The sequence below is a fragment of the Vibrio sp. LB10LO1 genome (assembly GCF_010092875.1).
In the GTDB taxonomy this organism is placed as follows: Bacteria; Pseudomonadota; Gammaproteobacteria; order Enterobacterales; family Vibrionaceae; genus Vibrio; species Vibrio campbellii.
This window is the reverse complement of sequence record NZ_JAADJW010000015.1, coordinates 1-57,671: the sequence shown is the minus strand read 5'-3', so window position 1 is coordinate 57,671 and position 57,671 is coordinate 1. Positions and strand designations below refer to the sequence as shown.

Genomic DNA, 57,671 nt, shown 5'->3' with positions numbered 1-57,671 from the left:
TTGCGATTGGCTTAAGTATTTACGAAGGCGCAAATTGGAGCCAGATCACCGCGAAAGGTTGGGCGGCAGTGACCTATGTTGGTCTGTTTGAGATGGGCGTAACCTTCGTGTTATGGCTATCTGCACTAAAGTTAACCGAGAACACAGCGCGCATCAGCAATCTGATTTTTGCTTCACCGTTCATCTCACTCATACTGCTTTCTACTATCATTGGCGAAGAGATTCATCCATCCACTTTGATTGGCTTGGTGCTGATCATCAGCGGTTTGGTCATTCAACAAGTGAAGTTTGGCAAGCAGCAAAAACAGGCAAACAACGCTCAGTAACATCGCCCGAAACCATTGCAAAAATGAGACGCGATTTATAAAAAAGAGAGCTAGCTAACAGTTTACCCGATTAATGAAGTGTTCCTTGCTTGGATTTGTCTGGGCTTTGGATACGATATAGCCAAAGCCCGATATTTACGTCTAGTCAGATGTTCAACATTCAAATCCAAGGGCGTTTCAGGATGCTTTATTAATTATGTTTCGCTTCGCTATCTCCCCTGCATTGATGACTGACTGGAAACAGGCTCTGCAACAATGCTGTGATGCCACACAGGCGCACGGTCAGCTTTATACGTTCAGCTACACTCGCCAATGGCGTTTGAGTGAGGTCGTCACATCGCCGCAGCATCATCGTGAAGTAGTCGCGATTCTCGATCCTGCCACTGAGTGCTTTACCTATCCTCAACTCGTTGTTGAACAAACGCCCTTTCAAAGCCAAACCTTGAGTTACTGCCCGGTATGGCTGCCGAGCGGAGAACTGTTTGCTGCGCTCGCCTTAGTTCATCCAACTGAGCAAAATACTGTTATTTCTGGGTGGTTAAGCGCATTAGCGGGACGCGTCGGCTTTGATGTTGCTCAGACTTATCATAAAGAGCAGAAGCGCCACGATGTTCAATTGCCAGAGTTACTGCCATCACTGCAAGAGTTCATCGACTGCTTAGAAGACCACACTTGGATAAAAAGTACCGATGGTCGTTATGCGATGACCAACCGCAGCGTTGAAGACTCTTGGCAAATGACGGGCAGTGACATTGTTGGCAAGAATGACTTCGAGTTGTTTAGCAGTCGTCGAGCGAAGAAGTTCATTGATACCGACCAGTTGGTGATCGCGACTGGTAGCCAAAATACCGTCGAAGAATGCACTCTCATTGATGACAACAACAACCCAACCTGGTTGGAAACCATCAAATCCCCAATCCGCAGCCAAACCGGTGAGCTCGTCGGCATTTTAGGCATGACACGTAACGTCACTCGTCGAAAGATGGTGGAAACTCAGTTGTCATTGGCATCGAAAATCTTCGATAACTCCCACGAAGGGATGGTGATCACCGACCGTAAAGCCAATATTCTCGATGTGAACAGCGCCTTCACCCATATCACTGGCTACACAGCCGAAGAAGTGATCGGTAAGAACCCCAACATCCTGCGTTCTGGGCACCATGACAGCAAGTTTTACCAACAGTTGTGGCGTCAGTTAGAAAACAAAGGTCAGTGGAAAGGCGAATTCATCAACCGTAAAAAAGATGGCAGCATTTACCCGCAGCTCGCCACCATCAGTGCGGTGATGGACGATAAAAACCATCTGATTAACTACATCTGTGTGTTCGAGGACATCTCTGTACGTAAAGCTCATGAAGAAAAACTGCAACGCATGGCCTTTTACGATCCATTGACCAACCTGCCTAACCGTACCCATTTGATCAGCTTGCTCGAACAGCACATCGAGAGTGGTCAGCAACATCAACACGCGTTTGCGACCCTGTTCCTCGATATCGACCACTTCAAGCACATCAACGACAGTATGGGGCACTTCTGTGGCGACCAGCTCCTGACTAAGCTCGCTGAACGTCTGCAAGATGTGTTGCACTTACGCGCTCATGTAGCACGTATTGGTGGCGATGAGTTTGTGATTATATTGCCGAATATCGAGTCGGATTCGCAGCTGATCGACACCATTGAGGACATACTCTGCCTGTTCAACCGTCCTTTTGAAGTCAGTAAGAACGAATCTTTACGTATCTCCACCAGCGTAGGCGTGGCACGTTATCCTCAAGACGGACAAGACAGCGAAACCTTGCTCAAGAATGCCGATACCGCCATGTACTTGGCGAAGAAAAACGGTCGTAACGGCTACGCATTCTACTCACCAGATTTGACCGATAAATCCGTATCTCATGTGCGTATGCAGTCTGCTCTGCATGAAGCGATTGAGAAAAACCAACTTCATTTAGCATACCAACCGCAATACAACTTAAGTGCCAACGAACTGGTTGGCGTAGAAGCCTTACTGCGTTGGCAGCATCCCGATCTTGGGATGATTTCTCCAGCGGACTTTATCCCGATTGCAGAGAAAACCGGCTTGATTCAAAGCATTGGTAAATGGGTCTTGGAGCAAGCTTGTTTGCAAGGTCGCACATGGCTGGATAACGGCATTGAATTTGGCAAGCTCGCGGTGAACGTATCCGCTCTTCAGCTACAACAATCAGACTTCATCAGCAAACTTGGTGTAATTCTCAAAGAGACCGAGTTCCCGGCGCACCGTCTAGAGCTGGAAATCACTGAAAGTTTCTTGCTGATTGACCCACAACAGGCCATCGCATCGCTGAATTTACTGCGCGAGATGGGCATTGAGATCTCTCTTGATGACTTTGGTACCGGTTACTCGTCATTGTCTTACCTCAAAGGTTTGCCAATCAACAAATTGAAGATCGACCGCTCTTTCGTAAGCGATGTTCCAAGCAATACCGACAGCAATGCGATCGTGAATGCCATCATCGCGATGGGACAAACCCTGTCATTGAAAGTGGTCGCCGAAGGCATCGAAACCGACGAGCAAGCTCAATACCTATTCGAGCGCGGCTGTATCTACGGACAAGGCTTCCGCTTTAGCGCCCCAGTTCGCGCCGAGAAGTTGTTTCGTTAGAGATCGCTCTCAAAAGTAATCTGCTCGGATAAAACATCAGCATGTTTTATCTGGGCTTTCTCGAAACTTCTTCTGATTAATTCGACATCCAAGCCCAAACTGCACAGGCTTGTTGAGATGCGAAGGGGAAGAAGCAAAAAATGAAGAACTCAATATTAATCGTGCTTAGTGTCATGGTCTTTACCACTGCGCACGCCCAATCACCCCCGCCCTCATTGCTCGCAACCTATGCTAACTATTTGGCAAACGCATCAGAGGAAAATATCTTAGAGACTTATTTGCAGTATTTCTCGAAGGAGGCACTCACAGGTGTCGAAGTAAGCTCTCCAACAATAAAAGAACAGTTACTTTTCAAACAGTTGATGAGGTCGACAAGTAGTGTCTATGAGGCGTATTTCAACAACTATGGCTGCCTTAGTGTAAATGGCAAAGACTCAAACGATGAGCCCATCACGTTCAATATTGAATATGAGATAGACAATAGCCAAGCGTTGATATCGCACATTGATGTGCAGCTGCATAGCTCAGAAAAAGAGTTCCCGGCCAAAGCAACATGCCCACGAGACTATATGGTGTTTTGAAGTGAAGGATAGGCTGAGCTTAGATAATGCTCAGCCTACAGAAAATTTTGTTTACACCCACTGCCCAGCGACAAAGCCGCTCGACCAACACCATTGGAAGTTATAGCCACCTAACCAGCCGGTTACGTCCATCACTTCACCGATAAAGTACAAACCTTTGATGTTCTTACATTCCATGGTTTTTGAAGACAGGTGATCGGTATCTACGCCGCCTAAGGTCACTTCTGCGGTGCGATAGCCTTCTGTGCCATTTGGTGCAACCGCCCAGTTTTCTAGACGCTCAACGATGGTTGCCATCTCTTTCTGGTTGAACTGCTTAAGAGGTTTGTCTGCCAATTCTTTACGTTCAATCAGCACTTCAACCAAACGCTTTGGTAGCACTTTTGCAAGCGTGTTCTTTAGAGATTGGTTCGGGTGCTTCTCGCGGCTGCGTTCTAGCAGTTCGGCGATGTCGTCGTTTGGTACGAGGTTAATCGTCACCTTTTGACCCGCTCGCCAGAATGAAGAGATCTGTAACACCGATGGACCAGACAAGCCGCGGTGAGTAAACAGCAGCGCTTCTCTGAACATGGTGCCGTCTTGCGCGGTGATTTCTGCCGGGATCGCAATGCCCGATAGTTCAGCGAAATCTTCTTTGTCTTCTTTATGCAGCGTAAATGGCACCAGACCTGCCGTAGTCGTAATCACCGGAAGCTCAAACTGCTCAGCAATCTTGTAGCCAAATGGCGTCGCGCCCAATTTAGGCATCGACAGACCGCCGGTAGCCACCACCAAAGATTCACATTCGATGTTTTCAGTACCCGCATGCAGACGGAAGCCCGCATCGGTTTTCTCGATCGAATGTACATCGCATTGGTAGCGTTGTTGGATATTTGGCATGTCGCATTCTGCTAGTAGCATCTTAACGATGTCTTTTGCGGTAAATGCATCAACACAGAACAGCTGTCCGTGATCGCGCTCTTCAAACTCGATGCCATGCTTGCTGACCATCGAGATAAAGTCCCAGTTGGTGTACTGAGACAATGCCGATTTCACGAAATGTGGGTTTTGGCATAAGTAGTTGCTCGCTGAGACGTCGTAGTTAGTGAAGTTACAACGACCACCACCTGAGATAAGGATTTTACGTCCTGGCTTTTTCGCATGATCCAGCACGAGCACACTGCGTCCGCGTTTGCCTGCTTCTGCTGCACACATCAAACCCGCCGCACCTGCGCCGATTACAACAACATCAAATTTCTTACTCATGGGTAACGCTCAATTACTTATTTAGATTGGTATATCCAAAAATAAAAAAGGATGTGCGTGATGCACATCCTTGCTTTCTGCGGGCGCTATTCTATCGACAAAAGTCGAGAGGGAAAAGCGCTTAAATTCCAAGCATTGCTTACTGGCCTATAAAATGAAGGCTGCCAGTAGGGTTACACCAAGTAAAGCGGTCGATAAAATGAATAACCCACGCACCCTTTCACACTTGCCAGTAAAGAGCTCATCGTGGTGATGGTGGTATTCTTTACTCTTAATGTAATGGTACAACCGCACCTGTTTGGTGACGTTACCATGGGTGGTGAAGAATCCATTGCCATCCACTTGCTGATAAAGCAAAGGATGCGCTTCACGCATGATGTGTATAAGAGAACGAAGAGCGGTGAGATAACGGACCATATTGACTCCCGTTACTACCATTAGCGCAAATAAGATTGTGTCTCCACTGATCATCTTTTCCTCCCTACATCTTCAATGATGCTCAAGAGATAAAGACGATCAATGCTTCGTCCTTAACCCGCTACTTAGCGCGTTGAGAACGCGTTATGCAGCTGGAGCATCCATAATTGAAGATGAACCTTCTTTCGCCATTTGTGCTAGATCTTTATCGATGAAGAACAATGCCTTACCATCTTCACCAACCAATTCGATCTTATCTAAAATCCCTTTAAACAACTTCTCTTCTTCGTGCTGTTCAGCCACGTACCACTGTAGGAAGTTAAACGTAGAGTAGTCTTGGCTTGTAAATGCACCATGTGCCAATTTATTGATTTTTTCCGTGATCATTTGCTCATGTTCGTAGGTTTCACGGAAAACATCGCCTAGGCTAGCAAAGTCATGCTTTGGTGCTTCAATTGCACCTAGGATTGGCATTGAGCCAGTTTCGCTCACGTAAGTGAAAAGACGTTGCATGTGCTCCATTTCTTCTACGGCGTGAGCGCGTAAAAATTCAGCCGCACCTTCAAAACCTTTGTCTTCACACCAAGCACTCATTTGTAAGTATAGATTGGATGAGAAAAATTCTAGGTTAATTTGCTCATTCAATTGTTCAACCATAGTTTGAGACAGCATGTTAACTCCTATTTATGTGCATGCAATATACCCAAGTAACCTCAAGATGGGTGGGTTCAGCGAGAATAGCTTGGTTTGCAGACGAGGCGACGGTTTGAAGATCTAGTGGTTCTAAATCAATAATCGTCAACAATGTTTGCAAGCCAAGATAACTCGCCCTTTGGGAGCTTGTCACTGAACCGATCTCTTCGTCAAACATTTTGGTAAGAGCGAACTATTACGCTGCAATGTTTTCCTTGCGCTCGAATCAGTGACAAAGCTCTGAATCCCACGTCTTGAAGTCACTTGGGTATAACGCCACTATAACATGATTACTGAGGCAAGACTTTGTACCTACGATATTGATATGAGATCACTTCAGCAAAATTTTCTGACACTTAGTGCTAATCTGACACTATGACCTTATCAAGGAGATAGCAATATGAGTTACAAACACATACTTGTGGCAGTCGACCTCTCAGACGACAGTAAAGTGTTGATTAAGAAAGCCGTATCGCTGGCTAAACCTCTGGATGCGAAAGTCTCTTTCATTCATATCGATGTGAATTACGCCGAGCTTTACACCGGGCTTATCGACATCAACATGGCGGAGGCGCAGCACCAAGCGATGGAAGCGTCTCGTACACAATTAGCGAATTTTGAAGAATACGCAGAGTACCCAATCACGCATACGTTAGTCGGTAGCGGTGATTTGAGTAACGAGCTTTGCGATACCATTCAGGACTACAACATTGATTTGGTGGTTTGTGGTCATCACCAAGATTTCTGGAGCAAGATTCTTTCTTCGACGCGTCAGCTTATTAACTGCTCACCTGTCGACATGCTGGTCGTACCGCTAAAAGACTGATTTGCGTTGGCTCGACCTTAAAACTTGGTTAGACTGCGGGCACATTTGTTGTTGATAAAGATTCTCATCCATGGCTTATCTATCCGCAGTTACCCTACTTTGGGCATTCTCATTTAGCCTGATCGGCGTTTATCTTGCCGGTCAGGTAGATTCTTGGTTTTCCGTTTTCATGCGCGTTGCGCTGGCAAGCTTGGTCTTCATTCCTTTCTTAAAATTCCGTGGCGTAAGCAAATCGCTGATCGCGAAATTGATGATCGTGGGTGGCTTCCAACTCGGCTTAATGTATTGCTTCTACTACCAGTCTTTCCTACTCCTTTCTGTACCAGAAGTACTGCTGTTCACCGTATTTACCCCTATTTACGTCACCTTGATTTATGACTTCTTGAAAGGTCGATTTTCGCCTTGGTATTTGGTTACAGCGGCAATTGCGGTGCTGGGCGCGGCGTGGATTAAGTTTGCGGGCATCAATGAAAACTTCTTGATGGGCTTTTTGGTCGTACAAGGGGCGAACCTGTGTTTTGCCATCGGTCAGGTCGGCTACAAGTACATTATGGAAACCGAATCGGTTGAGCTGCCACAGCACACCGTATTTGGTTACTTCTACTTAGGTGCACTGTGTGTGGCGACCGTTGCTTTTGCTCTGATGGGGAACCTAGACAAGATGCCAACCACAGCAACGCAATGGGGCATTCTGACTTACCTTGGTTTGATCGCATCGGGTTTTGGTTATTTCGCGTGGAACAAGGGCGCAACCATGGTGAATGCTGGAGCACTTGCGGTAATGAACAACGCACTCGTCCCTGCTGGTTTGATTGTGAATATCTTAATTTGGAACCGCGATGTTGATGTGATGCGACTTGCTATTGGCGGTGCAATCATCATGCTGTCGCTGTGGATTAACGAGACTTGGGTGAAAAAACGCGTAGAGATGAGTTACGCCAACAAGTAGCCAAACTCAGCCCCTAAAAACAAAAACGCTCTCCAACTGGAGAGCGTTTTTGTTGATTTGATTAATGCACTTTGGCTTGCGAGCTTGTGTTCATCAACGCATTAGGTGGCGTTGGTAGCTGCACCTCTAGCTTGGCATTACGAGCTTCAAGCTTGCGTTGGCGTTTGAGTAATTTTTGCTGCTTTTTGGCTAATTTAAGCAACTTTTTCTGCTGTTTGTAGTGTTTCTTAACCGCTTTTTTCGCCTTCTTCAGCGCTTTCTTATCTGATAAATCAAACATTGCTGGCGCCTCTAGCTTAGTGGTTGAAGTGACGGCTGCGACTTTCGCTGCTAGTTTTTTCTCTTTCACCCGTTCCACTACACGCTTCACGATCGCGGCTTTCTCTGCGCTTTGTTCTGGCGCCATGATAATTGGCGAATCTTGAGTCAAGGACGAGGTTGGCAGTGCTTCCGCCAGCAAACCACAAGCCTGTTGCTCGGACAGCGGCTTGTCTTGGCATTTTTGAGGAGGAATCGCAGCAGGCTTACACAAGGTATCTTTCGAGGCAGAAGAACGGGCACAAGAACGACAGACAAACTTAGGCGCCACCACTAGACGGTGAATATCACCCAGACTTTCAGCAATCTGTTTGCGGCTCATCTTACATAATCGTTTCGCCATGCTACTACTCCAGCTTCCCAATTCTCGACGGTCTTACTCTACGACATCACACAAGTGTAATAATAATAATTCTTAGTTAGATATACAGTCAGTATGCCGAATTAGCAAGAGAAAAGTATCAATAAGCGGAGTAAACGCTAGATACAAACACAGCGCCAAATCAGGCGCTGTGAGGAGAAGCTTTTGTCGTCAGGCGTTTAGGTGAGTTACGCCATTGATGCCTTCACATACACATCGAAACGGTTCTTTTTGGTTTCGATTGCCATGCTTGGCTTTTGCTCATCAAGCCAGTCTGCGTAATCTGGGCGCTTGACCACTACACGCTTACTCGCCAATGCCATTGCTGGAGCCAGCAAACCATCTGCATCAAGATCTGCACCAACCAAAGATTGGAAGACACGCATCTCTTTCTTCACTAATGCCGATTTCTTTTTGTTTTCAGGGTGCGGGTACATTGGATCGAGGTAAACCACATCGGGCTGGATAAAGTCTTTATCTTGCGCCAATTGCTCCAGTGCATCATGGCTAGAAGCGTGAATCAAAGACATGCGCTCTGATACCCAAGTCCCGATTTCTGGATCGTGTTTCGCACGTGCCAAGCCGTCATCCAACAATGCAGCGACCACCGGATGACGCTCTACCATTTGCACTTTACAGCCTAGCGACGCCAATACGAACGCATCCCGCCCTAAACCCGCGGTGCCATCCAGTACGGTTGGGGTTGCGCCTTTGTTCAAACCCGCGGCTTTCGCAATCGCCTGACCTTTACCGCCACCGAACTTGCGACGATGCCCGACTGCGCCACCAATCAAATCAACAAAGATCGCACCCAGTTTTGGCTCGTCCACTTTACGTAGCTCTAAGCGCTCAGTCGTAAGGACTAGGGCAAAGTCACTGTCGTCAGTGTGAGAAAGCTGCCAACGCGCAGCGAGTTCATCAAGGTGAGACTGTTGAGATGGGTCTTCACAAATCAATTGCAGTTGCAAAAGGAGGCTCCAGTAAAAATCGGTTTAACTGGCGCTGAGTGTATACCCAACCCACCTCTAATTGCTAGGCTGGGGATAAGTTAGATGACTTTCTACTCTTGGGATCAAGTTGTTGGAGTTCGTTAACTAGCTCAGCCAGAGGCTTAGGATGACCGATGCCATAACCTTGGCCATAGTCGACGCCAAGATCGACCAAACACGCTCTAACTTGGTCATTCTCAACAAACTCTGCCACCGTGACTTTACCCATTTGCTTGGCTAAATCGTTAATTGACCGCACCATCACACGGTCCATCTCGTTTACGTTGATATCTCGCACGAAAAGACCGTCAATTTTCACGATATCGACAGGAAGTTTCTTTAAGTAGCCAAAAGACGACAAACCAGAGCCAAAATCGTCCAATGCAATCAAACATCCCAGCGCTTTAACACGAGTGAAGAAGTCGAGCGCTTGATCGATGTTGCTCATCGCTGCCGTTTCAGTGATTTCTAAACAGATTTTTTCACAAGGAATCGAAGACGACTGCAAACGTGCTAGAAGGAAGTCGATAAACTCTTGGTTACCCATTGATTGACCAGACAAGTTAATCGCACAGCGACCGAGCTGCTCCACGACTTCTGGACGCGCTTCAAACCACTCTAAAGTTTGGCTAATCACTTGTTTATCAATCCAATGAGCAATGTTGTAACGCTCAGCGGCAGGGACAAAGACGCCGGGGGATAAGTAATTGCCTTGAGCATCGCGAATACGCACTAAAATCTCAAAGCACAACGGTGAACCTTCCCCACTCAAATTCAAAATACGCTGAGCAAACAGTTCAAGACGCTTACTCGATAGCGCCTCATGCACCAGATTAACGCTTTGCATCTCCAACTGGCGGTGTCGCAACTCTTCGTTGTCCAAGCTGAACAAGTTATAGCGGTTACGCCCCTGCTCTTTCGCCGCATGGCAAGCCGAGTCCGCCTGAGCATGGACCATTTGTGGCGTTTCTGCCGTATGGTCGATGATGCGAACGCCCACCGAGCAGCTCATAAACAGTTGCGTGTCTTCCCAACGGAAAATCTGCTCACCCAACGTAGAGATGATCTGCTTAGCAATATTAATCGCGCCGTGCTCATCGCAGTCTTTCAATAACACCGCAAATTCATCACCGCCCATGCGCGCCAATACCGCATTGTACGGCAAGACTTCCTCTAACATGCTGGCACAGAACTGGATCGCGGCATCACCCGCATCGTGGCCCACGGTGTCGTTGAGTACTTTGAGTTGATCAAGATCGAGGTACAACATCGCATGCACTCGACGGTGGCTTTCTACTTCTCTCAGCGCCGTTTGCAGCTCTAGCTCGAAGTAGTTGCGATTGTAGGTATCGGTCAGTAAGTCGTAGCGCGCTTGATATTCGAGCTGCTTGGCGAGCTTCTTTGTCTCAGTGATGTCTTCCCCAACGATCAACAATTGGTCGGAATCTCGTAATGGGCGAATGTTTTCACGTACCCATACGCTATGACCATCGGCGTGACGATATTCGATTTCTCGACGCCAAACCCCGTTCATCACCTGCTGTGGCTGCAACAAAACTTGGCGCGGATAGAGTGCTTTTTCATCGCAGTAGAATGAACATAAGTAATGCCCCAGCATATCCAACGGTTGATAGCCTAAAAGCTGCTGTGCAAAGCGATTCACCTCTTGCACGCGGTTATTGCTGTCGAGCGTCACCATCATCACAGGCTGCTGCTCATAGTAATTACGTAGACTTGATTCGCGATGATAGAGCTTGTCTTCAATCGCTTTACGGCTGGTGATATCGCGAGCTTCAAATAGATATTGCTCTTGGTTTGCCACTTGTTGCGAAAACGGTTTGAGAGACACTTCCAGCACCATGGCACCGTGTTCCTTGCTCCAGATTTCAGCCTCAAAAGTGGCCACTTGGCGATGACTAGAGTGAAAATAGCTGGCGAGTAATTGGCGCGCTTCCTCACTCCAGTTTTTGTGATGCCAAAGTGGACGATCGACACGCATTTCCTGACGATTAAATAAAGATTGCAGACGATCGTTACCTGATTTGAGCAAGCCGTGTTGGTCGAGAATGCCCATGTACTGCATACTCTGATCAAAAACCGACTCTAAAATCGCTTGGCTTTCACGGGCGATGCTCTCGCTGCGACGAATTCGCTGTAAATAATAGCTGAGCAGCAAAATAATGATGGTCATCGCCACCAAAACACTGCCAAACAGTTTGATTTCTCGTGCGTACCGCTCGGTAAACTCTGCCGGCTTATTGAAGAATACCGATGAGGCTTCTTGCTCTGCTCCTAAGCCCCAACGCACCACCGATTGATAATCGAGTTTGATATCCGATTCTGCACTCACCACCGCAGGCAAAGGCTGTGCTGGGTTATCGAGGACTTGCGTCAGCAACTTCCCCGCCTCAAAACCTTGGCGGTAACCGCTTTGAATAACGCCACCAACCGCGCCATGACCGAGTCCAACATCATGCACCATAAATACAGGAGCATTGGAGGCTTGGTTGATATCACGCCAATCCTTATCGGTCGCGATATTGCCATGGATATCTCGATAGTAAGTCCAAAACAACACCACGTTATCGATGTTCATTTTCGACACTTTTTGCTTTAACGTTTCAACACTGTCAGGAATGAAGTGGCGAACTTTATCGCGATATATAGGGTTATTATCGAGAAAATTCTCGATCTGAGCCCGAAGTGCCGCACCAGTAACAGAATGGTCACTGACGACAAGAACCTGCTTGTGCTTGGGATGCAATCGCTCGATAAGTGCAAGGTTTGCAAGCAAGTCCACATCTTCAATCACGCCTGTGGCTTTCAATCCCCGATGCAAAGAGGGATCGTAATTGTTGATACCACTGAAAATGACAGGAGTATTTTCTAGCACGTCCGACAGACGTTGCATTAAAGCGAGTGCGTTGTTATCACTGACGACGATCGCGTCGAAATGCTCTTCACTCAGTTTGGTGCGATAAAGGGACTCCAGCTGATTGAAGAATTGCTGGCTCTGACTGCGCTTAGAATCAAGATACAGAATACGGATATCAAGCGGGTGCCCCTCAAGTTGCTGGGCGAAACCACGCTGAATAGAGTCGGTCCAAAAAAAACCTTGGTGGTATGAGTGAACAACGAGGACTTTTTGTTCTTGCGCCGTAGCGACAGCACTGAAAATAAGCGCTATGAGAAACAGAAAAAGTGGCACATCAACTCCATGACTTCAGAGCTACCTCGCGGTTATCCCTGCGTAAACCTTGTGAATCCTGTCCGCTGTGAGTATAAAATGAACTCCAAACCTCATACCCAACGGAAATAATTGTATGAATGCGAGCCTGCCTAAACTCGACGACCTCGATCGCGCTATTCTCAAAACTCTGATGGCGGATGCGCGTAAGCCTTACGCGGAAATGGCAAAACAATTTAATGTCAGCCCAGCGACCATCCACGTTCGTATAGAGAAAATGAAAGCGGCAGACATCATCGAAGGTACTGAGGTAATCGTCAATACTAAAAAGCTAGGATACGACGTATGTTGCTTTATTGGCATCAACTTGAATGCCGCGCGTGACTATCATTCAGCGCTAGAAAAGCTCAATGCCCTCGATGAAGTGGTAGAAGCTTACTACACCACAGGCGCGTATAACATATTCGTCAAATTGATGTGCAAATCGATTGAAGAGCTGCAATTTGTCTTGATTGATAAGCTTCAAGCGATCGACGAAGTGCAATCCACTGAAACGCTGATTTCACTGCAAAACCCGATCAATCGCAGCGTCAATCCATAACGCCCTGAATCAGATACTAAAAGTTGAATCTAAGAACACAAAAATGGGCAGCCACTTGGCTGCCCATTTTCATTCTCAATCGAGATTACGCTGCGATACCAGAATGGCGCAGTAGCGCATCGATTTCTGGCTCACGACCACGGAAGCGCTTAAATAGCTCCATTGGTTCTTCACTGCCACCCATTTCTAGGATGTTGTTCAAGAAACTCAGACCGGTTTCTTTGTTGAAGATGCCTTCTTCTTCAAAGCGAGAGAACGCATCTGAAGACAGCACTTCTGCCCATAGGTAGCTGTAGTAACCCGCGCTGTAACCACCAGCAAAGATATGGCCAAAGCTGTGTGAGAAACGCGCCCACTCAACCGCTGGTACAACTGCCACTTTCTCTTTCACTTCTGCCAAGGTTTCCAGCACACGAGCACCCACTTCTGGGTCGTATTCTGTGTGCAGAGTGAAGTCGAACAAACCAAACTCTAGCTGACGTAGGATGCCCATCGCTGACTGGAAGTTCTTCGCTGCTAGCATTTTGTCTAGCATCGCTTTTGGTAGCGGCTCACCAGTCTCGTAGTGACCCGAAATAAACGCCAGCGCGTCTTCTTCCCAACACCAGTTTTCTAGGAACTGACTTGGTAGCTCAACCGCATCCCAAGGTACACCGTTGATGCCCGATACCGCGCCTGTTTCTACTTGCGTCAGCATGTGGTGGATACCATGACCAAACTCGTGGAATAGTGTCACCACTTCATCGTGCGTAAACAGTGCAGGCTTGTCGCCAACAGGACGGTTGAAGTTACACGTTAGGTAAGCAACCGGTGTTTGTAGCTCGCCTGATAGCGTTACGCGACGACCACGGCAATCATCCATCCACGCACCGCCACGCTTGTGTTCGCGTGCGTATAGATCTAGGTAGAAGCTGCCACGTAGCGCGCCTTCGCCATCGAAGATATCGAAGAAACGCACGGATTCGTGCCAAGTGTCCACGCCTTCACGCTCTGTCACTGTCATACCAAACACGCGGTTTAGCACTTCAAACAGACCACTTACTGCTTTTGATTCAGGGAAGTAAGGACGCAGTTCTTCATCCGAAATTTGGAACAAGTGCTGCTTTTGCTTCTCGCTGTAGTACGCGATGTCCCATACGTTTAGCTCGCTGACACCAAATTCCGCATTCGCAAACTGGCGTAGCTCTTCGATTTCGCGCTCACCTTGTGGTTTCGCTTTGGTTGCCAAATCGTTCAAGAAGCCAAGAACTTGCGCTGGGTTCTCTGCCATTTTGGTTGCCAGAGATTTCTCGCTGTAAGTGTTGAAACCCAACATACGAGAGATTTCATGGCGCAGTTTTAGCTGCTCAGTGATGATTTCTGTGTTGTCCCATTTGCCTGCATTTGGACCACGGTCAGAAGCGCGCGTTACGTACGCTTCGTACACTTCTTTACGTAGGTCTTGGTTATCACAGTACGTCATCACCGGTAGGTAAGATGGGATATCTAGCGTGATTAGGTAGCCATCCAACTCTTTTGCTTCTGCTGCCGCTTTTGCCGCTGCAAGTGCAGATTCTGGCATACCCGCTAGGTCTTTTTCGTCGGCAACGTGCTTCGTCCAACCCATGGTTGCATCCAGCACATTGTTAGAGAATTTTGAGCTCAGCTCAGACATGCGCTTGCTGATTTCGCCGTAGCGATGTTGCTCATCTGATGGTAGACCGATGCCCGAAAGCTCGAAGTCGCGTAGTGAATCCGAAATGGTCTTTTGCTGTGCACGCGTCAGCGTCGCGTACTCTTCGCTTGCTTTGATCGCTTTGTACGCTTCGTAAAGACCTTTGTGCTGACCAACCCAAGTACCGTACTCAGACAGGATTGGTAGGCAGCTTTCGTAAGCTTCGCGAAGTTCTTCGCTGTTCACTACTGAGTTCATGTGACCCACTGGTGACCAAATGCGGCTCAAGCGGTCATCCGCTTCTTCAATTGGCGCGATCACACTGGTCCAGCTTGGGTTTGCGTTGTCTTTTAGTACCTCGTCAATTTTGGCACGACAATCCGCAATCGCCTGCTCCACTGCAGGTTTAATGTGTTCTGGTTTGATTTGCGAAAACGGAGGAAGATCCGTAAACGTAAGAAGTGGATTAGACATGAATAATTCCTTTTGTGTTTTGGCTCTGTATTTGCCTATTCGCATTTGCAAAGACCCTATTGGTATTTGCAAAACAGTAGGCGAACTCAATGCACAGGCAAGCCGACAACATGGATGGGGGGATTTCCGTTCCCTTTCTCGATGCAGCAATGACCGAATGGGTCAAAGAGCGCTTACTCTGTCCTTGAGTCTTGTTATGCCTAAGTTCGGTTTGGCACTCTATTGGAGCGGCGCAATCCCACTTAGGTTCAATTTGTTTACTCATACTAAGTATGGGTGACTTAAAGAAATTTCAATAGCGAATCCCTATCAGTGATACTGATTTGAATCGAAGTTCTACTTCTTTAAGTTACTTGAGTATAATACCGCCATATCGCGAAAATCACAGACCACACTCAGTCAAAGAGTGTTTCGAGAGTTTAATTTGTTAAGTTACCGCCACAGCTTCCACGCTGGCAACCATGCTGACGTGGTAAAACACATCGTTCAAAGCCTCATTCTTGATGCACTAAAGCAGAAAGATAAGCCGTTTGTTTATCACGATACCCACTCGGGTGTGGGACGCTACGATCTGACTCACGAATGGTCTGAGAAAACGGGCGAATACAAACAAGGCATCGCTCGCATTTGGGACAACCCAAACATTCCTGAAGACATCGCAAGCTACATCGATTCAATCAAAACGTTGAACAACGGTGAGAAGCTGCGTTACTACCCAGGCTCACCGCGTGTTGCTCGTGCGCAAATCCGCCCACAAGACCGTATGGTTCTAACTGAGCTGCACCCAGCCGATCACCCGCTACTAGAGCAAGAGTTCCACCGCGATCGTCAAGTGAGCATCTACAAAGAAGATGGCTTTAAGCGTCTGAAAGGCAGCCTACCACCGCAAGAACGTCGTGGTTTGGTGCTGATTGACCCACCATACGAACTAGCAAAAGAATACCGCGACGTCGTGCAAGCGATTTTCCAAAGCCACAAGCGTTGGGCAACTGGCATCTACGCGATTTGGTACCCAGTGGTAAACCGCTGTGATATCGAAGATATGATTGAAGGCTTGGAAGGACTGGGCATTCGCAAAATCCTGCAAATCGAATTGGGCGTCTCTCCAGACACCAACGAGCGTGGCATGACGGCATCAGGCATGATCGTGATTAACCCACCGTGGAAACTGGAAAGCCAGATGAAAGAAATTCTGCCATTCCTGCAAGAAGCGATCGCGCCAGCAACAGGTCACTGGAAAGTCGACTGGATCGTTCCAGAATAAAAAACACCGAATTTCAGAATCTTAAAGCGCAACGATGACCTCGTTGCGCTTTTTTTTATTTATTTTCTAAAAAATTTTCGCCTTCGCCTCGTCTTTTCTTTTTTGCCTGCGTCTTAGGGATGTAAACAAGCTAAACCATAGAGAGAAATGACCATGCTTAAAGTTATCAGTTTTAAAATTTGCCCATTTGTTCAACGCGTAACCGCGGCACTAGAAGCAAAGCAGATCCCTTACGAGATTGAATACATCAGTTTAAAAGACAAACCACAATGGTTCCTAGACATCTCACCAAACGGCCAAGTACCAGTGATGGTGACAGAATCTGGCACGGCGCTGTTTGAATCGGATGCGATCATCGAATACATCGAAGACGAATACGGTCCATTAGAGCAAGGCGTGACAAATGAACAACGCGCACTGGATCGCGCATGGAGCTACCTAGGTTCAAAACACTACTTGCCTCAGTGCGGCACCATGGGTAGCAAAGACCAAGCAACCTTTGAAGAGCGAACAGAGAAACTGATCAAAGCGTTCCAAAAAGCAGAAAACCAACTGTCTGGTGAAACCAAGTTCTTCAAATCCGATGAACTAAGCAATGTAGACATGGCGTGGTTGCCACTTCTGCATCGTGCTGCCATCGTCAAAGCGCACTCTGGTTACGACTTCTTCTGTGGTCTGCCAAAAATGCAGGCATGGCAAAAACACATCCTAGAATCAGGATTAGCAGAGAAGACGGTATCGGAAGACTTCGTGCAGCTGTTTAGCGATTTCTACCTAACCAACACTTATCTTGCGGATGGTAAAGATGCGCAAGCCCAGTCAGACTGTGGCACATCAAGCTGCTGCGGTTAATGGTTTTCCCCTCCCCTGAGCATGAAAAACACCAAGCGGAATAGCGCCTTATTCCGCTTTGCTATCCTTTCATCGCTATTTGTCATAAGCAATGTCACTTTTTCCCATTTAGGAAATTGCTAGACTCGATTTATGATAGGGACATGGAATTAACAACAATTCCGTTGGACTGTTGAGTTCATCACCCACCACCCCAATGTAGTTGTTGTCAGACAAAATTAATAAGCTCTTGGAGAAAGTAATGGCGACTCATTTTGATTATATCTGTATCGGCGGCGGCAGCGGCGGTATCGCATCAGCAAACCGTGCGGCAATGTACGGTGCTAAAGTAGCGCTTATCGAAGCTCAAGACCTTGGCGGTACCTGTGTAAACGTTGGTTGTGTGCCTAAAAAAGTAATGTGGCACGGCGCACAAGTTGCGGAAGCAATGAACCTGTACGCAGAAGACTACGGCTTCGATGTAGATGTAAAAGGTTTCGACTGGAGCAAACTGGTTGAGAGTCGTCAGGCTTACATTGGTCGTATCCACCAATCTTACGACCGCGTTCTTGGCAACAACAAAGTAAACGTTATCAAAGGCTTTGCTAAGTTTGTTGACGAGAAAACGGTTGAAGTAAACGGTGAACACTACACAGCAGATCACATCCTGATCGCAGTAGGTGGTCGTCCAACGATTCCAAACATCCCAGGCGCAGAATACGGCATCGATTCAAACGGCTTCTTCGAGCTTGCTGAGCAACCAAAACGCGTTGCAGTGATTGGTGCAGGTTACATCGCGGTAGAAATCGCTGGCGTACTGCATGCACTTGGCACAGAAACACACCTATTCGTTCGTAAAGAATCACCACTACGTAGCTTCGATCCAATGATCATCGAAACGCTAGTAGAAGTGATGGACGCAGAAGGTCCAACTCTGCACACCCACTCTGTTCCAAAAGAAGTGGTAAAAGAAGCAGACGGAAGCCTAACTCTGCACCTAGAAAACGGTGAGAGCCAAAACGTTGATACCCTAATCTGGGCAATCGGTCGTCACCCAGCAACTGACGCTATCAACCTAGCATCAACTGGCGTTGCAACGAACGATCGTGGCTACATCAAGGTAGACGAATACCAAGAAACTAACGTGAAAGGCATCTACTGTGTAGGTGACATCATGGAAGGCGGTATCGAGCTAACACCAGTGGCGGTGAAAGCGGGTCGTCAACTTTCTGAGCGTCTGTTCAACAACAAACCAAACGCGAAGATGGACTACGATTTGGTACCAACTGTGGTATTCAGCCACCCGCCAATCGGCACTATCGGTCTAACGACTCAAGAAGCAGAAGAGAAGTACGGCAAAGACAACATCAAAGTCTACACGTCTGGCTTTACTGCGATGTACACCGCGGTTACTAAGCACCGTCAACCATGTAAGATGAAGCTAGTATGTGCTGGCGAAGAAGAAACCGTTGTTGGTCTACACGGCATCGGCTTTACGGTTGATGAAATGATTCAAGGCTTCGGCGTAGCAATGAAGATGGGCGCAACCAAAGCAGACTTCGACTCTGTTGTGGCTATCCACCCAACAGGTTCTGAAGAGTTCGTGACGATGCGTTAATCACTTTGCTGATTTAAGCAGATAAACAAAAAGGGTCATCAATTACTTGATGACCCTTTTCGTATTTATAGCGCTGCAATATAACCCTGATTTTTATGCCGCTTGGCATGAGGAAACGCCATTTTCATTTTACCTTGTGCTACTAAAGGCGATAATTGCTTTTCTCTAATGTTCTGAGGAGTACGATCTACCAACTTAGCAATAATACTTAGCGGTATAAAGTGGCCGCGACACAGCTCTAAAACAATTCTATCCATCACTTCATTTGGTAATCGTTTTTTATCTCTTGCAGGTTGGGAAATTGCGCTGAGATTATTTTGCAATGATGAACTAAGGCGTTCAAAGTCATCTATATAGGGATGCGGTAGCTTGTCAGTGATAAAACGCCCCTCCACATCTCGGTCAAGTTGAGTGGTCAGCTGCTTATCCGTGATCAAATCTTCGCTATCCGTGATCATTTTCCCACTATCCGTGATGTTGCTCTCTATTGATAACGGATTAGAGGCAAAAACTTCGTCAGGAGAAGGCAGTTTAACACCGGGTAATGTATAAGATTTATCCCTTTTTTCTCCATGAGGGGTTAAAAATCCGCCACCAACAAGTTTAGGTAACGCTAATGTAACGTCTCTAGAATGCTGACTCGTCAGCTGGCAAGCTCTTTCATGGTCAACCCACCCCTCAGCTGCAGCTGTAATGACAATACTACGCTCCAAATCGCTCAGAGTATCTATCTTTTCCCCAAACTTCTTATGCAGTAAGTCAGCAGTCTCCTGAGAAACTAAATTGACTATGGATAGCTCAAGTAAAGTTTGTTCGGGCTCTTCTTTCTCATGAAGTCTAGGTACTCGCCAATTAGCCCACTTCCAGCCACTATATATTTTAGGTATCCCTGAGCCAGACCTCTCACCAGCACCAATTAGAAGAAACATTTGATGCATTAGACGGTTTCTACAATCACTCTCATAGCCTTTGATAGCTTGTTCTGGAGGAATACGCATGAGACCAGGGTTGCGAAAGCCAAATAGGTCAGGCCTCTTAACAACTAAAATGGATAGGCGGCCGGTGTAATCAGCATGAACTAACGTATTAACTAAAGCTTCACGTAGTGCTGTATGTACCTGAGTTTCATCTTGTCTAATACCATCTTTTAGCTCAAACGGCACTTTTAAATCTTCTGTTAACTTTCTATATGTTCGACGATAAAAATCAAATACGTTACCAGACCAAGTCCCATCAGGGCAGATTCGATCAATCCATCGCCTCTCAGTTTTCGCTTCAGGTCTTTCTTGGTAGTCAACAAAATAATTCGGAGCGGCATCTTGGATGGCCTCCCAAGTTCCGAACATCAAAACGCCTGCCAATGTCATTCCCTCAGAACCAGATTGTCTGTCCTTTTTCCATCCTCCAACACTGCGAAGAAACTCAAAGTTATCTAACTCCAAAGCTGGGTGCCCAGGTTTAGATACGGACAACAATCGTCGATATGCCTGCAAGCTGTCCAAATTGATATCCGACATATCGTAGTTTTGTAACACTCGATTATCACGACTATCTTCAATTTGTTCCGCAAGCATACGCCTGACTTGCTCTTCAGAACATCGACAGTCTCCCTCATACAAACGTATGTACGTCTCTGTCATCGGTTGATTGTTTAGAAAAATCGGCTTTTGCTCTCGTCGTGCTGCTGGTATTTCCACAACAAGAAGAGAGTGTCCATCGACTTTCATCTCTTTAACATTATTATCACTTAGTAAGTTAACGTTAACTTTCTTCTTGTTATTAGCGATGTCAAAAAGTTGCTTTTTGACGACTTCTACGTTCTGTATACCAACAACATTGAACTGCCCTCTTTTTTCCCTTACTCCCAGTACAACATACCCACCACGACTATTAGCCATAGCACTATATGTGGACCAAAAGTCATCAGGAAGCTTCCCGCCACCATCTTTTCCTTGAGCAAGCTTAAACTCAAGCTCAGAGGATTCAGAAAGCGTTTTTATATCAATTAGATCATTTATAGGTAGCATCTTCTGAAAGCCTCTTGTAGTTCTATGCTAGCGCCATGGTGAAATTAAGCCATACTCCGCATCGTGAATATGTAATCGCTACGTCTTTGATTGCATAATATTATAATTTTGCGCAATTTGGGCTTCAATCGCAAAATTGCTTTGTCTGGACAAACAAAAAGGGTCATCAATTACTTGATGACCCTTTTTCTATTCACGTTTTAAAACGTTCGGGGGTATTTCGGAGCCGTTTGCGCGTTTTACTTAACTGCGCGAACCAATTCAGCAATACCTTCCCAATCGCCGTTGTCCATCATAGCGGTTGGAACCATCCAAGTACCGCCACAAGCGACAACCGATTTCAGCGCTAAGTAATCTTCCACGTTAGATGGGCTTACACCACCTGTTGGCATGAACTCCACTGGGTAAACTGCAGTTAGTGCTTTAAGCATGTTTACGCCGCCTGATGGCTCAGCAGGGAAGAACTTCAGGGTACGTAGACCCATTTCCATCGCTTGCTCAACCAAGCTTGGGTTGTTTACACCCGGTACGATTGTCACGTTGCGTTGCTGACAGTATTTCACTGTGGTTGGGTTGAAGCCCGGGCTCACAATGAAGTCCACGCCCGCTTCAATCGCAATGTCCACTTGCTCAGTTGTCAGCACTGTACCAGCACCGATCAGCAGTTCTGGGTACGCTTCACGCATGATGCGGATCGACTCAGCCGCCGCTTCAGTGCGGAATGTCACTTCCGCACATGGTAAACCGTTTTCTACCAACACTTTTGCCAGTGGCAGAGCGTGTGCTACATCGTTGATTGCGATAACTGGGACGATTTTGATTTCTCTTAATCGTTGTTCAAGTGTTGTCATGGGTAACCTCTAAAGAATAAAGCTTAATGTTGCTACGATAATAAACGCGATACTACCAAGTAAAGTTTCCATTACCGTCCAAGTTTTTAGCGTTGTTTTCTCATCCATCTCTAGTAGACGAGATACTAGCCAGAAACCAGAATCGTTGAAGTGAGAAAGCACTGTTGCACCACCTGCAATCGCGATAACGATAAAGCATAGGTCTAGCTCACTCAAACCAGTTGATGCTGCCACTACTGGTGCGATAAGTGCTGCTGTTGTCGTTAGTGCTACGGTTGCTGAGCCTTGAGCAACACGCAAACAGGTAGAGATAACAAACGCTGCTACGATCACTGGCATACCTGTGTCAGTCAGAACGTCTGCTAGTGCATCACCGATACCACTTGCGCGCAATACGCCACCAAACATGCCGCCCGCACCAGTTACTAGGATAACGCCACATATCGGAGCCAATGAGTCGCCACACAGCTTCTCAAGTTTTGCCATGCCGTAGTCTTTCGCGAATACCGCAAGAGACACAAGCAGAGTAATCAGAAGGGCTACTGGCGTTTTACCTAGCATACGTAGGAACTCAACCAGAGCTGTTTTGCCATCAATCACACCTGCAACCGCTAGCGTGTTCAGTACTGTGTCTAAACAGATTAGCAGTACCGGCAGCACTAGGATGGTCATTACTGTGCCAAATTTTGGCAGCTTATATTCATCAACTTGTGTTTCACCGTTGAAGAACGCTTTTGATAGTGGGATATCGAATTTCTTGCCTGCGTACAGACCAAATAGATAAGCGCCTAGGTACCAAGTTGGGATAGCCACTAGGATACCAACAACAAGCAGTAGACCAATGTTTGCGCCTAGGAATTCTGCTGCTGCAACTGGACCTGGGTGCGGAGGAACAAAGCCGTGCATTACTGCAAACGCACCCGCTGCTGGTAGTGCGTATTTGATTGGCGAACCACCAAAGCGTGCTGCCACACTTAGGATGATTGGCATCATGACCACTAGACCAGCATCAAAGAAGATTGGGAAACCGAACAGTAGTGAAGCCACACCCAATGCAAAAGGTGCGCGCTCTTTACCGAAGCGTCCAATCAAAGTATCTGCCAGCACTTGCGCACCGCCAGTTACTTCCAAAATCTTACCGATCATTGCGCCAAGACCAACCAGCAATGCGACTGAAGCCAGCGTGCCACCAAAGCCACTCATCATGGTTGGGACAACTTGGTCAGAAGAAACGCCAGTCGCCAGTGCTGTACCTAAACTCACCATAGTTAGGGAAGCAAAAGCGTGCACTTTTAGTTTAATAATCAATACAAGTAACGCTGCTATCGCGAGGACTGCAATCGTTAGTAGGAACGTAGGGTCTGGAGCTTGGGTTAGCTGTTCCATGGGTTCACCTTTAAGAATTATTGTTTGTGTTGTGGTTCACATTTATTTGAGTTACCGGTAACATGTTACCGATAACATGAATAAGATAAACCCATATTTTAAAGTGAATTCGAAAATTGAGATCACGCGCAAATTTGTTATGAGGATAAGTTATGGCTGGTAGTAGTGTCGTCGTTATGGGCGTTTGTGCGAGTGGCAAAACCACAATTGGTGAGCACTTGGCGAAGAAGCTGGGACGTAAATTCATTGATGGTGATGATCTTCACCCACGAGCAAACATTCAGAAGATGGCATCAGGTCAGCCTCTGAACGACGACGACCGCAAACCTTGGCTAGAACGTATCCGCGACGCTGCTTATAGCTTAGAAAGCAAAAACGAGCACGGCATTATTGTCTGTTCAGCACTAAAAAAGATTTATCGTGACCAAATCCGCGAAGGCAACGAGAACGTGAGCTTTCTCTTCCTAGACGGCAGCAAAGAACTGATCCTTGAGCGCATGCGTGCTCGCCAAGGTCATTTCATGAAAGAGAACATGGTCAACAGCCAGTTTGAAACGCTAGAGCGTCCAGAAGATGAGCCTCGCACCATTTTCGTCAGCATTGATGCAACCATCGAAGACGTTGTGTCGAATGCCGCTGAGTTAATCCTAGTGCAAGACGAGGCAATGGCATGACTCATCAAGTAATCTTAGACGTTACCCAGCGCTTGGTTGAACGCAGCCAAGAAGCGCGTGCGGCGTTTCTTGCTCGCACTGAAGTCCAAGCCGAAGCTGGCAAAGGTCGTGTCGGTCTGTCTTGTGGTAACTTGGCTCACGCCGTTGCGGCATCTTGTTCTTCAGAAAAGAAAAGCATTCTGGATTTCACTCATTCGAATGTGGCGCTGATCAGTGCTTACAACGATATGCTGAGTGCCCACCAGCCTTACCAACACTACCCAGATCAAATCAAACAAGTGCTGTCTGGTTACGGTCACACTGCGCAAGTTGCTGGTTGTGTTCCGGCAATGTGTGATGGCGTGACTCAAGGTCAAGCGGGCATGGACATGTCACTGTTTTCTCGTGACTTAATTGCTCAATCGACAGCACTTTCACTGAGCCACAACGTATTCGATGCGACCTTACTTCTGGGTATCTGCGACAAAATCGCACCGGGACAACTGATGGGCGCGCTGTCTTACGCACACCTACCAACGGCATTTGTGCCAGCAGGTTTGATGGCAACGGGCATCAGCAATGAAGAGAAAGTCGACGTTCGCCAAAAATACGCGGCGGGCGAAGTAGGTAAAGACGCACTGCTTGATATGGAGTGTCGCGCTTACCACTCAGCAGGTACGTGTACCTTCTACGGCACCGCAAACACTAACCAACTTGTGTTTGAAGCTATGGGTTTGATGCTGCCAGGTTCAGCATTCATCCATCCACATACTGAGCTACGTAAGGCGCTAACCGATCACGCAGCTCTGAAAATTGCGGCAATGAATGCAGGTTCAGCCAATTTCCGTCCATTGTCTGAAGTGGTCACCGAAAAGAGCCTAGTCAACGGTATTATTGCGCTGTTGGCATCGGGCGGCAGCACCAACCACACTATCCACATGTTGGCTGTGGCGCGTGCAGCAGGTTTGATTCTGACATGGCAAGACATCAGTGACTTATCTGAAGTCGTGCCACTATTAGCGCGCGTTTACCCGAACGGTCCAGCAGACATGAACGCGTTCCAAGAAGCGGGCGGCGTACCTGCGCTATTGCATCGCTTGGACGAGTCAGGCTTGCTTCATCGCGACGTGAAACCGGTATTCGGCGAATTCGAAGACCAAATGACGCTACCTAAACTAGTCGATGGCAAACTGACTTGGACACCATGTGGAGGCAGCCAAGACGGCGAAGTGATTGCTGCGCCAACGCAAGCTTTCCAAAACACCGGTGGTACTCGCGTACTTAACGGTAACTTGGGTAAAGCGGTAGTGAAAGTCTCTGCGGTGAAAGAAGATCAACGCATCATCGAAGCGCCAGCAATCGTATTCCAATGTCAACACGAAGTGGAAGCGGCGTACAAACGCGGTGAGCTAAACCAAGATTGCATCGTGGTCGTGACGCACAACGGTCCTGCAGCGAACGGCATGCCAGAGCTGCATAAACTGATGCCAATTCTCGGCAACGTGCAGAAAGCGGGCTTTAAAGTCGCGCTCGTGACAGACGGTCGACTATCTGGTGCATCGGGTAAGATTCCATCAGCAATCCACGTTTCTCCAGAAGCAATTCGTGGCGGCGCGATTGGTTTGGTGCGCAATGGCGACATCATCCGCGTTGATTGCCAAACTGGCGAGCTAAACAACCTAAGCGATGTTACTGGTCGTGAATTGTTAGAGATGGATACTGAAGCGAAACAACAGACTTGGGGCCGTGGTTTCTTTAGTGTGATTCGTCAAAGCGTTTCGAGCGCAGAAGAAGGCGCAAGCTTTATTGTTTAAAGTGGGAAGAAAGACCCCGTCATTCCGACGAGCCTAAGCGAGATCAGGAATCTACTATCAAAGTGCTGTGAAGCGAGAGAAAACGCCTCTGCCACAGCACTTTTTGTTGGTAGATTCTGAATCATGCTCGTCCCTCGCCGTTCAGAATGACGATATCTAGGATTCAGGCAAAGAGCATCAAGCTGTCTTCATCACCACAACCGCGGCAATCACCACAAAGATACCAAACCAACCAATCGGCTTAAGCTTTTGTTTGAACAGCAAAGCACCACCAATCGCGGTACCTAAGATACCTATCGCGCCCCAAGAGGCGTATGCGATCGCAAGGTCGATTTCTTTTACTGCTTGAGCAAGCAAGGTAAACGCAGCCATCACCAATACAATCGCAGTGATGCCCCACCCTCTGTGCTTAAAGCCTTTAGAGCGAGTCAGCGCCATGTTCGCCATGATGTCGACCAACGCCGCCATAACAACAAATCCGAATGAAACAGTAAAAAATTGGCTCATGATTAACACCTCGCATTCGATGAGCTTGGCAACTCATCTTTTTGTTGAGGCTGACCGTGTGATTCGCCGAGCGTCACACACACAATACCGACGACTGCCAGCGCCAAACCAAGCAACTGCTGCGTACTTAAGTTGGCATCAAATAAAACGATAGAAACCAGGGTAATCAAGGCGATACCCAAACCTTCCCATGTTGCGTACGCGACACCGATAGAGATTTTCTTTGCCGCTTTCGACAAGAAGTAATAGGAAATGGCGATCAGAACGTACATCACCAGATAGCCTTCCCACGCATTACTTTTACCAATAAACGACATCGTACTGGTACCGGCAACTTCGGCAACGATGGCAAGCAATAAAAATAGACGTGCAATGAGCATGATTCATCCTCCCCAGAAATTAAAAAACTGCATAACGGAGAATGGTGAATGTCCTTTAAGAATCAGACATTCAAAGAATTGATAAGATAAAAAGAGCCGCTTCTCCTGACTATTTGTAGTCAGATTAGCCCTTCTTCAGCAAAACAGACAGGTAATTGAGATATTCATTTTTGAATATCTTAACGGGCAGTTTGCTTATCCGATCACGTTAATGGCGTATTGAGGGTTTGCTGCACCACTTGGTGCAAATGGCGGTGCAATGGGTGGTTACGGTAGGTCTGTAAATAACCTCCAGAAACAACAAATTGGCTGAACTCTCGGTTGACCATCGGCATTGGATAAGAGGCAAGCTCGTGCATCAAATGTGCAGTACTTTGGCTGGCATACATGATGGCATCGGTCTCAAGCAGCATTTGGCAAGCGACACGTAAGTTGTAGGACTTGAGCAATACAACGGGTTCGTAACCCATGCGGCGATACTCCGACTCCACCGTACACAGCGGATTGTAGGATGCTGGTGCAGGCAAAGAGACCAGTGGCAATTCCGACACCGTATCCCAGTCATTACTGACTTGCGACAAGGTTGGATGGTCTTTACGCGCCAAAATCACACGCTTTTCAACAAATAACGGACGCATGTAGATGTCTTTCGACAACTCGGTTTCTTGGTCGAGAATGCAGTAATCGTGTTCGCCCTCTAACATCTCATCTTGGGAATAAATGTTCCAACTTGAGAAAGCAAACGAGGCTTGAGGAAACGCCTGATGGCAACCGCGCAATAAACGCTGACCTTGTTCGTCCATCAAATAAGGGTCGGTCACAATCGCAATCTGACCTTGGTATTCGAGCGGGTCAAACTCCGAAAACTCCTGCACTACTTTTTCTAGTGGAGACAGCATGTTATCAAACTCCGCCGCTAAGCGAATCGCCATTGGGGATGGCTCTACCCCATGGGCTTTACGCACAAACAGCGGATCATCAAACACGTCTTTGAGTTTCATCACCCCACGACTGGCGCTGGGTTGCGAAATGCCAAGCTGCATCGCCGCCAACTTGATGCTGCGATTTTCTACCACGGCTTTAAGTAAGCGCATTAAATTAAGATCTAACGCATCAAGTTGATGTGGCATGCCCGTGTCCTTATCAGAAACGAATGATGAAAAATAGACGTGAGTCAGAGTGAGTTAGACGCTCTCGCCTGCTGTAATTTGATAACCCATGTTCACGACTGTCTCGGCTTGCTCTTCACCCTTAAGGCGTGCAATCAATAGCTCGGCACTTTTCTCACCAATCTCGAAACGCGGTGTATCCACACTGGTCAGTTTCGGGCTGATGGTTTGTCCGATGTCTAATGCGTTGTAACCCACAACCGCAAGTTGATCGGGCACTTTGATACCGCGCTGCTGAGCGCTCAACAAGGTACCAATCGCGATGTCATCGTTGGTACAAAATACGCCATCAAGTTCCGGGTACGTTGCCAGTGCACGCTCCAACAAATCATGTGCCAGCGAGAAGCTTGAGTGATCGCCCGTTAGCACGTGTTTTGGCTCCAACCCTGCTTCTATCATTGCACGATCGTAGCCCTGCATACGCAATTTAGTACGCGTATCCAAACGAGCACCGAAGTAAACGATGGTACGCTTGCCCGATTCCAACATGCGCTTTACGACGCTGTAAGAAGCGTCTTCGTGATCCATACCAACCGCCATATCTATCGGCTGCTCTGGCAGTTCCATGGTTTCGACCACGGGTACACCTGCGTTCTTGATCATCTGCAAAGTGCGTTGAGTATGGTGACTTTCGGTTAGGATTAAGCCGTCAACTTGATAAGAAAGCAGCGACGCGATTTTGCGTTCTTCTTCCAGCTCGTCATAACTAAAGTGCGCAAGTAACGTTTCGTAGCCATTGGCTTTGGTGACGGTTTCAATACCCTGAACAAAAGACGCAAAAATTTGGTTGGACAGTGAAGGCAACAAAATACCAATCGCTTTACTGGAAGACTTCGACAACATCGCCGGTGCACGGTTTTCGATGTAGCCCATCTCTTCAATCACGGCGGCAATCTTCACCCGTGTTTTTTCTGCCACCGAGTCTGGATTGCGCATGTAACGCGAGACGGTCATTTTTGTTACGCCAACTTTGTCTGCGACATCCTGCAATGTCGTTCTTGCTTTCTTATTCTGCTGAGCCATAAATATCTAATTTATCAGTAATGTTACTAGTAACATTATGACTAATAGACTCCTCGCCGACAAGCTCAGTAAAAACCATCTGCTACATCATTAATAAAATCATAATCTTAATGCTCAAATAACCATCAAATTGCAATGCTAACATTGTGATTTAGAGCTTAATAAATAAATGACATTAATATTGAGTTTCTTATAAAATACCGCACCTAAAACAATAAGATACGAAGCACAGTGCCGTTAAGCTCCAGCGAAACCCAGATTTACTATCACCTGCTTGATCTGGACGACTCTCAGAAGCAGCAATACCTCGACGAATTGCAGCAGAGTCAACCTGAGCTGTATCTCCAAGTCGCCCCTCTTTTAGCCAGCGAAAGTGAAGAAGAACAACTGACAGAGTTGCTCGGCTTCGGTGCTAGCTTGGCGACCACAAAAGAGGTCGATCTCACGGGGGAAGTGATCAGCAAGTACCGCCTTACCCACGAGTTAGGTCGTGGAGGCATGGGGGTGGTATATGCGGCATTGCGCGCTGACGAGACGTTTGAACAAGATCTGGCGATCAAGTTCATCCAAGCCAATCTTAGTAATGTTTTGGGCAAACGCGCATTGTTTGATGAAGCCCAGCTTCTGGCCCGTTTGAACCACCCTTATATTGCCAAAGTGTTTGATGGCGGCTTGCACGGCGACTCAGTTTATATCGTGATGGAACGCGTTTTTGGTCAGACTCTAGACTCCTATTTGTTGCTCACGCCAATGGAAGATGACGACAAGTTGTTGCTGTTCAAGCAGATTTGTCAGGCAATGGAACACGCCCACCAGCATCAAGTTCTACATGCGGACCTCAAACCAGAAAACATCCTGATTGATCGCAATAAACGACCAAAACTGCTCGATTTCAACCTGACACAAAAAGTGCAATCAAACAGTGATGATGCGTCTCCAGCATTGATCGCCTTCAGTGAAAAATACGCCAGTCCAGAACAGCAAGCCGGAGCATTTTTGACTGAGCAAAGTGATGTGTATTCACTGGGTAAGATTCTGGCGCTGATGTTTCCTGATCAGCCAATGTGGTCAGATATTTATTGGGTGGTGAGACGCGCGACGCGGACCAAAGCGAAACAGCGCTACCTCAATGTTCGCGCGCTGCGCCAAGATATTGAATGCATTTTGGAGCGACGCCCAATTGAGCAAAAGAAGCACTGGCCGCTGTACAGCACGCTCCGTTTAGTACAACGCCGACCGCTGCCATCGGTGTTGTCCGCAATCTTGGTGTTATCTGGCTTGCTATTTGGTAACACGCTGATTCAAAAAAACATACAACTGCAACAAGAGAAGAAGATTGCAGAAGACATCATGTACGAAGTCACGCGCCTTGTCTTTCATGCCAAGGGGCAAAACGTCGAGCAAATGTCCGTCAGTGCCATGATGGAGCTGACACGCAGGCGAATTCTGTCTAACCCAGATATTCCCAAACACATAAAACAAAAAATGTTGTTGGCGATGATGACGCCGGTGCCAGAGAAGCACCTCACTAAATCAATAAGTTGTCAGCCAAATTGTGCTCCAAAGGACCGCACTCAACAGTAAGGCTAAACAAGAAAAAGGCTTAAAAACAAAGATGCACACACGTTCCGTTGCGATCTGGCTGTCTGCTTTAGCGATAGCGCCAGCATGGGCGAGCTCAACTTCTGCGACTCCCTCGTTAGAAGCAACAACGCCTACCATAAAGCAAGGTTTCTTCATTGATTCACCGGTGACTGGTCTGTATTACAAAACCAGCTCCAACCTCTCTGGCCACACCGATAAAGGCGCGTTTCAGTATCGCCCTGGCGATGTCATCAGCTTCTTCCTCGGCAATGACGACAAAGGCTACTTGCTCACTACGATGTCGAGCCAAGAAGTGCTCACGCCAACCATGGCGACCACCAAGCCAAGTCGCAGCATCAACATGACCCGCTTATTGCTCTCTCTCGATAGCACACCAGAAAACCGCCAAGAGATAGTACTGGCCAATAAAGTACTCTCCGACCCCACTTTCCAAGCGCAGCTCAAGCGCCTCGACCTCAACTTTCTAGATGACGCTAGACAACAACTCAATTTGGATTGGGTTTCGGTACAAGAAGCGGTCGAACACCTTAATGAAAGCCAGCGCTACATCGAGAAAAACTTTGCCTCAGATGAAATCATTTTTGAGCCTCGTGATGTGCGCTTTAAGAACATCATCATCAAGAAAAAGGATTGGCAAGGTCGCGCCTGTGCGTTTGATATCCGTTATCAGCACCATCCCCGCTATCGCCCACCAATCGGTGAGGTCAACTTCACCATCACTGAAGAAAATCTGATCCAGCACCCAAGCGTGGGGGACTATTTCCAAGGCTGTTTCTTAGCGCTCAATCAAAGCGTCACCGAAGACATTATCGAACCAATTGAAAAGTTCTCAGAGTGGGAGAGCTTTGTCGGCTGCGCGGATACAGGTTGCACCCGCAATGACCTAAATGGCTTCTCGCTGGAAGATTATGATGATGAAGGCGACTGGAAATATCGCTCGGTCGCACTCAACTTCGATCCAAATACCCAACTGTTGATGGAAAAAGTGCAAGGTTTGGGGCCAAATGAACACGTTAAGCACCATAACCGCACTGAAATGCTGTGGTTTACCTATCCTGATTCAGTTGATAACCAAATTGCCTACCAAGGCGTGTGGCAGCAAACTCAATACCTACAAGACTCGATGAAACAATCGTGTCTTCTAATGCGCCATAACCAAGTATTGCGTTTACCTGTCGATGCCGTTAAATGCCCTACAGATATCAGCCTATATACCCAAGACGTCACTAACGAATACTTAGATATGTGGTGGGTCAACAACGATCAGGAAAACGCCGAATTAGCACAGATGAACGTGATGGTTCGCTGGTCACCCGCCCCTTCAGAAATCAACTACACCACGTGGGAATACCTGCCAGCAGGTAAAACGTGGGAGCAAGGCATTTTGTATCGTTACCAGCAAGACATCAGTCGTAATCGCGATGGCTCTGATCGTATCGAAACCCATTCTATCTCTGAGTTTGTAAAAGTAAGTGAGGACGTATAGCCATGGCTTCTAAATCTACCCTGATGCAAATCATCCAGCAGTGGCAAGCCGGCGATAAACAGGCGGAAAGTGAGTTGTACCAATTCGCTTACCTACAGCTGCGTAAAATCGCCCAACAGGAACGTGAACGCAACGCAGAGAAATACGGCACCGACAACAAGGTGCTTTCAGACAGCGTCAACAGCACCACGGCGCTCATTCATGATGCTTATTTGAAAATGTCTAACTGCGACATGAGTGAGATTGAAACCAAGCGCGACTTCTTCTTAATGGCAGCCAAAGTGATGCGCCAAATCTTGATCGACAACGCACGCGCCCATCAAGCGCAGAAGCGCCAACACATCACCTTGATGAAGGAGGAAGAAGATCGCTTCGAGCAGCTCATCATCATGGATAAAGCGCTCGACAGCTTCAGTGTGCGTTACCCACGTCAGTCTAACGCTTTGAAGCTCAAGTACTTGATGGGTATGAAAAACCAAGAGATCTGTGAACTGCTGGAATGCAGCGCCAGTTTGATTGAAAAAGACTTAAAGTTTTCACGCAGTTGGCTGCACTCAAGAATGGCGCACGCGTAACATCATGACAAAAAAATACTGGATTGCAGGTGCACTTGGTATCTGCTTGATGGCAAGCTATTGGCTTTCAGATGAACAAACGACAGCTGTCGCTGCCAATATCAAACCTGCACAAAATAGTACTGATAAGAAAGACACCGCTCATGGTGAGCGCACTTCTTTGATTGAAGTAAAACAAGCTTTAACCTCGTCAGCACTAGAGCGGAGCAACGATCTCGCCTTTGAAAAAGCTCTCGAATCAACCTTGTCAGATCATCCTGAACAGGTTCCAGATGCTTTTGGATCATTGGTGGTCAATTACTCCGGAAGCCTGACTCAAACCTACGTTAGCAACAACCCAAACCATGATTCGACAGACAACGGCAAACCGATCATTAACCTTGCGGTGGAACAGCAGCTTCAAACCATCATCTTTGGTTGGGAGCTAGCACAGAACAACCCGATCAACTATTCGCTGGGATTAGAGCAGCTGTTTGAAGATCCAGAAGGCGACCTTCTCACCACCCGAATTTGGTTGGAAAACGCCAACGGGCTAAGTGTCCTTAATCAAGGACAAATCATGCTGCAAGGCGCACCAAGAGCATTCGACCAAACCACTTACTTAGCGGTATCAGCTCGTGATGACCACCACGGCACAGAAGACCATGCTTGGGTAACGACACGCTTTGAGCTACCAGCAGTAATCGAAGAACAAAATGATACCGAACACCCTCTCATTGATGGCATTGTGTATCGCCTGGAAACCACAAACTTACTTGGTGGGAAAAAATACGCCTATGAAGTGGTGTACTGTGAGGCATTTAAGTTTGTTGAGGAAGAAGTCTTCTATGCGGCTGCCAACAACAAAACCCATTGCCCTGAAGAGCATGAATTAAAGAAAGTCGGTCAGTATCAGATCAGCGATGAATCATTAATAGTGCAAACAAGCGACTCACAACAAATCTGGACCACCAAAAAGGTCTACACCTCACGCGTACACAAAGAAACCGAAAACTACTTCATCACTGTTTTCGACAATAATCGTTTCGAAAGCTACACCATGCAGAAGAACAAACGATCAATGGAAGAGCGTTTGAACGTCAACACAGGAGAGAAGCTGTATCAATCCGCCCGATTTGATCTGCTCATTCCGACTGCCGGTGGTTATCGCCATGCGCTTGCTGGTAACTATATTTTTGACCGACGCTTCGCTCAAGGTAATGAGTATTACGACGGTTTCGACTCAGATCTCAACATAGTCGCGTCTAATAACGACTTATTTGCTCATGAATTCTGTCAGTTTTGGGACACCTCAATCATCGCTGGTGAAGGGATGTTTAGCGATGTGATTTCTTATTCCAACAATACCTATTGCGCGACTGCTCCTAAACCGTCGGCATACGCTTATGTCTATTTCAACAATGACTACCATGCCAATGACGTTTTTCTTCAGGGTGAAGCTTATAGCTACATCTTGCGCCCACTTCCTCAATACGCCAATAGTGTAGAGGAGTTGAAAATGAATATGATTTATTACGACCCTATTAGTTCAAAAACCAATCACAAATGAGTAAAAGGTCAAAATAAGTATCTGTATTAAATAGCAGCCACCTCAAACCGCCATTCACTCCACTAATCAAGGCTACAAAAAAATATTAAAAGTTTTTTTACGGTTTTTTTGTGGCTTTTCGTGTCTTGAAGCCGCTTCCAAAACCGATCCAAAATGCGCTGCTTTTTCAATCTCACTAGTGAGATTGAAAGATAAAACGATAAAAAGCGACTTTCTCATTCGGAAATGAAACAAGGATTAAAACAATGAATAAGGTGAGTTTACTAGCAGCGTCAGTGGCTATCGCACTAACAGGTTGTGGTGGTTCAGATGGTGGTTCAAACGGTGGCAACTCTGGTGTAGTGATCACTGGCTTCGATGGCTACTTCAAAAATGCTGTGGTATTTGAAGATCTGAACAACAATGGTCAATGGGACACTAATGATACATTCCTTGGCCTAACCGATGAGAAAGGTCAGCTTAAAATCAAAGCAAAACCAGAAAGCACTCTGGCACTGCAAACTATCACGCCAAACGGCGCAAAACAGAAACAGCTTATCGCTTTAGATCCGACTTACGCAGGTACCTACACTGTAGATATGGATCACCCAAGCCAAGCGATGGCTCACGAACTGGTTTTCCGCGCACCAAACTCTTCTAACGTTATCTCGCCAATCACTGACCTTGTTGCAATTGAAATGGCAAACGACAGTGCACTAACGGAAGAAGAAGCAGTAGCAAAAGTAAACCAAGCACTTGGTGGTACGGAAGAAGCACCTATCGACCTATACAGCGATTTCGTTTCGGGTGTAGATAAAAGTGCCGAACTACATAAAACCGCTCAGATTCTGACTGAATCTAAAGCGCAAAACCCTGCGAACTACGAGAAAAAAGCGACTGAATTCGCGCAAGCTGCTGATCAAGAAGTAGACCGTCTGGTGGAGTCTGGTGCAGATATCAATGATCCAAACCTACGCCCAGTAATCACTGACAGCACACCAGAAAGCGAAAACCTAGCGCCAGAAACCGTAGTCAACAACAAGCTTGTTGTTAACGAAGACGTTGAAGAAGCAGCCGAAGAGAAGCTAGATAACCTACCTGAAATCGTAAAAGGCGCGAGCTTCGATGGTGTGGAGCTGAACATCGAAGGTCTATTTAAAGACAAAGACCAAAACCTGGTGACGCCTAAACTGTCTCACAACCTAGGTGGAACTGGTATCGAAGTTCGCATTGAAGGCAACCAATTGATTCTTTTGCCAGCTGCTGAAGTCACCAAAGCAGGTGAGTTCGAAATCATCCTAACAGCGGAAGATAAAGATTCTGCAGGCAAAGCGCTTTCTACTGTAAGCACTGTATTTGAGCTGGACATCGAAACAGCAAACCAAGCACCAATCGTCATTGAAGAAGAGCAAAAACGCCTTCAAAGTATCGTTGATGGCTGGCAGCTACAACAAGGTGAAGCTTTCGAGCAAACTCTCGATATCTCAGGTTTGTTCCAAGATAACGACGGTCAGATCACCGACTACTCGGCAGACTACGTAGAGATTGAAGGTCTATCAGCCATTGAAGATGGCAATGCGATTGTCACCATTAAAGGCACACCAACAAAAGCTGGCGAATCTGGTGCACTCCTTGCTATTAGCGCGACAGATGGTGATATCTGGGTACAGATTGCACTCAGCATGCCAGAAGTGAAAGAAGGTGCTACGCCGCCGCCAGTTGTACCAACGCTAGGCTTCACTATCGACCACTTTAACGGCAAAGCGGCAAAAATGGGCAGCTTCGCACGCAACGATGGTGAAATCGGTCATGCGATTCTTATGAAAGATACCGAAGGCCTACTATGGTGTTGGGGTTCAAATGATGATGAGCAAGGCGAAGAATACTCGGCAAACATCAGTGATAACCTAAGCAACTCTTGGGAATCAGAGTACGACCCATACGCGATTTTGGCAAAACTGGACAAGCTACCAAACTACGCGGCTTACCAAAACAAAGATTGTTGGGACGTAGAGATCAAAGACGGCAAATTGTACGACGATGAGGGTTCTGAGTACGAAATGCTTTACCAAAACAAAACCACACAAGGCGAATACCAAATCCTTGTGAAAATCGATGGTGATGAGTTGTTCTGGTTTGATTCAACCGATGCACCTTTCGCACAAGCACTACCAGTGAGCGAAAAGGTCGCAAACGGTAAGGTTGAATTTGATATGACGGTAGAGAGCGAGACCGTTGCTCAAGACGAAACTGAACTATTCTATGCTGCAGGTAAGTTTGAGTACGCTAACGGTGTTTACGAATACGAGTCTATCAAACCAGAAGGCTTCTACACTCCAGGTAACTGGACTATCTCTCTAGATAGCGAAACAAATCGCGAAACTTTGATTCTAGAAGAAACAGGCTCAGAGTCTGATTACAAAACTCGTCACCGTAATGTAAACCGCGAGTTTGGCGATTTCTACATCGGCATCAACTCAAGCGTTGAACAAAACGGTTGGGTATCAGCCCCAGAGTTCGGTCTGTACTCACACTCTCAAGAAGCAATAGAAAAAGTGATGGAATCACTGCCTTTAATTGAAGATTAATGAGTAAATACGGTTTAATTCGAGCAAAACCTTGTTGCAATCATATTCACTTACAACGCCGACGCAGAACCTTTTGGGAAAAATGCAAAGGCATCAAAGAAGTGTATTGCTGCTCTAATTGCCACAGGGAAACCTATCTCAAATAACTCTTCTATTTGATGCTACTGAAAAGCCCCGCACTTGCGGGGCTCTTTTGTATCCGTTTAATTACTTAACGCAAACCACGTTAAGTAACGAAGTGCCCGTGAGCTGATTAGGTTCTCGGTCGGCAAACAAGCCCTTCTTATCTTTACCCCAGTAAGGCAACTGCAGCGGCCAGTTATTTTTCTCCATCACCCCAGACGCACGCAGCGTTTTGAATTCCGAGGCGCTCGCTAAGTCCATACTTAGTTGCTGACATACCTTTTGTGAGCTCGCATAGTTTAAGCGGTTCCAAGGCTTTCCATGTTCCATATAGAACTGGTTGTTGTTCTCGACCAAGTACGGCACCACAAACGTTTTACCTTGCAGAATCGTCTTCAATCGTACCTGTACTGTATCGTTACTGATAATAGGTTGAGCAGGCTTAGGCGCTTGGGTAGGTTTCGCCACTGGTTGAGAAGCTTGCTTCGGTACTGCCTTAGCAGGCGCCTCTTTTGCCTTAAATGCATCCGTATTAGAGCGAGTCGCGGCTACTGGAGCAACTGGTGTCACAGGCTTTGCCTTCGCGGCAGGCTTCGGCATCGGCTTAGTTTGCTTCACTGGCTCTGACGTACCTTTGCCAACCACACGAATAAACGCTTCTTTATAGGTCGACAAAGTTTTAACTCGCTGCAAGTCCTGCGAGGCTTGGGCAAATTCAGTATAAGGACCGATAAGGCAACGATAGCCTTTTTGCTCTGGCTTCATCCAAACATCCGTGGTGATTTTGCCGTAGATCGGCTTCGCTTTGGCTAAAGACATCGGCTTTGGCAACAGACCACATTGGATCCAGAAGAAGTCATTGCCTCCTTGCGGCACTTTCTTTCCCCACAGCCCTTTCCCGATCGGACAAGATTGCTCTAGAACTGGCAGCTCTTTGTTGCTGGCTTGAGAGGCCTGACAAAGAAAATCGTCCGCCAATACAGGACTCGCAAATTGGGCGCACGCCACCAGCAACCCAAGGCTCAAGCCGGATTGGACGATACGAGAGGAGTGGTGTGCCTTTTTCATTTCCATACGCTTCACTCTAAACAGTAGGTGATGAAATTATCGCGACAAAGCGTCAATAAAATATGCATAAAAACTGATAAGCAAAAAAAGAGCCGGAATTGCATCCGGCTCTCAGTTTAGGAAGAAATTTATTAAATTGGCAACCTATATAGCCCAATTTATTTGATGACTAACCTTTGTAGATTTTCGGGTTAAATACATCACGTAGCCAGTCACCCAGTAGGTTAATCACCAATACCAGCGTTACTAGCACGATACCTGGGAAGGCAGTAATCCACCAAGCACCAGAGAAGATGTAGTTAAAGCCGATGCTGATCAAGGCACCCAGTGACGGCTGGTCTACAGGAAGACCTAAGCCTAGGAATGACAGCGCTGCTTCCGACATGATCGCGTTCGCTACCTGCACTGTCGAGATAACCAAGATTGGCGATAGACAGTTCGGCAGAATGTGACGGAACATGATGCGCGGCGCTTTAAAGCCCATCACACGCGCCGCTTCGACATATTCTTTCTTCTTCTCTGCCAATACCGAAGCACGAATGGTACGTGCGTATTGCGGCCATTCTGCCACGCCGATGATCACCACCAGCATGACCACCGCGTATTGGCTGTAAAAATCACTGCCAAAGCTGGCTTTGAAGATTGCCGAGACGATGATCGCCACCATCATGGTCGAGAACGACAACTGCACATCAGCAAAACGCATCAAGAAGCTATCAATACGGCCGCCGAAGTAACCCGCAGACAAGCCAATGATGATGCCCAGTACTAACTGAAGAGCAACCGCAAGAAAGCCGATAGTCAGAGACAAGCGAGAGCCGTAAAGAATGGTCGATAAAATATCGCGGCCTTGCTCATCAGTACCTAACACAAAACGCTCATCGCCACCTTCCATCCAAGACGGTGGCAACTCAGAATCCATGATGTCGATGGACGTGAGATCATAAGGGTCAGTCGGTGCAAGTACAGGGGCAGCAATAGCCAACACCAAAAACACCATAAATACGGTGAAGCTGGCCATCGCGACTTTATCGCGCTTAAAGTAGTACAAGAAATCCGAGTTTTTAAAACGTTGCCACGCAGAAGGTACAGCTTCAGGAGCGGCCGTTACATTTGATTGGCTCATGGTTAAGCTCCTTTTCCAGTTAGGTTCACTGTTGGGTTGATGATGCCGTACAGCAAATCAACAATGGTATTGGTTACCACGAAAATCAGACCAACAAAGATAACGTAAGCAGTGATCAACGGTGTATCTACACGGTTGATTGCCTCAAGGAAAAGAAAGCCCGTCCCCGGCCACTGGAACACGGTTTCAGTAAGAATGGTGTAAGCCACCATGGTACCAATCTGCACGCCACCCACCGTCAAAACAGGTAACATGGTGTTTTTAAGTGCATGTTGGTAATAGATTTTGTTTAAGTTCAGGCCTTTTGCTTTGGCGAACTTGATGTATTCCGAGCTCAGTACTTCCAGCATTTCTGAACGGACCAAACGGATGAACAGCGGCAACATGATCGAAGCCAGTGCTACACAAGGTAGAATCAAGTGCTTGATGCCATCAATGGTAAAGAAGCCTGATTCCCAACCAAGCACATTAGCGGTCTCGCCCCGCCCGTAGGAAGGTAGCCAGCCCAGCTCAATGGAGAAGACGTACATCAGCATGATTGCGGTTAAGAACACCGGAATCGAGATACCGACACTACTCATCGCCATGACGAATTTCGTAAAAATACTCTTAGGATGGATCGCGGAATACACGCCAAGTGGTATAGAGAAAACAATAATGATGAGCGTCGCACCAAACACGAGCTCTAGCGTCGCCACCAGCTTATCGAGAATTACCTCAACCGCAGGTCGCTTGAAGAAGTAAGATGTACCTAAATCACCTTGCAGTGCATTGCCCACAAAGCGAGTGTACTTTGTGATAAAGGGATCGTTCAGGCCCAGTTCGTCACGCAGCGCTTGGCGCTCCGATTCTGAAACCGACTGACCTACAAGCTCACGCAGCGGGTCACCCAGGTTATCCTGAATGGCAAACGCCACCAAACTGATCACAAACATCACTATCAGTGCCTGAAACAGGCGCTTGACCAGAAACGAAAACATTCCTTGCCCCTTAACTATCCATAGATCTCTATTCAGAGAGAAAATTCAGTCTGTAAAACCAACTCAGTCCGACTGAAACAAAACTGAGTCGAGTGCTTTAAGTTGAGGAGGGACACCTATCCCTCCTCAAAATCGACTAACCGTGATTATTCAACCACTAGGTCACCGAAGTAAGGCATTACCATTGGGTTAACGATGTCTGCCGCTTTCAAGTTAGACTTCGCGCCCCACGCTTCACTTTGCCAGTGTAGCGGTACGAATGCTGCGTCGTTGTATAGCGTTGCTTCTACACCTTTCAGCATTGCTGCACGTTTCGCTGGATCCGTTTCTACGTTCGCTGCTTCAACCACTTTGTCCATTTCTGGGTTTGAGTAGTAACCACAGTTGTACTGACCACGGCCCGTTTCTTCGTTACGAGTCATAGTTAGGAACTCGTTGAAGTTCGCCGAATCTTCCGTATCTGAGTGCCAACCGATCATCAGCATGTCTGCCGCACACTTGTCGAACTCTGGCCAGTATTGCGCTTTTGGCATCGTCTTCAGATCAACCTTGATGCCGATCTTAGACAGCATTGCCGCCGCCGCTTGCGCTACTTTCGCATCGTTCACGTAACGGTTGTTTGGTGCGATCATCGTTAGCGTTAGGCCATCTTCGTAGCCCGCTTCTTTCATCAGCGCTTTCGCTTTCTTCAGATCGTAGCGAGGAACCAACTTGTCATCGTGACCCACGTAACCTGAAGGGCTTTGTTGACCAGCTGCCGTTGCGAAGCCTTTCATGATTTTCTTCACGATGCCTTCGTTATTGATTGCGTGAACAATCGCTTGGCGAACGCGAACGTCTTTCAGTGCTTCATTGCTGTTTTGGTTTAGTTGGAACGTGATGATACGCGTACCAGGTAGCGTTACTAGGTCGATGCCGTCTGCATCTTTCACACGTTTGTGATCGTTTGGCGCAACAGGGTGAATCATGTCAACGCCGCCAGAAAGTAGCGCTGCTACACGAGTTGCGTCTTCTTTAATTGGTACAAGCGTTAGCTTATCAACGTTACCTTTCGACTCTTTGTCCCAGTAATCTTTAAAGCGTTCGAATTCCACTTTTACGCCCTGCTCACGAGAAGTCACAATGAATGGACCCGTGCCAGATACGTTAGTCGATGCAAATGAGTTACCGTGCTTCACTAGCTCAGACTTGTCTTTGCCATCTTCTGTCTTACCAGAGTAAAACTTGCTGTCCATTGGGAAGATGTAAGTCGCCGTTTGCAGAACAAGTGGGTAAGGACCTTTAGTCACGAGATCCACTGTGTAGTCGTCAACCTTCACGATTTTTTCGTACGGGTCGAAGATAGCTTTGAAATCTGGAGAGCTTTGTAGACGTTCGAAAGTCCATACTACGTCGTCCGCCGTCATGTCATTCCCAGAGTGAAACTTAACACCTTGGCGCAGCTTGAAACGTACCGTTGTATCGTTCACACGTTCCCAGCTTTCTGCTAGACGAGGTTCAAAGTCCATGTCTTGTGTGAAACGAACTAGTGGATCAAATACCATGTGTGACATTTGCAGCGTACCGCCTGATAGCTGCTCATGCGGGTCTAGCGATACTGGGTCAGCTGCGTAGCCAACTTTGATATCTGCTGCCAATGCGTTAAAGCTTAGGCCCGCTGCCATTAGCGCCACTGCTAATTTGCTTTTCATGGTTTTCATTTGCATAACTCCTTCATGCGGGAATTCGAATCCCTTGTTGTGTTTGCGTCTTTGTTATGACTAAGGTTTGTTGACCTTGATGGTCAGCCAAGCGAAAAACTTGGTTTATGCCGTTTTGATTTCTTCTCTCAAGCCTGTGAATTCAGGCATCAGAGAAATCAGTTTCTTGCTGTATTCATGCTGAGGAGCGGTAAATAGCTGCTCAGTTGGCGCCACTTCCAGTAGCGTACCCATCTGCATCACACCCACTCGGTCACACATTTGGCGAATAACCGGTAAGTCGTGGCTGATAAACAGCATGGTGAGGTTGAGCTCACTTTGCAGATCTTTTAGCAAGTTCAGAATTTGTGCCTGTACCGATACATCCAACGCTGATGTCGGTTCGTCACAAATCAGTAGTCGAGGACGGGTCGCCAGTGCGCGCGCAATTGAAATACGTTGACGCTGACCACCGGAGAATTCATGAGGGTATTTCACGCCCGCCATTTTGCCCAAACCTACGTGATCAAGCAGGTCATTCACAATCTGACGCGTTTCCACTTCATTCTTAGTGAGCTTATGGAAACGAATTGGCTCCGCGATGATGTCGAAAATCTTCATTCGCGGGTTCATTGAGGTGTATGGGTTTTGGAAAACCATCTGCATTTGACGACGCAGCGGACGGCGTGCTTTTTCTGATTTCAGCGCCGTTAGGTCAATGCCTTCAAAGCTTACTTGCCCTGAGTTTGGTTCATACAAACCTGCAATCACACGTGCGATGGTCGACTTACCTGAGCCAGATTCACCCACCAAGCCAAACGTCTCACCTTCGTGCACTTCAAAGCTGACATTGTTTGAGGCCTGCACATATTCGCGGCGGCTTTCAAACAACGAATCTTTGGTCACGAAGCGTAGATTTACGTTCTTCACATCCAATAGAGGGCCTGTGTATTCGCGTTGGTCTTGGCTTTGACCTAGCCAGTGGTTCTTAATGTCCAGTTCTTGTAGCTCTGTCGCTTCTTCGATATAGCTGACCAACGGGAAGCGATCGAGTTTTACATCAGAACGAGGAACGGCTGAAATTAGGCTGCGTGTGTATGGGTGATCAGGATCGCCCAACACTTTAGCGGTTGGACCAAACTCCACCAAATCACCGCGGTACATAACTGCCACACGGTCAGTCACGTTTGAAACCACACCCATGTCGTGCGTCACCAACATACAACCTACGTTGTTCTTGATACACAGTTCACGGATAAGGTTTAGGATTTGGTCTTGGATTGATACGTCGAGTGCCGTAGTTGGCTCATCGGCAATGATCAGGTCTGGCTCGCCAGCCAGTGCGATAGCAATAACCACACGCTGACGCATACCGCCAGAGAATTGGTGTGGATACTGTTTAAGACGGTTTTCAGGTTGCGGAATGCCAACCTGCTGCATTAGAGAAAGCGCGCGTTGATACGCCTCTTCATCCGACACCTTCATATTGGCGTGGATGGTTTCTTTCAATTGCTGCTCAACCGTAAATAGTGGGTTAAGCGAGGTCATTGGATCTTGGAAGATAAAGCCAATCTTAGAGCCGCGAACCTTACGCATCGCTTCTGGTGTTAAGCCAGATATTTTTTCGCCATCAAGGTACACATCGCCACTGGCAACACGACCCGGAGGGCTAAGCAAATCAATAACGGCGTTACCAACGGTGGATTTACCCGCACCTGATTCGCCAACAACACCCACAATTTCGCCACGATCGATATGAAAAGAAAGCGATTTCACGGCCGCATGGACACCGTGACGGGATGGATATTCAATACGAAGGTTTTTCACCTCTAATAGTGACATTTCAGACCTCTACTGCCTTGTCTGTGGTATCGAATCGCGCAATAAAAGCGCCATTCATCACCTGAATGAATCCGTTCAAATTCAGAATAATACTCTGAAATCTTAATGCGGAGACAATTTGGCAAAAATTACACAAAAAAGCAACAATTAAAGTATATTCCGCCGAAAAAACATTATTTACACGCACAATGAGCGAATAGAAATGCATTAACAAGTATTTAACCATTTTCATAACACACCATTTTTGTGCGCTATGCACCAATAAAAACAGAAAAATGCTCTAAGTTTACGCATAAAGCCACTATTGACAGTATCCCTATTATTCACGCAATACCATTAACATTTACCAAACAATATTCCGTTCTTATTGGGGCTTTTCGACATAAAATGTTACTAACAAAATAGTCTGCATACATAAAAAGCCAAAATCTCCACACAACTAAAGCGGTGAAAACGTGAGCAGTTCGGCAAAACAAATGAAATCCGTCACCTAATCTTGGTTATGCGTCAGTTATGCGATTTCGTGATTAAGTCACTTCGGGCAGGAGAAAAAATACATGGCTGTTCATCTTCTTTTAGGCATTAAAAACGATGTGGAAGCATTGATTTTGCGCTTTCCACTGTCATTTTGAGTGAGATAAGAGATAATCAAACTCTAACGTTGAGTAGTGAATGAAGGAGCCCCTGTGCTTAAAGCGATATTTTTTGATATGGACGAGACTTTATGTGGCACATCTCAAGCTGATAGAGTAGCAGGACAAGAGTTTGCCAACTGGATTGCTCAAACTTACCCTCAGGTCGCTGACTCCACAGCCTTCGTGCAACGCTACTTACAAGGTGTGTATAAGAAGCTAAACCACGAATTCCCTCAGCTTATTGCTCTATTGCCAGATGAAAATGCGTTCCGCTGCGGTTTAATCCAAACCATCTTGGCAGAGCAAGGTATCGAGATCGATGCAGAACAAGCGCAACAGGCACAAAGCTTCTTCGATTCAGCTCGAATGGGTGCTTTTACCTTCTTCCCAGGCGTGAAGGAAATGCTGACTGAGCTACGCCAACACTACAAATTGGTGGTAATCACTAACGGCCCTATCTTCTCCCAACATCCAAAGCTCAAAGCGACACAAATGAGTGAATGGGTGGATCACATCATCGTGGGTGGCGAAGAGCCAGAAGAGAAGCCTGCGGCAAGCATCTTCCACAAAGCACTCAACCTTGTAGATGTAAAACCAGAAGAGGCGATTCATATTGGCGACTCTCTACCAGCAGATATCGCGGGTGCCAACAATATGGGCATTCTGAGTGTGTGGGTTAACGAGGCAGGCGCAGCGAATCCAACCGATATCAAACCAAGCTATGAAGTGAAAGAGACGGTTGAGCTCAAAGAAATTCTAAAAACGCTCGCTCAATAAAGCACTCAACTCAAGAAATACAAAGCCCCAGCCATCGTGCTGGGGTTTCTTTTATCAGCTCGAAAAGCATTTGGATCATGGGTGGTCAAAAGCTCCCAGAGCTGTACATTGTTGGCGGAATTGAAAATAGAGTGAAGATTTTTGAGAGTAAGAAATGGAAAAAGCCCCAGTCTTTCAACTGAGGCTTTAAATCGTAGTCGGTGAAGAGCCATATTCTAACTTCAGGCGAAGCCCATATGGGTTCCAATCCATTGAAATATTGCCGACTCATCTAGTCCAAGCAATATCACTAGCTCTAAAACGACGAAAGCCTGCTAAGAAGCAGGCTTTCTAATAGTGGTCGGTGAAGAGGGATTCGAACCCCCGACCCTCTGGTCCCAAACCAGATGCGCTACCAAGCTGCGCTATTCACCGAACTGTATTTGCTGATTCTCTCAAATCAGACTGGATACTTCAACTAAGAAGTCACCTAAATTAATGGGGTGGCTAACGAGATTCGAACTCGCGACCACCGGAATCACAATCCAGGGCTCTACCAACTGAGCTATAGCCACCATCAATTTTTCTGTTTACCGCTTATTATAGCCATAAACTAAATAGTGGTCGGTGAAGAGGGATTCGAACCCCCGACCCTCTGGTCCCAAACCAGATGCGCTACCAAGCTGCGCTATTCACCGACGAATTTTGTTTCGATTCTTGGGATATTTGAATCAAAACTGGAAACTTCATTAATTTAATGAGTTACCAAAATTAATGGGGTGGCTAACGAGATTCGAACTCGCGACCACCGGAATCACAATCCAGGGCTCTACCAACTGAGCTATAGCCACCACTATTGTTCGTGCCGTTAATTTGTATTCCGGAATGGCACGCCCGAAAGGATTCGAACCTTCGACCTTTGGCTCCGGAGGCCAACGCTCTATCCAACTGAGCTACGGGCGCATGCCCCATCGGCGGAGAGGAATAATACGGATATCACACTATGCCGTCTAGTACTTTTTTTACTTTTTTTCTCGTTTGGTCTCTTTTTCGACAGTTATCTGCCTTTAAAGTGAATTTTTGATGTGATTCACGCCCTGTCATGGATAACTTGTTGTTTATTGCAACAAGTTATCGGGATATAATCACCCATTATTTACATTGATTTAACAGCTACAACCTGGTTGTTCAATCACTCTAGACCGTTAGATAAGGTTTTCTGCTCACTATAGAAGCAATCGCGTAAAACTTTCTCCAACGGCTCTAAATACTCTAACTATATAAATAGGTAAGTCACTTACCTCGGGAATGTGAAGTGGGTTTAATGGATATGTCTCGACGAATGATTAGCGTTTTGTTCGCTGCCTTAACTTTTTCTACGGCAGCTTTAGCTTCTGACATCAGCCAAACTGAATACGATGCGATCGCAGAACGCATCAAACCTGTCGGTGATGTTTATCTTGCAGGTGCAGAACCAGTAAAAGCAGAGCCAACTGGTCCGCGCGATGGTGCGGCAGTTTATGGTACTTTCTGTATTGCTTGTCACGCATCAGGCGTAAACGGCGCACCAAAAACTGGTGATGCGGGCGATTGGGCACCACGTATTGCACAAGGCAAAGACGTGCTGACTAACCACGCAATCCAAGGCTTCAACGCGATGCCAGCAAAAGGCACGTGTATGGACTGTTCTGATGACGAAATCATCGCAGCCATCGACCACATGATTGAAGGTCTATAATAAAGACATCAACGAAAAAGGCTTGCCACTTGGCAAGCCTTTTTGTTTTTAGCAAGTTAGAGCCACGTTGTTCTATTTCTTAAACATTGCTCGAATATTAGCGATGTGTGCTTGGCCTTTTGCCATACGCTCTTCTGCCGATACCGGCTTTTTGTTTGCTTCCCATTCAACGTCATCAAATGGTAGTTCATCCAAGAAGCGGCTTTGCGTCGGCTTGATCAATTCACCAAACTGTCGGCGTTCCTTACACATGGTAAACGTCAGTTCACGCTGCGCACGAGTAATGCCCACGTACATTAGACGACGTTCTTCTTCAACGTTATCTTCATCAATACTGGTTTGGTGCGGTAGAATGCCCTCTTCCGAACCAATCAAGTACACGAACGGAAACTCTAGACCTTTTGAAGCATGCAGGGTCATCAATTGAACCGCATCACTGTCCTCATCTTCTTCACCGCGCTCCATCATGTCGCGCAAAGTAAGACGCTGAACCACCTCTTTTAACGTCTTCTCTTCTTGATCGTAGTTGTCACCTTCTAGGTCGGCCACAATCCAAGAGTAAAGGTCAGAAACGTTCTTCATGCGCATTTCAGCCGCTTTCGGACTTGCTGAGGTTTCGTATAACCAATCTTCGTAATGAATATCACGTACGAGCGAGCGCACCGCTTCAACCGTATCGCCACGCTCGGCTTGATCGGCAATCGCCACCAACCATTGAGTAAAGCGGCGTAGGTTATCTAAACCACGGCCGGTTAGGTGCTGCTCCAATCCCATTTCAAAGCTGACTTCAAACAAGCTCTTACCACGCATGTTGGCGTAGCTACCCAATTTCTCTAGGGTCACCGGACCAATCTCACGACGCGGCGTATTCACAATGCGTAGGAACGCGTTGTCATCATCTGGGTTCACCAATACGCGTAGGTAAGCCATGATGTCTTTGATCTCCGCTCGAGCGAAGAAAGACGTGCCGCCAGAAAGTTTGTATGGCACACGGTTTTGCATCAGTGACTTTTCAATCAAACGTGATTGGTGGTTACCACGATACAAAATCGCATAGTCTTTATATTCGGTGCGGTTGAGGAACTTGTGCGCAATCAATTCACCCGTTACGCGCTCCGCTTCGTGCTCTTCATTCTTCGCCAGTAACACTTTGAGTTTTTCGCCGTCAGGAATTTCCGAGAACAGCGATTTCTCATACACGTGTGGGTTATTCGCGATCAAGATGTTAGCTGCACGCAGGATACGGCTAGTGGAACGGTAATTCTGCTCCAACTTAATCAAGCGCAAATTTGGGTAATCTTCACCAAGCAATACTAAGTTTTGCGGTTTAGCACCACGCCATGAATAGATAGATTGGTCATCGTCACCTACGACGGTCAAACGACCACGCTCGCCAACGATTAACTTCACCAAGTCATATTGGCTAGTGTTGGTATCTTGATATTCGTCCACCAATAGGTAGCGAATGCGGTTCTGCCAACGTTGACGCACTTCTTCATTGTTACGTAGCAACTGCACTGGCAGAGAAATCAGGTCATCAAAGTCGAGCGCGTTGTACGCCTTCATCTGCTTCTGATACATTTCAAAACAGAACGCAAATAGCTGTTGTTGCTCACCTTGAGCCAACGCCTTGGCTTGCTCTGGTGTCAGCATGTCGTTCTTCCAGTTGGAAATACAACTTAACAACTGACGCAGCAGATCTTTATCGCCGTCTAGCTGCTTTTCTGTTAGCTCTTTAAGAAGCGCAAGCTGGTCTTGATCATCAAACAGTGAGAAACCGGCTTTCAAGCCAAGATGTTTGTACTCTCGCTTGATGATGTTGAGCCCCAAGGTGTGGAAGGTCGAGACCATCAGACCTTTCGATTCAGCTTTACCTAGTGTCTGACCAACACGCTCTTTCATCTCACGCGCAGCTTTATTGGTAAAGGTTACCGCAGCAATATTACGTGCCTTATAGCCACACTGCTGAACCAAATAAGCGATTTTATTGGTAATTACACGAGTTTTACCCGAGCCCGCCCCAGCAAGTACCAAGCATGGGCCTGATACGTACTTAACGGCTTCGTCTTGTCTAGGGTTCAGCTTCATAAAAATTCTCTGCGGGTGGAAATAGTGGCGCCTATGATAAAGGGGTGACCGTGGGAAAGCTACGGCGATTTTCACGTAATTTTTACACGAACAGATGCAACATTTTGTTGCATAAGTGACCAGTCTTTACGCTATAATGAATGAACGTTCATTCATTGGGTGGTGGGGTTATGACCAATAACACTACTGGAGATAAATACGAGCAAATCATTGCTGCTGCTGAACGCTTAATCGCGGAGTCCGGCTTTCATGGCCTATCCATGCAAAAGCTTGCGACAGAAGCAGGTGTCGCAGCTGGCACGATTTATCGATATTTCTCAGATAAAGAACATCTTTTGGAAGAAGTTCGCCTTACCGTTACCAAACGTATTGCGGACGCCGTTCAAGCGGATGTTCATGACGATATGCCCCTGAAAGAACGTTACCGCACTATGTGGCTCAATATTTGGCATCTTGCTGGTTCAAATTTAGACACCTTAAGCAATCGTGTCCAATATGAGTCATTACCTTGTGCAAATCGTAAAGGAGCTCGGGAACTTGAAAGGCAAATGTTTGCCCAAGTAGATCGTCTTTTCGATCAAGGTAAGGCAGAGGGAGTATTCAAACCCCTTGATAACGAAATTCTTTCAGGGTTGAGTTTCGAAGCTAGTGTTGCGCTTGCTAGAAAACATGCTTTGGGATTTTATCAGTTGGATGAAGACGCGTTGGAAGCAGCCGTTGAAGCCAGCTGGGATGCAATTATTAAACACTAACTTGGAGTTCTTAATAGAATGAAAAAGTGGACTTTCTTTATGTTGCTTATCGCAGTCCTCCTGTTCGGGAGCGTGATAGGTTTCAACTTATTCAAGCAACAAAAAATTGCTGAATACATGGCGAATCGTCCGGAACCAGAATTCCCAGTAACCGTAACAGAAGTAAAAGCGGTTGATTGGGTACCTGTGATCGAAGCGATCGGCTTTATTGAACCTAACCAAGGTGTCACTATTGCTAACGAAACCAGCGGTGTAATCGATAAGATTTCATTCGACTCTGGTACTCAAGTGGAAGAAGGTCAGCCTCTCGTGCACCTAGACTCTGACGTTGAGAAAGCAAACTTAAAGAGCTCACAAGCGAAACTTCCAGCAGCTCAAGCTAAGTACAAACGCTACCAAGGCCTTTTCAAGAAAGGTTCTATCTCTAAAGAAGCGTACGACGAGGCTGAAGCAAACTACTTCTCACTTAAAGCGGATATCGAAAGCCTGAAGGCAACCATCGACCGCCGTGAAATCAAAGCGCCTTTTGCTGGTGTAGTTGGTATTCGTAACGTTTATCTTGGTCAATACCTACAAGCAGGTACTGACATCGTGCGTCTTGAAGACACAACGGTAATGCGCCTGCGTTTCACCGTGCCTCAAACAGACATCTCTCGCATCAAGCTCGACCAAGAAGTAGACATCTTTGTCGATGCTTACCCTGATAAGCCATTCAAAGGTTCTATCTCTGCTATCGAGCCCGCGGTTAACGTTCAAAGTGGTCTGATCCAAGTTCAAGCTGACATTCCAAACAGCGATGGCAAACTTCGCAGCGGTATGTTCGCTCGTGCAAACATCATTCTGCCTAAGCTAGAAAACCAAGTAACGCTACCACAAACAGCTATCACGTTTACGCTATACGGCGACAACGTCTACATCGTGACTGAAGAAGACGGTGAAAAACGTGTTAAACAACACGTTGTGAAAGTGGGTGAGCGTACTAAAGACATCGCGCATATCCTTGAAGGCGTGAAACCAGGTGACGTGGTGGTCACGTCGGGTCAAATCCGTCTAAGTAACCACGCGAAAGTGACCATCGTTGAAGATTCGGCACTGACACCACCTGCTGAAACACCAATGCTTTAATTGGAGGCATCATGCGCTTTACTGATGTTTTTATTAAACGTCCAGTTTTAGCGGTATCGATCAGCTTTTTGATTGCGTTGCTTGGTTTACAAGCCGTATTCAAGATGCAAGTTCGTGAATACCCTGAAATGACAAACACGGTGGTTACCGTAACCACCAGTTATTACGGTGCGAGTGCCGACCTGATCCAAGGCTTTATTACTCAGCCTTTGGAGCAAGCCGTCGCGCAGGCCGATAATATCGACTATATGACTTCATCCTCGGTACTTGGTACGTCTACCATTACCGTAAACATGAAGCTGAACACTGACCCGAATGCGGCGCTGTCTGACATTCTAGCGAAAACCAACTCGGTTCGTTCACAGCTTCCAAAAGAAGCGGAAGACCCGACAGTAACCATGTCGACTGGCTCGACTACCGCGGTACTATACATCGGTTTCACCAGTGACGAGTTGTCTTCGAGCCAGATCACCGACTACCTTGAGCGTGTAATTAACCCGCAGCTATTTACGGTAAACGGTGTATCGAAAGTTGACCTATACGGTGGTATGAAATACGCGCTACGCGTATGGCTAGATCCAGCAAAAATGGGCGCACTTAAGCTGACAGCAACCGACGTGATGACGGTACTAAACGCCAACAACTATCAGTCGGCAACCGGTCAGGCGACAGGTGAATTCGTGCTTTACAATGGTAGCGCAGATACTCAAGTATCCAACGTTGCTGAACTCGAAGCGCTGGTTGTTAAAACTGGTGAAGGTGACGTCATTCGTCTTGGCGACATTGCGAAAGTGACCTTAGAGAAGAGCCACGACGTTTACCGCGCAAGTGCGAACGGTCAAGAGGCTGTAGTTGCAGCGATCAACGCGGCACCAAGTGCTAACCCAATCAACATCGCGGCAGATGTGCTGAAACTTTTACCTCAATTAGAGCGTAACTTGCCAAGCAACATCAAAATGAACGTGATGTACGACTCAACTATCGCCATCAACGAATCTATTCACGAAGTTGTGAAAACCATTCTTGAAGCGGCAGTTATCGTACTTGTGGTAATCACTCTGTTCCTTGGTTCATTCCGTGCGGTAATCATCCCTATCGTTACTATCCCACTATCATTGATTGGTGTTGCGATGGTAATGCAGGCGATGGGCTTCTCGTGGAACTTGATGACACTTCTGGCAATGGTACTCGCCATCGGCCTGGTGGTGGATGACGCGATCGTGGTTCTTGAGAACGTCGACCGTCACATTAAAGAAGGGGAATCCCCGTTCCGTGCAGCCATCATAGGTACGCGTGAAATTGCGGTTCCTGTAATTGCAATGACTCTAACGCTGGGTGCAGTATACGCGCCAATCGCGTTGATGGGCGGTATTACAGGCTCGCTATTTAAAGAGTTCGCGTTAACCCTAGCTGGTGCAGTATTTGTGTCCGGTATCATCGCTCTGACTCTGTCACCGATGATGTGTTCAAAAATGCTTAAGGCAAACGAAGAACCAAGTAAGTTTGAACAAAAAGTGCATCACGTATTGGATGGCATGACCAACCGCTACGAGAAAATGCTGACTGCTGTTATGGCCCACCGCCCAGTGATCATTGCTTTCGCAATCATCGTATTCGCAACGCTACCGATTCTGTTTAAGTTCATTCCAAGTGAGCTGGCTCCTTCAGAAGATAAAGGCGTTGTCGTACTGATGGGTACAGCACCGTCGAACGCGAACTTGGATTACATCCAAAACACCATGAACGACGTCAACAAGATTCTGTCTGATCAGCCAGAAGTGGAATACGCTCAGGTGTTTAACGGTGTACCAAACTCAAACCAGGCGTTCGGTCTAGCGACTCTGAAACCTTGGAGTGAGCGTGAGGCAAGCCAAGCAGATATTACCAAGCGTGTAGGTGAGTTAGTTTCTCACGTACCGGGCATGTCTGTAACCGCATTCCAGATGCCAGAACTTCCTGGTGCCGGTTCAGGTCTACCGATTCAGTTCGTTATCACTACGCCAAACAGCTTCGAGAGCTTGTTTACTATCGCAAGTGACATCCTAGCTGATGTGTCTACTAGCCCTATGTTTGTCTACTCGGATCTGGATCTAAACTACGATTCAGCAACGATGAAGATCAGCATCGACAAAGACAAGGCTGGTGCATACGGCGTGACCATGCAAGACATTGGTGTAACGCTAAGTACCATGATGGCAGACGGTTACGTAAACCGCATCGACCTAAATGGTCGTTCATATGAGGTTATCCCTCAAGTTGAACGTAAATGGCGTCTAAACCCAGAGTCGATGAAGAACTACTACGTACGCTCAGTTGACGGTAAAGCAGTGCCACTGGGTAGCTTGATCACGATTGATGTTGTCGCAGAACCTCGCTCACTGCCTCACTTCAACCAGCTAAACTCAGCAACCGTTGGTGCAGTACCTTCACCAGGTGTTGCAATGGGTGATGCAATCAACTGGTTCGAAGACGTGGCACAAAACAAACTGCCATCAGGCTACAACCATGACTACATGGGTGAGGCTCGTCAGTTTGTAACGGAAGGTAGCGCACTATACGCAACATTCGGCTTGGCCTTGGCGATCATCTTCCTAGTACTAGCGATTCAATTCGAATCTATCCGCGATCCAATCGTAATCATGGTATCGGTGCCACTAGCGGTATGTGGTGCGTTGATTGCTCTGGCGTGGGGTACGGCATCGATGAACATCTACTCACAGGTTGGTTTGATTACTCTGGTTGGTCTGATCACCAAGCACGGTATCTTGATCTGTGAGGTAGCGAAAGAAGAGCAGTTACACAACAAACTGTCTCGTATCGATGCGGTAATGGAAGCGGCGAAAGTTCGTCTACGTCCAATCCTGATGACAACAGCGGCGATGATTGCAGGTCTAATCCCACTGATGTACGCAACAGGCGCAGGTGCGGCTCAACGCTTCAGTATCGGTATCGTAATCGTTGCTGGTCTAGCGATCGGTACACTGTTTACGCTATTCGTACTGCCTGTGATTTACAGCTACCTAGCTGAGAAACACAAACCACTGCCAGTGTTTGTTGAAGACAAAGACTTGGAAAAGCTAGCTCGAGTAGATGAAGCAAAAGCTGCTCATCGCGAATTAGCTGATAACAAGTAAGCATAAAGCACTAAGAAAAAGGTCACCTCGGTGACCTTTTTTATTGCTGCTCTCTTTTTTGCCATCTAAATGGCGACTTTCCCGTATCATTTACATAGAATGTGGGCAAATCAAAAGGAGTTTTAGCCACTATGTTTGACCCAAAGAAATTAGAGCAAATCGCTAAACAAATTCACGAATCAATGCCACAGCCAGTAAAAGAACTAGGCGCGGATGTTGATCAAAAAGTTCGCCAAGTAATCCAAGGTCAGCTAAACAAGCTAGACGTAGTTAGCCGCGAAGAATTCGACGTACAAACTCAAGTTCTGCTGCGTACTCGTCAAAAGCTGACAGAAATGGAAAAGAAATTAACAGAGCTTGAAGAAAAGCTCGCTGATAAATAAGCGAAAAGCGACAAGAAAATTATAAGGGTTGATGTGAGAACATCAGCCCTTTTTGTTTATTGGGATTCGGGGGTTCGCTTCTATTTTGCCTTCTTAAGGACAAAATTCACCTTTATAAAAACAAAAAAGGCTTGGTCAACGGCGACCAAGCCTTTTAATTAGATGTTGTGTTTTATGTTGTATTTATTGACCCCAGTCTGTCCGGAGTTCTTCCTGCTTTGCTTTAATGCAATTACGCAGATTGTATATTCGAAGCTAAGAGCTTTAGTCCCTTAAACGAATTGCGCTGAATTAAGGTTTCATTTCTAGGAGAAGGCGCGGAGTTTACGATAGTAAATGAGCACCTTCGACACCGAAATGGAACCTTAAGGCAAGCAATTAGCCGCCTACAGCGATGTTCTTCATATCAGTCATATACCCACGTAGCTCTTCACCAATGTACTCCACTGGGTGGTTACGGATAGCATCATTTACAGCGATAAGAGTCGCGTTATCTACTTGGTTAGAAGTTTCACCTAGCCCTTTACCAATTACGTCAGTATTTACTGCTGGCATAAACTTCTCACGTAGAAGCGGTGTTGCTACGTTAGCGAACAGGTAGTTACCATATTCCGCAGTGTCTGAGATAACCACGTTCATCTCGTATAGGCGCTTACGTGCGATAGTGTTCGCAATCAGTGGTAGCTCGTGTAGAGACTCGTAGTAAGCAGACTCATCGATGATGCCAGATGCCGTCATTGCTTCAAACGCAAGCTCAACACCCGCACGAACCATAGCAACCATCAGGATACCGTTGTCGAAGTACTCTTGCTCAGAGATTTCTACGTCAGTTTCTGGGTAGTTTTCGAAAGCAGTTTCACCCGTTTCTGCACGCCAGCCTAGTAGGTTAACATCGTCGTTTGCCCAGTCAGCCATCATAGTGCTAGAGAAGTGACCTGTGATGATGTCATCCATGTGCTTGTTGTATAGCGGACGCATCAGCTCTTTTAGCTCTTCAGAAAGCTCAAATGCTTTTACTTTTGCTGGGTTTGATAGACGATCCATCATGTGAGTGATACCACCAAACTTCAGTGCTTCAGTGATGGTTTCCCAACCGTATTGAAGAAGCTTACCTGCATAGCCTGGATCGATACCGTCAGCAATCATCTTCTCGTAACATACGATAGAACCAGCCTGCAGCATGCCACAAAGGATAGTTTGCTCACCCATTAGGTCAGATTTCACCTCAGCAACAAAAGAAGACTCTAGACAGCCAGCACGGTGACCACCTGTTGCTGCAGCCCAAGCTTTCGCGATATCCCAACCTTCGCCTTTAGGGTCGTTCTCTGGGTGAACAGCGATAAGAGTCGGTACACCAAAACCACGCTTGTATTCTTCACGAACTTCCGTACCCGGACACTTAGGTGCAACCATTACTACCGTTAGGTCTTTACGGATTTGCATGCCTTCTTCAACAACATTGAAACCGTGTGAGTAACCTAGTGCTGCGCCTTCTTTCATTAGCGGCATTACTGTCTCAACAACGTTTGTGTGCTGCTTATCTGGAGTAAGGTTTACTACTAGGTCAGCTTGTGGAATTAGCGTTTCGTAGCTACCTACTTCAAAACCGTTGTCTTTTGCGTTTTTGAATGACTGGCGCTGCTCTTCAATCGCTGCCTGGCGAAGTGCATAAGCAACGTCTAGACCAGAGTCACGCATGTTCAGACCTTGGTTAAGGCCTTGAGCACCACAACCTACGATGACCACTTTCTTACCTTTTAGGTAATCTGCTTCTGATGCGAATTCTTCGCGGTCCATAAAGCGACAACGACCAAGTTGGTCCAATTGCTCACGCAAGTTTAGGGTATTGAAATAGTTAGCCATCTGGGTGCTCCTTAACATTCTTCCATAGAGGTCGGTATTTGTGTTACCGAATGAGTTCATACTAAAACAGACATTCTGTTGCTGAAAGTGATATATTCACAATTACTTATTGCAATTAATGCAACATGGAAGTGAAGATTTAATGAACATCAAAAGCCTGCAATTATTCATTCATCTATGTGATAGTAAAAGCTTCGCTAAGACAGCAGCAGCAATGCATATCAGCCCTTCAGCACTGAGTCGGCAGATCCAGAAATTGGAAGAAGAAACACATCAACAGCTGTTCTTGCGTGATAACCGAAGTGTTGAATTAACAGTTCAAGGAAAGAAGCTATTACCTGTAGCACTGAAGATCTTAGGTGAGTGGCAGCAATACCAAAGTTATGTCAAAGGGACAGAAGACGAGTTAAAGGGTGAGATACGTTTATTTTGCTCGGTAACCGCAAGTTACAGCCACCTCCCAGAGCTGATTTCTGAATTCCGCATTCAGCATCCATTTATCGAATTCAAACTCTCTACTGGCGATCCAGCGCAAGCCATCGATAAAATATTGGCAGATGAGGCTGATATCGCGATCTCTGCTAAGCCAGACCAACTGCCAGCTAAAGTCTCCTTTGAACCAATCAGTGAGATTCCCCTATCGGTGATAGCGCCAGTTGGAGTCAGCAGCTTTGCAGAAGAACTGCAGAAAGAAAGTCCGGATTGGTCAACGATCCCTTTTATTGTCCCAGAAGCAGGCACAGCAAGAGAAAGAGCGAATGTTTGGTTTAAGCAAATGAAGATCAAACCAAATATCTACGCACAGGTGGCAGGACATGAGGCTATTGTCAGCATGGTGGCTTTAGGCTGTGGCGTCGGTATCGCACCGGATGTGGTAATCAACAACAGCCCTGTCAGAGAGAAGATAAATCGACTCAAGGTTCTACCTATAAAACCATTCGAGCTGGGAGTCTGTTGCATCAAGAGCCAACTAGAAAATCCATTAGTGAAAGCCCTATGGGAAGTCGCAGAAAGTAAGTATATCTCCCTGTAGACATACCTGACTCAAATAGGAATCTTAAGCCCGTTACACAAGTACCGGGCTTTTTGTTTGCAGTCAATCTTGAACATAAAATCTAGAGCAGCACAAAAAGAGTGCAACGTCACTGTTCATATAACAAAGATAGTACTAGAAAAACGATGAGAGTAAGTAAGCGCTTACGTTTGGGGAGTTTTAAGGCTTAGAAAATAGCCAATGATAAAAGAGAAATAAGACCTTTATCCCACAGAGTTCGCTATGCTGCAGGGACTGGGCTCTGAAGATATCAACCCAATACAAAAGTTTTTCTAAACAAGCGACAGAGCGGCTGGGCTTGCACGCAATTGAACTCGCACACGAGCGGAGTTCATACACCAATAGGTGAATTTGAATTGTCAGATACGAAAAAGCCCTAGCATTTCTGCTAGGGCTTTGTCTGAATAAGTGGCGGAGCGGACGGGACTCGAACCCGCGACCCCCGGCGTGACAGGCCGGTATTCTAACCAACTGAACTACCGCTCCGCACTGGTTAGACCTAAAGTCTAAGTTTTTGTCTTCACTTTTTCATAAAAAGTGAAAATAAAATACAAGCCTGGCGATGTCCTACTCTCACATGGGGAAGCCCCACACTACCATCGGCGCTAATTCGTTTCACTTCTGAGTTCGGAATGGAAATCAGGTGGGTCCAAATCGCTATGGTCGCCAAGCAAATTCTTTAATTCGGAAAGCTGTTTTTAGTTCTTACACATTCAATTCGTTCTTGCTTTGAGTCCATCAAAACCCCTTGGGTG

General features: G+C 46.7%; 44 protein-coding genes, 6 tRNA genes and 1 rRNA gene (1 of these 51 running past the window's edge). 23 read left to right on the top strand and 28 right to left on the bottom strand.

Annotated features, from left to right (window positions below; translation table 11 throughout):
• The 3 genes from GXP65_RS12950 to GXP65_RS12940 all read left to right on the top strand — a co-directional run.
• Positions 1 to 326 carry the end of a DMT family transporter gene (locus GXP65_RS12950; protein WP_162092995.1) on the top strand. 583 nt of this gene lie to the left of the window's left edge, so only the last 326 of its 909 coding nucleotides appear in the window; its start codon lies beyond the left edge, outside the window; its stop codon occupies positions 324 to 326.
• A gap of 196 nt (positions 327 to 522) precedes the next feature.
• The gene (locus GXP65_RS12945) at positions 523 to 2,970 is read left to right on the top strand and encodes an EAL domain-containing protein (RefSeq protein ID WP_162092994.1); all 2,448 of its coding nucleotides are present in this window, start codon (positions 523 to 525) and stop codon (positions 2,968 to 2,970) included.
• 140 nt (positions 2,971 to 3,110) lie between these two features.
• Entirely contained in the window at positions 3,111 to 3,551 is a 441-nt protein-coding gene (locus GXP65_RS12940) for a hypothetical protein (protein ID WP_162092993.1), read from the top strand.
• A gap of 51 nt (positions 3,552 to 3,602) precedes the next feature.
• Here GXP65_RS12940 and GXP65_RS12935 read toward each other — a convergent pair whose 3' ends face one another.
• From GXP65_RS12935 to ftnA, 3 genes are all read right to left on the bottom strand, one after another.
• Complete coding sequence (locus GXP65_RS12935; protein WP_162092992.1) at positions 3,603 to 4,796, bottom strand: NAD(P)/FAD-dependent oxidoreductase; 1,194 nt, start codon at positions 4,794 to 4,796, stop codon at positions 3,603 to 3,605.
• A gap of 147 nt (positions 4,797 to 4,943) precedes the next feature.
• Positions 4,944 to 5,267, bottom strand: coding sequence for a universal stress protein UspB (gene uspB, locus GXP65_RS12930; protein ID WP_045380797.1), 324 nt, complete (start codon positions 5,265 to 5,267; stop codon positions 4,944 to 4,946).
• Between the two features lie 90 nt (positions 5,268 to 5,357).
• Complete coding sequence (gene ftnA / locus GXP65_RS12925; protein ID WP_005429998.1) at positions 5,358 to 5,885, bottom strand: non-heme ferritin; 528 nt, start codon at positions 5,883 to 5,885, stop codon at positions 5,358 to 5,360.
• A 421-nt stretch (positions 5,886 to 6,306) separates the two neighbouring features.
• Between ftnA and uspA the strand changes: the two genes are divergently transcribed.
• Both uspA and GXP65_RS12915 read left to right on the top strand, forming a co-directional pair.
• Positions 6,307 to 6,732 (top strand): universal stress protein UspA, encoded by a 426-nt coding sequence (uspA, locus tag GXP65_RS12920; protein WP_005430021.1) that lies wholly within the window; start codon positions 6,307 to 6,309, stop codon positions 6,730 to 6,732.
• A gap of 70 nt (positions 6,733 to 6,802) precedes the next feature.
• Positions 6,803 to 7,681: a carboxylate/amino acid/amine transporter gene (locus tag GXP65_RS12915; protein WP_045402681.1), complete on the top strand. Its 879-nt coding sequence runs from the start codon at positions 6,803 to 6,805 to the stop codon at positions 7,679 to 7,681.
• A gap of 61 nt (positions 7,682 to 7,742) precedes the next feature.
• Here GXP65_RS12915 and GXP65_RS12910 read toward each other — a convergent pair whose 3' ends face one another.
• The 3 genes from GXP65_RS12910 to GXP65_RS12900 form a co-directional block, all read right to left on the bottom strand.
• Complete coding sequence (locus GXP65_RS12910; RefSeq protein WP_162092991.1) at positions 7,743 to 8,342, bottom strand: hypothetical protein; 600 nt, start codon at positions 8,340 to 8,342, stop codon at positions 7,743 to 7,745.
• 206 nt (positions 8,343 to 8,548) lie between these two features.
• The gene (locus tag GXP65_RS12905; RefSeq protein WP_005429979.1) at positions 8,549 to 9,328 is read right to left on the bottom strand and encodes a class I SAM-dependent methyltransferase; all 780 of its coding nucleotides are present in this window, start codon (positions 9,326 to 9,328) and stop codon (positions 8,549 to 8,551) included.
• 64 nt (positions 9,329 to 9,392) lie between these two features.
• A complete protein-coding gene (locus tag GXP65_RS12900) occupies positions 9,393 to 12,557 on the bottom strand; it encodes an EAL domain-containing protein (protein ID WP_162092990.1) in 3,165 nt (1,054 codons plus the stop codon).
• 115 nt (positions 12,558 to 12,672) lie between these two features.
• Here GXP65_RS12900 and asnC point away from each other — a divergent pair, with 115 nt between their 5' ends.
• Complete coding sequence (asnC, locus tag GXP65_RS12895; RefSeq protein WP_005430014.1) at positions 12,673 to 13,137, top strand: transcriptional regulator AsnC; 465 nt, start codon at positions 12,673 to 12,675, stop codon at positions 13,135 to 13,137.
• 85 nt (positions 13,138 to 13,222) lie between these two features.
• On the opposite strand, the gene prlC is transcribed toward asnC, so the two are convergent.
• Entirely contained in the window at positions 13,223 to 15,265 is a 2,043-nt protein-coding gene (gene prlC, locus GXP65_RS12890; RefSeq protein WP_162092989.1) for an oligopeptidase A, read from the bottom strand.
• A 424-nt stretch (positions 15,266 to 15,689) separates the two neighbouring features.
• Here prlC and GXP65_RS12885 point away from each other — a divergent pair, with 424 nt between their 5' ends.
• From GXP65_RS12885 to gorA, 3 genes are all read left to right on the top strand, one after another.
• On the top strand, positions 15,690 to 16,529 hold the full coding sequence (locus GXP65_RS12885; RefSeq protein ID WP_005533522.1) for a 23S rRNA (adenine(2030)-N(6))-methyltransferase RlmJ: 840 nt from the start codon (positions 15,690 to 15,692) through the stop codon (positions 16,527 to 16,529).
• A 153-nt stretch (positions 16,530 to 16,682) separates the two neighbouring features.
• A complete protein-coding gene (locus tag GXP65_RS12880) occupies positions 16,683 to 17,381 on the top strand; it encodes a glutathione S-transferase family protein (RefSeq protein ID WP_162092988.1) in 699 nt (232 codons plus the stop codon).
• Positions 17,382 to 17,622: 241 nt separating this feature from the next.
• Entirely contained in the window at positions 17,623 to 18,978 is a 1,356-nt protein-coding gene (gorA, locus tag GXP65_RS12875) for a glutathione-disulfide reductase (RefSeq protein WP_005429991.1), read from the top strand.
• A 65-nt stretch (positions 18,979 to 19,043) separates the two neighbouring features.
• On the opposite strand, the gene GXP65_RS12870 is transcribed toward gorA, so the two are convergent.
• The 3 genes from GXP65_RS12870 to GXP65_RS12860 form a co-directional block, all read right to left on the bottom strand.
• Complete coding sequence (locus GXP65_RS12870) at positions 19,044 to 21,005, bottom strand: RNA-binding domain-containing protein (RefSeq protein WP_042600484.1); 1,962 nt, start codon at positions 21,003 to 21,005, stop codon at positions 19,044 to 19,046.
• Positions 21,006 to 21,244: 239 nt separating this feature from the next.
• Positions 21,245 to 21,856: a bifunctional 4-hydroxy-2-oxoglutarate aldolase/2-dehydro-3-deoxy-phosphogluconate aldolase gene (locus GXP65_RS12865; protein ID WP_005430025.1), complete on the bottom strand. Its 612-nt coding sequence runs from the start codon at positions 21,854 to 21,856 to the stop codon at positions 21,245 to 21,247.
• Positions 21,857 to 21,865: 9 nt separating this feature from the next.
• Positions 21,866 to 23,242, bottom strand: coding sequence for a GntP family permease (locus GXP65_RS12860; RefSeq protein ID WP_162092987.1), 1,377 nt, complete (start codon positions 23,240 to 23,242; stop codon positions 21,866 to 21,868).
• Positions 23,243 to 23,394: 152 nt separating this feature from the next.
• Here GXP65_RS12860 and GXP65_RS12855 point away from each other — a divergent pair, with 152 nt between their 5' ends.
• A complete protein-coding gene (locus GXP65_RS12855) occupies positions 23,395 to 23,916 on the top strand; it encodes a gluconokinase (RefSeq protein ID WP_012126706.1) in 522 nt (173 codons plus the stop codon).
• Positions 23,913 to 25,709 (top strand): phosphogluconate dehydratase, encoded by a 1,797-nt coding sequence (edd, locus tag GXP65_RS12850; protein ID WP_162092986.1) that lies wholly within the window; start codon positions 23,913 to 23,915, stop codon positions 25,707 to 25,709. Before GXP65_RS12855 ends, edd begins: the two co-directional genes overlap by 4 nt.
• 177 nt (positions 25,710 to 25,886) lie before the next feature.
• On the opposite strand, the gene GXP65_RS12845 is transcribed toward edd, so the two are convergent.
• The 4 genes from GXP65_RS12845 to GXP65_RS12830 form a co-directional block, all read right to left on the bottom strand.
• Positions 25,887 to 26,216 carry an SMR family transporter gene (locus GXP65_RS12845; protein WP_005434604.1) on the bottom strand — a complete coding sequence of 110 codons (330 nt, stop codon included), beginning with the start codon at positions 26,214 to 26,216 and terminating at the stop codon, positions 25,887 to 25,889.
• Between the two features lie 2 nt (positions 26,217 to 26,218).
• The gene (locus GXP65_RS12840) at positions 26,219 to 26,596 is read right to left on the bottom strand and encodes an SMR family transporter (RefSeq protein ID WP_162092985.1); all 378 of its coding nucleotides are present in this window, start codon (positions 26,594 to 26,596) and stop codon (positions 26,219 to 26,221) included.
• Positions 26,597 to 26,799: 203 nt separating this feature from the next.
• Positions 26,800 to 27,726, bottom strand: coding sequence for a LysR family transcriptional regulator (locus GXP65_RS12835; protein ID WP_050914413.1), 927 nt, complete (start codon positions 27,724 to 27,726; stop codon positions 26,800 to 26,802).
• 54 nt (positions 27,727 to 27,780) lie between these two features.
• A complete protein-coding gene (locus tag GXP65_RS12830) occupies positions 27,781 to 28,788 on the bottom strand; it encodes a LacI family DNA-binding transcriptional regulator (RefSeq protein ID WP_029789280.1) in 1,008 nt (335 codons plus the stop codon).
• A 231-nt stretch (positions 28,789 to 29,019) separates the two neighbouring features.
• Between GXP65_RS12830 and GXP65_RS12825 the strand changes: the two genes are divergently transcribed.
• The 5 genes from GXP65_RS12825 (at position 29,020) to GXP65_RS12805 (ending at position 36,570) form a co-directional block, all read left to right on the top strand.
• Entirely contained in the window at positions 29,020 to 30,372 is a 1,353-nt protein-coding gene (locus tag GXP65_RS12825) for a serine/threonine-protein kinase (RefSeq protein ID WP_162092984.1), read from the top strand.
• A 31-nt stretch (positions 30,373 to 30,403) separates the two neighbouring features.
• Positions 30,404 to 31,879, top strand: coding sequence for a hypothetical protein (locus tag GXP65_RS12820; RefSeq protein WP_045455986.1), 1,476 nt, complete (start codon positions 30,404 to 30,406; stop codon positions 31,877 to 31,879).
• Positions 31,880 to 31,881: 2 nt separating this feature from the next.
• Complete coding sequence (locus tag GXP65_RS12815) at positions 31,882 to 32,454, top strand: sigma-70 family RNA polymerase sigma factor (protein WP_162092983.1); 573 nt, start codon at positions 31,882 to 31,884, stop codon at positions 32,452 to 32,454.
• 4 nt (positions 32,455 to 32,458) lie between these two features.
• Entirely contained in the window at positions 32,459 to 34,003 is a 1,545-nt protein-coding gene (locus tag GXP65_RS12810) for a hypothetical protein (RefSeq protein ID WP_162092982.1), read from the top strand.
• Between the two features lie 245 nt (positions 34,004 to 34,248).
• Positions 34,249 to 36,570 (top strand): acid phosphatase, encoded by a 2,322-nt coding sequence (locus GXP65_RS12805; RefSeq protein WP_162092981.1) that lies wholly within the window; start codon positions 34,249 to 34,251, stop codon positions 36,568 to 36,570.
• Between the two features lie 207 nt (positions 36,571 to 36,777).
• Here GXP65_RS12805 and GXP65_RS12800 read toward each other — a convergent pair whose 3' ends face one another.
• The 5 genes from GXP65_RS12800 to GXP65_RS12780 form a co-directional block, all read right to left on the bottom strand.
• A complete protein-coding gene (locus GXP65_RS12800; protein WP_162092980.1) occupies positions 36,778 to 37,767 on the bottom strand; it encodes an SPOR domain-containing protein in 990 nt (329 codons plus the stop codon).
• A 163-nt stretch (positions 37,768 to 37,930) separates the two neighbouring features.
• On the bottom strand, positions 37,931 to 38,887 hold the full coding sequence (locus tag GXP65_RS12795; protein ID WP_162092979.1) for an ABC transporter permease: 957 nt from the start codon (positions 38,885 to 38,887) through the stop codon (positions 37,931 to 37,933).
• 2 nt (positions 38,888 to 38,889) lie between these two features.
• The gene (locus GXP65_RS12790; RefSeq protein WP_162092978.1) at positions 38,890 to 39,867 is read right to left on the bottom strand and encodes an ABC transporter permease; all 978 of its coding nucleotides are present in this window, start codon (positions 39,865 to 39,867) and stop codon (positions 38,890 to 38,892) included.
• Between the two features lie 146 nt (positions 39,868 to 40,013).
• On the bottom strand, positions 40,014 to 41,567 hold the full coding sequence (locus GXP65_RS12785; protein WP_162092977.1) for an ABC transporter substrate-binding protein: 1,554 nt from the start codon (positions 41,565 to 41,567) through the stop codon (positions 40,014 to 40,016).
• A 105-nt stretch (positions 41,568 to 41,672) separates the two neighbouring features.
• Entirely contained in the window at positions 41,673 to 43,388 is a 1,716-nt protein-coding gene (locus tag GXP65_RS12780; protein ID WP_162092976.1) for an ABC transporter ATP-binding protein, read from the bottom strand.
• A gap of 686 nt (positions 43,389 to 44,074) precedes the next feature.
• Here GXP65_RS12780 and GXP65_RS12775 point away from each other — a divergent pair.
• Entirely contained in the window at positions 44,075 to 44,800 is a 726-nt protein-coding gene (locus GXP65_RS12775; protein ID WP_162092975.1) for an HAD family hydrolase, read from the top strand.
• A 337-nt stretch (positions 44,801 to 45,137) separates the two neighbouring features.
• On the opposite strand, the gene GXP65_RS12770 is transcribed toward GXP65_RS12775, so the two are convergent.
• The 5 genes from GXP65_RS12770 to GXP65_RS12750 all read right to left on the bottom strand — a co-directional run bounded on the left by GXP65_RS12770 (position 45,138) and on the right by GXP65_RS12750 (position 45,742).
• Positions 45,138 to 45,214 (bottom strand) — tRNA-Pro (locus tag GXP65_RS12770).
• Between the two features lie 64 nt (positions 45,215 to 45,278).
• Positions 45,279 to 45,354 (bottom strand) — tRNA-His (locus GXP65_RS12765).
• A gap of 46 nt (positions 45,355 to 45,400) precedes the next feature.
• Positions 45,401 to 45,477, bottom strand: a tRNA-Pro gene (locus tag GXP65_RS12760).
• Between the two features lie 77 nt (positions 45,478 to 45,554).
• Positions 45,555 to 45,630: transfer RNA gene (locus tag GXP65_RS12755), tRNA-His, on the bottom strand.
• A gap of 35 nt (positions 45,631 to 45,665) precedes the next feature.
• A tRNA-Arg gene (locus tag GXP65_RS12750) sits at positions 45,666 to 45,742 on the bottom strand.
• A gap of 361 nt (positions 45,743 to 46,103) precedes the next feature.
• Here GXP65_RS12750 and GXP65_RS12745 point away from each other — a divergent pair.
• A complete protein-coding gene (locus GXP65_RS12745; protein ID WP_038890158.1) occupies positions 46,104 to 46,517 on the top strand; it encodes a cytochrome c5 family protein in 414 nt (137 codons plus the stop codon).
• A 72-nt stretch (positions 46,518 to 46,589) separates the two neighbouring features.
• On the opposite strand, the gene rep is transcribed toward GXP65_RS12745, so the two are convergent.
• On the bottom strand, positions 46,590 to 48,605 hold the full coding sequence (rep, locus tag GXP65_RS12740) for a DNA helicase Rep (RefSeq protein ID WP_162092974.1): 2,016 nt from the start codon (positions 48,603 to 48,605) through the stop codon (positions 46,590 to 46,592).
• A gap of 170 nt (positions 48,606 to 48,775) precedes the next feature.
• On the opposite strand from rep, the gene GXP65_RS12735 reads away from it, so the two are divergent.
• The 4 genes from GXP65_RS12735 to GXP65_RS12720 all read left to right on the top strand — a co-directional run bounded on the left by GXP65_RS12735 (position 48,776) and on the right by GXP65_RS12720 (position 53,999).
• A complete protein-coding gene (locus GXP65_RS12735; protein WP_005427239.1) occupies positions 48,776 to 49,357 on the top strand; it encodes a TetR/AcrR family transcriptional regulator in 582 nt (193 codons plus the stop codon).
• Positions 49,358 to 49,375: 18 nt separating this feature from the next.
• On the top strand, positions 49,376 to 50,482 hold the full coding sequence (gene vmeC / locus GXP65_RS12730) for a multidrug efflux RND transporter periplasmic adaptor subunit VmeC (RefSeq protein ID WP_005427240.1): 1,107 nt from the start codon (positions 49,376 to 49,378) through the stop codon (positions 50,480 to 50,482).
• 11 nt (positions 50,483 to 50,493) lie between these two features.
• Entirely contained in the window at positions 50,494 to 53,616 is a 3,123-nt protein-coding gene (gene vmeD, locus GXP65_RS12725; RefSeq protein WP_005427242.1) for a multidrug efflux RND transporter permease subunit VmeD, read from the top strand.
• A gap of 131 nt (positions 53,617 to 53,747) precedes the next feature.
• On the top strand, positions 53,748 to 53,999 hold the full coding sequence (locus GXP65_RS12720) for an accessory factor UbiK family protein (RefSeq protein ID WP_162092973.1): 252 nt from the start codon (positions 53,748 to 53,750) through the stop codon (positions 53,997 to 53,999).
• A 378-nt stretch (positions 54,000 to 54,377) separates the two neighbouring features.
• On the opposite strand, the gene ilvC is transcribed toward GXP65_RS12720, so the two are convergent.
• Complete coding sequence (gene ilvC / locus GXP65_RS12715; protein WP_162092972.1) at positions 54,378 to 55,862, bottom strand: ketol-acid reductoisomerase; 1,485 nt, start codon at positions 55,860 to 55,862, stop codon at positions 54,378 to 54,380.
• Positions 55,863 to 56,004: 142 nt separating this feature from the next.
• Between ilvC and ilvY the strand changes: the two genes are divergently transcribed.
• A complete protein-coding gene (gene ilvY, locus GXP65_RS12710) occupies positions 56,005 to 56,895 on the top strand; it encodes an HTH-type transcriptional activator IlvY (protein WP_041853429.1) in 891 nt (296 codons plus the stop codon).
• Between the two features lie 430 nt (positions 56,896 to 57,325).
• Here the strand turns inward: ilvY and GXP65_RS12705 are convergent.
• Together GXP65_RS12705 and rrf are read right to left on the bottom strand one after the other, a co-directional pair.
• Positions 57,326 to 57,402 (bottom strand) — tRNA-Asp (locus GXP65_RS12705).
• A gap of 68 nt (positions 57,403 to 57,470) precedes the next feature.
• Positions 57,471 to 57,587: ribosomal RNA gene (rrf, locus tag GXP65_RS12700) — 5S ribosomal RNA — on the bottom strand.
• Positions 57,588 to 57,671: the final 84 nt, after the last annotated feature.

Coding starts and splice junctions, on each gene's coding strand:
- GXP65_RS12945 (WP_162092994.1), top strand. CDS start 523: ATGTTTCGCTTCGCTATCTCCCCTGCATTGATGACTGACTGGAAACAG.
- GXP65_RS12940 (WP_162092993.1), top strand. CDS start 3,111: ATGAAGAACTCAATATTAATCGTGCTTAGTGTCATGGTCTTTACCACT.
- GXP65_RS12935 (WP_162092992.1), bottom strand. CDS start 4,796: ATGAGTAAGAAATTTGATGTTGTTGTAATCGGCGCAGGTGCGGCGGGT.
- uspB (WP_045380797.1), bottom strand. CDS start 5,267: ATGATCAGTGGAGACACAATCTTATTTGCGCTAATGGTAGTAACGGGA.
- ftnA (WP_005429998.1), bottom strand. CDS start 5,885: ATGCTGTCTCAAACTATGGTTGAACAATTGAATGAGCAAATTAACCTA.
- uspA (WP_005430021.1), top strand. CDS start 6,307: ATGAGTTACAAACACATACTTGTGGCAGTCGACCTCTCAGACGACAGT.
- GXP65_RS12915 (WP_045402681.1), top strand. CDS start 6,803: ATGGCTTATCTATCCGCAGTTACCCTACTTTGGGCATTCTCATTTAGC.
- GXP65_RS12910 (WP_162092991.1), bottom strand. CDS start 8,342: ATGGCGAAACGATTATGTAAGATGAGCCGCAAACAGATTGCTGAAAGT.
- asnC (WP_005430014.1), top strand. CDS start 12,673: ATGAATGCGAGCCTGCCTAAACTCGACGACCTCGATCGCGCTATTCTC.
- prlC (WP_162092989.1), bottom strand. CDS start 15,265: ATGTCTAATCCACTTCTTACGTTTACGGATCTTCCTCCGTTTTCGCAA.
- GXP65_RS12880 (WP_162092988.1), top strand. CDS start 16,683: ATGCTTAAAGTTATCAGTTTTAAAATTTGCCCATTTGTTCAACGCGTA.
- gorA (WP_005429991.1), top strand. CDS start 17,623: ATGGCGACTCATTTTGATTATATCTGTATCGGCGGCGGCAGCGGCGGT.
- GXP65_RS12870 (WP_042600484.1), bottom strand. CDS start 21,005: ATGCTACCTATAAATGATCTAATTGATATAAAAACGCTTTCTGAATCC.
- GXP65_RS12865 (WP_005430025.1), bottom strand. CDS start 21,856: ATGACAACACTTGAACAACGATTAAGAGAAATCAAAATCGTCCCAGTT.
- GXP65_RS12860 (WP_162092987.1), bottom strand. CDS start 23,242: ATGGAACAGCTAACCCAAGCTCCAGACCCTACGTTCCTACTAACGATT.
- GXP65_RS12855 (WP_012126706.1), top strand. CDS start 23,395: ATGGCTGGTAGTAGTGTCGTCGTTATGGGCGTTTGTGCGAGTGGCAAA.
- edd (WP_162092986.1), top strand. CDS start 23,913: ATGACTCATCAAGTAATCTTAGACGTTACCCAGCGCTTGGTTGAACGC.
- GXP65_RS12845 (WP_005434604.1), bottom strand. CDS start 26,216: ATGAGCCAATTTTTTACTGTTTCATTCGGATTTGTTGTTATGGCGGCG.
- GXP65_RS12840 (WP_162092985.1), bottom strand. CDS start 26,596: ATGCTCATTGCACGTCTATTTTTATTGCTTGCCATCGTTGCCGAAGTT.
- GXP65_RS12835 (WP_050914413.1), bottom strand. CDS start 27,726: ATGCCACATCAACTTGATGCGTTAGATCTTAATTTAATGCGCTTACTT.
- GXP65_RS12830 (WP_029789280.1), bottom strand. CDS start 28,788: ATGGCTCAGCAGAATAAGAAAGCAAGAACGACATTGCAGGATGTCGCA.
- GXP65_RS12820 (WP_045455986.1), top strand. CDS start 30,404: ATGCACACACGTTCCGTTGCGATCTGGCTGTCTGCTTTAGCGATAGCG.
- GXP65_RS12815 (WP_162092983.1), top strand. CDS start 31,882: ATGGCTTCTAAATCTACCCTGATGCAAATCATCCAGCAGTGGCAAGCC.
- GXP65_RS12810 (WP_162092982.1), top strand. CDS start 32,459: ATGACAAAAAAATACTGGATTGCAGGTGCACTTGGTATCTGCTTGATG.
- GXP65_RS12805 (WP_162092981.1), top strand. CDS start 34,249: ATGAATAAGGTGAGTTTACTAGCAGCGTCAGTGGCTATCGCACTAACA.
- GXP65_RS12800 (WP_162092980.1), bottom strand. CDS start 37,767: ATGGAAATGAAAAAGGCACACCACTCCTCTCGTATCGTCCAATCCGGC.
- GXP65_RS12795 (WP_162092979.1), bottom strand. CDS start 38,887: ATGAGCCAATCAAATGTAACGGCCGCTCCTGAAGCTGTACCTTCTGCG.
- GXP65_RS12790 (WP_162092978.1), bottom strand. CDS start 39,867: ATGTTTTCGTTTCTGGTCAAGCGCCTGTTTCAGGCACTGATAGTGATG.
- GXP65_RS12785 (WP_162092977.1), bottom strand. CDS start 41,567: ATGAAAACCATGAAAAGCAAATTAGCAGTGGCGCTAATGGCAGCGGGC.
- GXP65_RS12780 (WP_162092976.1), bottom strand. CDS start 43,388: ATGTCACTATTAGAGGTGAAAAACCTTCGTATTGAATATCCATCCCGT.
- GXP65_RS12745 (WP_038890158.1), top strand. CDS start 46,104: ATGGATATGTCTCGACGAATGATTAGCGTTTTGTTCGCTGCCTTAACT.
- rep (WP_162092974.1), bottom strand. CDS start 48,605: ATGAAGCTGAACCCTAGACAAGACGAAGCCGTTAAGTACGTATCAGGC.
- GXP65_RS12735 (WP_005427239.1), top strand. CDS start 48,776: ATGACCAATAACACTACTGGAGATAAATACGAGCAAATCATTGCTGCT.
- vmeC (WP_005427240.1), top strand. CDS start 49,376: ATGAAAAAGTGGACTTTCTTTATGTTGCTTATCGCAGTCCTCCTGTTC.
- vmeD (WP_005427242.1), top strand. CDS start 50,494: ATGCGCTTTACTGATGTTTTTATTAAACGTCCAGTTTTAGCGGTATCG.
- GXP65_RS12720 (WP_162092973.1), top strand. CDS start 53,748: ATGTTTGACCCAAAGAAATTAGAGCAAATCGCTAAACAAATTCACGAA.
- ilvC (WP_162092972.1), bottom strand. CDS start 55,862: ATGGCTAACTATTTCAATACCCTAAACTTGCGTGAGCAATTGGACCAA.
- ilvY (WP_041853429.1), top strand. CDS start 56,005: ATGAACATCAAAAGCCTGCAATTATTCATTCATCTATGTGATAGTAAA.